The sequence below is a fragment of the Actinokineospora lacus genome, assembly GCF_053813445.1.
The window spans coordinates 1-57298 of the sequence record NZ_JBQERA010000007.1; the positions used below are offsets into that span (position 1 = coordinate 1).

Sequence of the window (57298 nt, forward strand, 5' to 3'; positions counted from 1 at the left end):
CGGAGATGGAAGCACCGTGAGGTGTGGAGTTGACCGGTACTAATAGGCCGAGGGCTTGCCACAAACATGCTACGCATCCACTGTGCGGTGTCTGAGACACCAACCACCCCCCACCCCCACCCATGGGCTTTGTCCTGGTGTGTGGGTGTGGGTTGCTGGTTATTGTTTCATAGTGTTTCGGTGGTTTTAGCGGTGGGGAAACGCCCGGTCCCATTCCGAACCCGGAAGCTAAGCCCATCAGCGCCGATGGTACTGCACTCGTGAGGGTGTGGGAGAGTAGGACACCGCCGGACTTCTTTACCAAAGGCGGGGTGTTCTCGCAGGAACCTGAGAAATCAGGTCACTGCGAGAACACCCCGCCTTTGTTCGTTGCGTCAACGCGAATATCCTCGACCTGTGACCGTACGCACCCTCGTCCTGCAGCTCGATGACGCCGATCCGCCGGGCAGGCTCGCCGACTGGCTGATCGACGCGGGAGCGCAGCCGCACGTCGTCCGGCCCGACCGCGAACCGGTGGACCTTGGCGAGCACACCGCCGTCGTGTGCCTCGGCGGGGCCATGGGCGCCAATGACAACGTCCCCTGGCTGGCCGACGTCCGGATGCTGCTGTCCCGGTGTGTCACCGCGGGCACCCCGGTCCTCGCGATCTGCCTGGGCGCGCAGCTGCTCGCCGTGGCCGCCGGTGGCCGGGTCGAGGTGGGTGAGCAGGGCCCGGAGGTCGGCGGGGGCCTGGTGGCCAAACGCGATCTCGGGTGGACCGACCCCCTGTTCGCCGAGATGCCGCTCATGCCCGACGTCGTGCAGTTCCACTCCGACGCCGTCACCCGGCTGCCCGCCTCGGCGGTCCTGCTCGCCGCGGGGACGCGGTACGCCAACCAGGCGTTCCGGGTGGGCCGCGCCGCCTACGGGCTGCAGTTCCACATCGAGACCACGCCGGAGACTGTGCTCGGCTGGGCGGCCGCCTACCCGGACCTCGCCGCGCAGGCGCGCCCCGGCGAACTGGAGCCCGAGCGACTGGCCGAGCTGCACGCCGACGTCGAGGCGTCCTGGCGCCCGTTCGTCGCCCGGTTCGTCGCGCTGGCCCGCGGCGACCTCGCGCCCGCGGAAACGGCCCGCCCCACTCTGCCGATGATCTGATCACGATGACCGATCCCGCCCGCTCCGTCCCGTCCACGGCCCGCTTCGGGCTGACCGGCGACCGCGCCGAGCGCGAGTTGCGGGCCGCCGGAATCTGGGGCGACACGGGTCCGCTGCCGGAGTACGAGGCCATCCTGGCCGCGCTGTCCCGCAGCCCGGACCCCGATCTCGCCCTGCGCAGCCTTGACCGCATCCGCGAAGCCGATCCGGAGGGCTGGCCCGGCCTGCGGGCGGCGCTGGCCGAGGACCGGCAGATGCGCGGGCGGCTGGTGGCGGTCCTGGGCTCGTCCACGGCGCTGGCCGACCACCTCGCCGCCAACCCGAGCGACTGGCCCCGGTTCACCGGCCGCACCCCTGTCCACAGCTACGCCGACGCCCTGCTCGCCGCCGTCGGCGCGGAGGAAGCCGGTGAACAGGGCCCCGTGGCGCGGTTGACCGGACGAGAAGCCGTGCGGGCGTTGCGGTTCGCCTATCGCGCTCTGCTGGGGGAAGTCGCGGGCGACGACCTCGGGCACGTGGTCGAGCCGACCGTGCCCGCCGCCGACTACGTGAAGATCACTGGGCAGCTCACCGAACTGGCCGAGGCCGCGCTGCGGGCCGCGCTCGCGGTGGCGCGGGCCGAGCAGGAGGGCCAGGAGCCCGCGCGGCTGGCGGTCATCGCGATGGGCAAGTGCGGGGGCCACGAGCTCAACTACGTCAGCGACGTCGACGTCGTCTTCGTCGCGGAGGGCGACCTCGCGCTGGCCACCCGGGTCGCCAGCGCGATGATGCGGGTCGCGGGGGAGGCCTGCTTCGAGGTCGACGCGGCGCTGCGCCCGGAAGGCAAGGCCGGAGCCCTGGTGCGCACCGTGGACGGCCACGTCTCCTACTACAAGCGCTGGGCGCGCACCTGGGAGTTCCAGGCGCTGCTCAAGGCCCGCCCGGTCGCCGGGGACGCCGAGTTGGGCGCCGAGTACCTCGACGCCGTGGGGCCGATGGTCTGGTCCGCGGCCGACCGGGAGAACTTCGTCGCCGACGTGCAGGAGATGCGCAGGCGGGTGGAGAAGCACGTGCCCTCCGAGCTGATCGAGCGCGACCTCAAGCTCGGCCGGGGCGGGCTGCGCGATGTCGAGTTCGCCGTGCAGCTGCTGCAACTGGTGCACGGCCGCGCCGACGAGGAGCTGCGGCTCAGGTCCACGGTGGACGCCCTGGCCGCGCTCGGCGCGGGCGGTTACGTCGGCCGCACCGACGCCGCGGAGCTGAACGACTCCTACCGGTTCATGCGGACCCTGGAGCACCGCCTGCAACTGCAGCGGCTGCGGCGCACCCACCTGTTCCCGGCCGAGGAGGACACCGTCGAGCTGCGCAGGATGGCGCGGGCGATGGGCATCGGACCGGAAGGCGGGCGCTCGGCGGCCCAGGCGCTGCAGGCGGAGTTCCGCAAGCAGGGCAACCACATCCGGAGGCTGCACGAGAAGCTGTTCTACCGGCCGCTGCTCGCCGCGGTTTCGCGGGTGCCGACCGACGCGCTGCGGCTGACCGAGGGGCAGGCGCAGGCCCGGCTCACCGCGCTCGGCTACGCCTCGTCCGAGGGGGCGCTGCAGCACATCAAGGCGCTCACCGCGGGCGTCTCGCGTCGGGCGTCGATCCAGACCGCGCTGCTGCCCGTTCTGCTCGACCTCCTCGGCGGCACACCCGATCCGGACGGCGGGCTGCTGGCCTACCGCAAGGTGTCCGAGGCGTTGGCGGCGACGCCCTGGTACCTGCGGGTGCTGCGCGACGAGGGCGCCGTCGTCGAGCGGCTGGCCACGCTGCTCGGCACGTCCAAGCTCGTGCCCGATTTGATAGTCCGCGCGCCGGAAGTGCTGCGGCTGCTGGCCGACCCCCGGGAGCTGGCCCACCGCGACCCGGAGGAAGTGGCGGCGTCGCTGCGCAGCGCCGTCAAGCGGCACGGGTACCTCGGCAACGCCGTCGCGGCGGCGCGGTCGCTGCGCAGGCACGAGGTGCTGCGGGTGGCGTGCGGCGACCTCCTGGGGTTCCTGGAGGTCGAGGCCGTGTGCGCGGCGCTGTCGAGTGTGTGGGCGGCGGTGTTGCAGGCGGCGCTGGCCGCCGTGGACCGGGCGGAGGCGGCGGCCGACGGGGGCCACCTGGCGCGCATCGCGGTCATCGGCATGGGCAGGCTCGGCGGCGCCGAGCTGGGCTACAGCTCGGACGCGGACGTGATCTTCGTGTGCGAGCCCGCGCCCGGCGTCTCCGAGCAGGACGCCCTGCGGTACGCGGGTCGGGTGGCGCAGAGCCTGCGCAGGCTGCTGGGCTCGCCCAGCGGCGACCCGCCGCTGCACGTCGACGTCGACCTGCGCCCGGAAGGCAAGAACGGGCCGATCGTGCGCACCCTGGAGTCCTATCGCGCCTACTACGCGCAGTGGGGGGAGATCTGGGAGGCGCAGGCGCTGTTGCGGGCGACCCCGATCGCAGGGGACGCCGAACTCGGCGCGCGCTTCATCGAGATGATCGACCCGGTGCGCTACCCCGCCAACGGGCTCGACGCCGCCCAGATCAGGGAGATCCGGCGGATCAAGGCCCGGGTGGACACCGAGCGGCTGCCCCGTGGGGCCGACCCGACCACGCACACCAAGCTCGGCCGGGGCGGGCTGGCCGACGTCGAGTGGACCATGCAGCTGATGCAGCTGCGGTACGCCCACGCCCACCCGGCGCTGCGCACGACCTCCACACTGGACGGCTTGCGCGCCGCGGTGGACGAGGGCCTGGTCGACGCCGCCGACGCCCAGGCGCTGCGCGAGTCGTGGCTGCTGGCCACCCGGGTGCGCAACGCGGCGACGCTGGTGCGGGGCAAGCAGACCGACCAGCTGCCGAAGTCCGGCCGGGAGTTGGCGGCGACCGCCGCCGCGGTGGGGCACCCGGGGGGCGACCCCGGCGCGTTCGTGGACTCGTACCTGCGGACCACGCGCCGGGCCCGTGGCGTGGTGGAGCGGCTGTTCTACGGGGACTGAAGTGGAGCGCGTCACGGACCGACGCCCGGTCGGGTTCGGCGACATAGAGTGCGGGCATGGGCTGGAGTATCCGAATCCCCGTGCGCAGCTATGAGCTGGACAGCCTGGGACACCTCAACCACGCGGTGTACCACCAGTACGCCGAGATCGCCCGGGTCGAGGGGTTCTCCGCGGCGGGGTGCCACTGGTTCGACCTGATCGAGGCGCGGACGGCCCCGGTGCTGCTGTCGTCCACCATCGACTTCCGCCGCGAGCTGCGCGCCGGGGACGTGGTGGACGTGACGTGCGAGGTGAAGTTCGGCGCGGGCAAGACCTTCCGCGCCGACTCCACGATCACCAAGCTCGACGGCACCGTCTCCGCCGAGATCACCTGCGTCATCGGGGTCATGGACCTCGACCTGCGCAAGCTCGTCGCCGACCCGCGCGCGACCCTGGCCGCGCACGGGTTCGACCTGTCCCGCCTGGACTAGGCCGTGCTCCACATCGGAAACACGGCCTAGGCCAGCACCTCGCCGACCTCGTCGACGCGCACCTCGGCGGTCGCCCGGCGCAGCAGCTCCCCGGCGAGCGCGGGGGACTGCAGGTCCGTGGGGCCGTAGACGGGGACGTCCAGGCCCGCCTGTGCCTCGCGGATCGCCAGCGGCGAGGTGGTGAGCAGGCCGCTCACCGCGAGCACCGGGTGGCCTGCGGCCTGCAGGCGCTGCACGCCGTAGAGCGCTCCGGAGGAGTCCGCGGCGGCGAACAGCACGCCGCTGGTCAGCCGCCGGATCTCCGGGCGGTCCAGCAGCTGCGCGGTCTCCGGCTGGAGCAGGCCGTCGGCGATCTCCAGCACGATCACGTCCACGCCGCGGGCCATCAGGTGCCCGTGCAGCAGCTGCGCGCCGCTGATCAGGCGGTCCAGCGGGATGCGGAACGTCGTGGCCATGCCCGCGTCGGTGAAGTCCAGCACCGCCACGGCGCCGGAGTCGCGGAAGAGCCACGGGTCCCCGCCCGCCGCCGTGCCCGTGACCTTCGCCGCGCCGACCCGCAGCCCGGCCCGGGACAGGCCGTGCACGAGGGAGGCGACAGTGGTCGTCTTGCCCGAGTTCATCGATGTGCCGACCACGACGAGCGTCGGCGGCATCCGCAGCGCGGGCACCGGCGTGCCGAGCGCGAGGTCCGACACGTTGATCACCCGGCCGGTGGCGTCGCCGACCAAGCCCAGCGGCCGCACCGTCGTGGGGGCCGAGACCGCGGCGTTGCGGCTGCGGACCTTGCCCAGCACGCCGCCCGCCGCGACCAGGTCGCAAGCGCCGAGGTCGTCGGGCAGCTCGGCCTCGAAGTGGTCGGGGGCGTAGCGGGCGCCGTAGGCCACCAGGACCTCGTCGCCGACGTACAGCCGCGCTTTGCGGCCGTCGGTCAGCTCCAGCAGCTGGTGGTAGCCCACCTTGGTGATCTCCGCGAGCACGATGTCGCCGTGGGTCGGCTGGTGATCGGCTTGGTGGACGAGGGTGAGCGAGGTGTCCCGATCGAGATTGCGCACCGCGTAGGCGGGCTTGAGCCGGGCTAGGCGCGCTGGGTCCAGGGAGGCGAACATGGCGGGTCCTCGATGATCGCTGGGAAGAGATCGCCCGTGGCGAGAGCCGGACGGACTGGTGTGCGCGGGAGCGTACGACCTTCAGCGCTGCCAAGGGAATCCCACCGGCGGTATCGGTTCGGGAAACAGTCCCGCGACCCTGGTCAGGGACCAGGCGAACCACCCGTTCGGGGACGTGAAACGGGGCGGCGACCGGGTTTCCCCTCGGTCACCGCCCCGTGGTCGGGCTGGATCAGTGGTCGGGCTGGATCAGACGTCGTAGTACAGGCCGAACTCGTAGGGGTGCGGGCGCAGGCGCAGCGGGTCGATCTCGTGCTCGCGCTTGAACGCCACCCAGGTCTCGATCACGTCGGGGGTGAACACGCCGCCTTCGAGCAGGTAGTCGTGGTCGGCCTCGAGGGCGTCGAGGACCTGGTCCAGCGACGCCGGGACCTGCGCGACCTCCTTGGCCTCCTCGGGGGGCAGCTCGTAGAGGTCCTTGTCGATCGGGGCCGGGGGCTCGATCTTGTTCTTCACGCCGTCCAGGCCCGCCATCACCATCGCCGCGAACGCCAGGTACGGGTTGCCGGAGGAGTCCGGGCAGCGGAACTCGACGCGCTTGGCCTTGGCGTTGTTGCCGGTGATCGGGATGCGCACGCAGGCCGAGCGGTTGCGCTGGGAGTAGACCAGGCTGACCGGGGCCTCGTAGCCGGGGACCAGGCGGTGGTAGGAGTTCACCGTCGGGTTGGTGAAGGCCAGCAGGCTCGGGGCGTGCGCGAGCAGGCCGCCGATGTAGTGGCGGGCCATGTCGGACAGGCCCGCGTAGCCGGACTCGTCGTGGAACAGCGGCACGCCGTCCTTCCACAGCGACTGGTGGCAGTGCATGCCCGAGCCGTTGTCGCCGAAGAGGGGCTTCGGCATGAAGGTGGCGGACAGGTTCTCCTGCCACGCGGTGTTCTTGATGATGTACTTGAACAGCTGCAGGTCGTCGGCGGCGTGCAGCAGGGTGTTGAACCGGTAGTTGATCTCGGCCTGGCCCGCGGTGCCGACCTCGTGGTGGGCGCGCTCGACGGTGAAGCCGGAGGCGGCGAGGTTCAGCACCATCTTGTCGCGCAGGTCGGCGAAGTGGTCGACCGGCGGGACCGGGAAGTAGCCGCCCTTGAAGCGGGTCTTGTAGCCCTTGTTGTTGCCGTTCTCCTCGGCGCCGGTGTTCCACCAGCCCTCGACGGAGTCGATCTCGTGGAACGAGCCGTTCTCGGTGTAGTCGAAGCGCACGGAGTCGAAGGTGTAGAACTCCGCCTCGGGACCGAAGTACGCGGTGTCGGCGATGCCGGACTCGGCGATGTACAGCTCCGCCTTGCGCGCGATGTTGCGCGGGTCGCGGCTGTAGGCCTCGCGGGTGAACGGGTCGTGCACGAAGAAGTTGAGGATCAGCGTCTTCTCGATGCGGAACGGGTCGAGGCGCGCGGTGTAGGGGTCGGGCAGCAGCAGCATGTCCGACTCGTGGATCGACTGGAAGCCGCGCACCGAGGAGCCGTCGAAGGCGAGGCCCTCGGTGAAGGCGTCCTCGTCGAAGGCCGAGGCCGGGACCGTGAAGTGCTGCATGACGCCGGGAAGGTCGCAGAACCGGACGTCGACGAACTTCACATCCTCGTCGGCGATGAAGCGCAGGACCTCGTCGGAAGAGTTGAACACGCTGGTTGGCTCCTTACTCCTTGCACCACGTACCGCAGGCTGGCTTCCCCGCTCTGCGTGAGGACGCTATGAGGGCGGTGTTGCCCAGCAGTCACCCCGGTGTTTCGGCGGTGTTAACGACAGCCGGATTCGACCGAAGCATGCCAGTGCCGGGCACGCGCGGCATGTCGTCCTACGCTGGTGGGGTGAGCAGATGGAGTGGGACGTGGCTGTCCGGGGCGGGGGCGGCGCTGGAGCCCGGCGACGGCGAGCCGCGCTGGCGCGGTGACCGCCTCGGGCTGCCCGAGCGCGGGCGCGGCTCGGTCGCGGGCACCGGCGCGCGGCTGGTGGCGTTCCTGGTCGACCTGGTGCTGGCGTCCCTGGTGACCTCGCTGTTCGTCGACCGCGACTTCGACGACCCGGCGTCGCTGTGGACGTTCAACCTCTTCGCGGTCGGCGTGTGGCTGCTGGTGACCGTCGTCGGGGTCGCGGTGGCGGGCTTCACCCCGGGCAAGGCGCTGATGGGCGTGCGCGTGATCCGGATGGACGGCGGCGGCGTGGTCGGCCCGCTGCGCGCGCTGCCGAGGGCGGTCCTGGCCGGACTGATCATCCCGGCCGCCATCTGGGACCGCGACGGGCGCGGCTTCCACGACCGGCTGACCGGGACGATCGAGCTGCGGGTCCGCTAGCGGCGGCGGATGCTGCGCTGGACGCTGCGCATCTTCACGCCCTGCGGCATGGGGCCCTTGGGGATGGCGGCGCCGCGGTTGGCCAGTGCGGCCAGGCGCTTCTCCACGGAGTCGATGTCGTTCGGGCGCAGGTTGTTCGGCAGCTTCATCAGGTGGCGCTGCAGGCCCTTGAGCGGGACCTGGCCCTCGTCGTTGCCGACGATGACGTCGTAGATCGGGGTGTCGCCGATCAGCCGCGAGATGCGCTTCTTCTCCTGGCCGAGCAGGCCCTTGACCCGGTGCGGCGAGCCCTCGGCGACCAGGATGACGCCGGGACGGCCGATCACCCGGTGCACGGCGTCGAGCTGGGTGGTGCCCGCGACGGTCGGGGTGACGCGCCAACGGCCGCGCATGTTCTCCAGCGCCCACGCCGCCGCCCCCGGCTGGCCCTCGGCCTTGCCGTAGACGGTCTTCTGCACGCGGCGGCCGAACACGATCACCGCGGCGAGCAGGCCGAAGGCGATGCCCACCGGGAGCACGAACCACTGGACGTCCAGTAGCCACCCGATGCCGAAGACCACCGCGACGACCAGCAGGAAGCTGCCCAGCATCCAGGGGATGAGCCCCTTGTCTTCCTTGCGCTGCATCTTGAACGCCTGGAAGATCTGCCCGCGCTTGGCCTTGGACGCGGCCTTGCGCGCCTTCTTGGCTTCCTTCGCGGCCGCCTTGTCCTGCTTAGCTGCCATGTTCACCAGGATACGGGGCGTGCTCCCACGGGGAAGCGGTGCGCTCTGTCAAGATGCAGCGCATGGCCGGCGCGAGGGGACCCCAGGACGCGATCGCCGGGCTCGACCCGGAGCAGCTGGCCGCGGTGCGGGCGCCGCGCGGGCCGGTGTGCGTGCTCGCCGGGGCCGGGACGGGCAAGACCAGGACGATCGTCAGCCGGATCGCCGCGCTGGTGCACGACGGGCACGTCTCCGCAGGTCAGGTGCTGGCCGTCACGTTCACGGCCCGGGCGGCGGGGGAGCTGCGGACCCGGCTGCGGGCCATGGGCATCGACGCCGCGCAGGCCCGCACCTTCCACTCGGCGGCGCGGCGGCAGTTGCGGTACTTCTGGCCGAGGGTGGTCGGCGACGAGCCGTGGGAACTCATCGACGGCAAGCTGCGTTTGATAAGCCAGGCGGCCCACCGCGCGGGAGCGGCGACCGAGCGGGAGACGCTGCGCGACCTCGCGGCCGAGATCGAGTGGGCGAAGGCGTCGCTGATCGCGCCCGAGGACTACCCGGCGGCGGTGCTCAGGGCGCACCGCTCGCCGCCGGTCGCCGCCGAGCTGGTGGCCTCGGTGTACACCGGGTACGAGGCGCTCAAGAACCGGGCGCGGGTGCTGGACTTCGACGACCTCCTGCTGCACACGGCGGCGGCGCTGGAGGAGCACTCGGCGGTGGCCGAGGAGTTTCGGGACCGGTACCGGTGTTTCGTCGTGGACGAGTACCAGGACGTCACGCCGTTGCAGCAGCGCGTCCTGGACGCGTGGCTGGGCAGGCGCGACGACATCACGGTGGTCGGCGACGCCAACCAGACCATCTACTCCTTCGCGGGCGCGTCGCCGCGTCCGCTGCTGGACTTCAGCCGCCGCTACCCCGACGCCACCGTCGTGCGGCTGGAGCGCGACTACCGGTCCACCCCGCAGGTGGTGTCGCTGGCCAACCGGGTGATCGACGCCGCGAAGGACCGGCCTGCGGGCTCGCGGCTGCGGCTGGTCGGGCAGCGCCCGGGCGGGCCGGAGCCGGTCTTCGCCGAGTTCGACGACGAGCCCGCCGAGGCCGCGGCGGTGGTCGCGCGCGTCAAGGAGCTGGTCGAGGCGGGCACGCCGCTGCGCGAGATCGCCGTGCTGTTCCGGATCAACGCCCAGTCGGAGGTCTACGAGCAGGCGCTGGCCGAGGTGGGCATCCCGTACCTGGTGCGCGGGGGTGAGCGGTTCTTCGCGCGCCAGGAGATCCGGCAGGCGGTCGCCGCGCTGCGGACCGCGGCGCTCCGCCCGCCCGCTGGTGACCTGCCCGCGCAGGTCCGCGCGGTGCTGGAGCCGGTGGGCCTGAGCGCGGAGCCGCCTTCGGGCGGGTCGGCGCGGGAGCGCTGGGAGTCGCTGCTGGCGCTGGTGGAACTGGCCGAGGAGTTGGCGGGGGCGGTGTCCGAGGCCGACCTGCGGCGCTTCTGCCAGGAGTTGGAGATGCGCGCGCAGGCCCAGCACCCGCCCGCGGTCGAGGGTGTCACGCTGGCGTCGCTGCACGCGGCCAAGGGGCTGGAGTGGGACGCGGTGTTCCTCGTGGGGCTGGTCGAGGGGACCTTGCCCATCCAGCACGCCGATGGCGACCCCGCCGCGGTGGAAGAAGAGCGTCGGCTGCTTTATGTCGGGGTGACCCGCGCGCGTGAGCACCTGTCGCTGTCGTGGTCGCTGGCGCGGACCCCGGGTGGCGGGCGCTATCGCAGGCGCAGCCGGTTCCTGTACGGGCTGGTCCCCGACAGCCACCCGGCCGCCCGCCTGCCCGTGGCCCGTCAGCGCGAGGTGACGCGGCCGCAGTTCGCCGAGCGGTTCTGCCGGGTGTGCCAGGGGCGGCTGGTCGGCACGCTGGCCGTCAAGCTGGGCCGGTGCGCGGACTGTCCCGGTGAGGTGGACGGGCCGTTGCTCGATCGTTTGCGTGAGTGGCGCCATGAGCGCTCGCGCGCGCTGAAGGTGCCCGCGTTCGTCATCTTCACTGATGCCACGCTGACGGCCATCGCCGAACAACGTCCGGTGGACCGGGCCGCGCTCGTGGCGATTTCCGGTATCGGGGCGTCGAAACTGGAGAGATTCGGCGCCGAGGTGCTGTCCCTGGTCTCCGGTGAGGACTCGGCCGAATGGGTGTGACGGTCGTCACACGAAGTTCTGGAAAATCGGTTGCACCGTCTGCTGCGACACCAATAACCTGCAATCACCGGGATCGAACTGCCCGGGAGTTTCTGCCCAACGACAGCGCGTGAGGAGGTGGCCATCGTGGTGAACATCGACTTTGCGGTGAGCACCGGCTACCTCGTGCTGCCCACGGGTGCACTTGGTTCTGGGGCTGGGGTCTGCCCGAAGCACGTCCAGGGACGCCGTATCCGCGTGTCCGCCATGGCCACTCCGCTTCCGGCTGCCTGGCAGCGCGTCGCGCGCACCGATTTCGCCACCATCCCGTCCGCTTCCTTGGGACGGGTGACTTGACGCCACGTCAACTCACCCTGGCTCCCGAGGCCGCGGACTCCGATACCGGAATCCGCGGCCTTTTTCTTTGCCCAAATCCTTCGACCTGGAGCGACATCTCATGTCAACCGCCACTGCTCCGTGCACCGACGGAGTTCTCTCCGACCTGCTGGACGCTCCCAGCACCGGAGTGAGCGAGCTGCTGGACGCGGCTCCGCACGCAGGTCTCGACCTGCCCTGCCGGTCTTCTGACAACCCCGACCTGTGGTTCGCCGACGCGCCGACCGAGCTCGAGCGCGCCAAGGCCCTCTGCGAGGACTGCCCGGTCCGCGCCGCGTGCTTGAGCGCGGCCCTGGCCCGGCACGAGCCGTGGGGCGTCTGGGGCGGCGAGATCTTCGAGCGCGGCGTGGTCATCCCGCGCAAGCGGCCCCGTGGCCGTCCGCGCAAGGAGGACGCCGCCCGCGACGCCGCCGAGCGCGCCACCCGTTCCCGAACCGAGGTTGCCGCATGAACCCGCAGATCACCGCCCCGAAACTGGACGACTACACCCCTGAGGGAAGCACGCAAATGCTGATCTACGAACATCTCGCCAGATCCCGAATGCGGGAGGCGGAGCAGGCGGCGCGCAAGCACCGCCTCGTCCGCGGCCTGCTCCGAGCCCGCCGTTGGCAACGGGTCTCGCACTGGGCGGCCCGCCGCGCCGCGAACGCCGCTGTCGCCCCCTGAGTCCCGGGCGAACCGGACTGGACGCCCCGCCACCGCACCGGTGGCGGGGCATCCGCCGTTCGGGTGGAGAAACGAGATGGAAACACACATGACACCGCGGTAGATGGTTGCGGCGCTACGGTGAGGCGCCCTGTCAGACGGAGCCTTGGGGCTGACGTTGGTACAGAAGCCTGTGACCGCCCGCAATACCCACCGCGCGCGCGACATCCCGGAAGTGGGCCGCACCGGGGCCCGCTTCGGCCCACGCGGCCAGTGGCGCCTGGCCGACGACGGCGAGCCCGACCCGCCCGACGCGCCCGCGGCGGACTCCCCGGTCGGCATGACCGGCGCCCGCTTCGGGGGCGCGGCCCGCAAGAAGCGCAAACCGGACAAGGCCGCGCCGCCATTGCGTGGGGCCGAACCGCCCGCCACCGAGCTGCCCGCCACCGAGTCGCCCGCCGCCGAGCAGGAGCGTGGCGACGAGCCCACCGAGCAATGGTGGAGCGCCGACGGGACCGCCGACTTCAGCGAGCTGGACACCCCGGCCGAACCGGGCGACGACCACTGGACCGAGGAGTACGTCGACTGGCTGGCCCGGCCGGAGTCGCACGCGCTGGTGCGGCCGTACGCGTGGACCGGTGGGCGCACCAAGGCCAACCGCGACTTGGCGGTCGAGGCGCTCGTGCGCACCGAGCACCTCAGCGCGCAGCCCTCGTGGGAGCTGCGCGCCATCGTCGAGCTGTGCCTGACCCCGCGCTCGGTCGCCGAGGTCGCCGCGCTGATGTCGGTGCCGCTCGGCGTGGCCAGGGTGCTCATCGCCGACCTCGCCGACTCCGGGGCGATCGAGGTCCACCGGGTCGTGGGCCAGGCGCCCGACCTGGCGATGATGACCAGGGTGCTCACGGGACTCCGCAGGCTCTGAGCGCTATTTTCAGCCCATGGCACACACCCACGACGGCATCGACTGGACCCGGCGGCTGACCGCGATGCGGCGCACCGACGCACTGGAGGCCGAGGTCAACGCCCTGGTCGCGCACCGGCTCGTCGATCCCCTGCCCGCCGGGGCGACGGTGGTCGACGTCGGTTCGGGCTCCGGTGGGATGGCCGCCGCGTTCGCCGCGGCGCTGGCCGCGCGCGACGGCGGCCGGGTGGTGCTGGTCGACGCGGTGCCCGAGCTGCAGGCCGCGGCGGTCGAGGCGGTGCGGGCGGTGGCCGGGGACAAGGTGGAGGCGGTCCCGGTGGAGTTCGACGCCGCCGACGACGGCATCGTCGACGCCGTGCCCGCCGGGGACCTGGTGTGGGCCTCCAACGTCATGCACCACCTGCCCGACGAGCGCGCGGGCGTGGCCCGGCTGGTCCGGCTCCTGCGTCCCGGCGGCACGCTCGCCCTGGCCGAGGGCGGACTCGCGAGCCGGTGCCTGCCGTGGGACCTCGGCGTCGGCGAGCCCGGTCTGCAGGACCGCCTGCACGCCGCCCGGGCCGAGTGGTTCGCCCGGATGCGGGCGGGCATCGAGGGCGTGCGGCGCACCCCGGTCGGGTGGAACACGGTCCTCATCGAGTGCGGTCTGTGGGACGTGCGGGCCTTCAGCTTCCTGGTCGACCTGCCCGCGCCCGCGTCGGCCGAGGTGCGGGAGTCCGTGGCCGACTGGCTCGCCTGGATGGCCGGGATCGGCGAGGAGTGGCTCTCGGAGTCCGACCGCGCCGCCGTCGCCCGGCTGCTCGACGCCGACGGGCCCGACTGGGTCGGCGCCCGCGACGACGTGTTCGTCCTCAACGCCTCGACGGTCTACCTGGGCTCGGTGTGACCCAGGCGCCGCCGCGGTGCGACCGCTGTTCCCGGTCCCGCGCGGACGCGGACCCGCTCACGGCGCTGTCCTGGGTCCGCGAGACCGACGAGCGGGGCGAGCGCTGGCTGTGCCCGCCCTGCGCGCGGGAGCACCTGCGCGACATCGAGGGCAAGCTGCCCGCCGAGTGGTGGTAAGCCTCAGCCGGCCCCGTCGGCGAAGCCGGGCTGCCAGCGGGAGATGATCGGGCGCATCGCGAAGCGGGCGTCGAGCTGGCACAGGATGCCCGTCGCGCCCGCGGTGACCCGCTGGATCAGCAGGTACTGCGGCGGCAGGTTCAGCGAGCGGCCGGTCTTGAAGTCCTGGCCGCGCAGGTCGCCGACCCGCTCGGCCTGGCGCTGCATCCACCGGCGGCTGAAGTGGAAGGTCTCCACCGCGGCGGGCTCGGCGAACGGGGCCAGGTAGGCCAGCACGTCCTCGGCGTCGAGTTCCATGCCGGAGCGGACGAAGCCCTCGTCGCGCATCAGCTGGAGCAGGTCGGCTGAGCGGCCCTCGATCGACAGCCGGGTCATCACGCCCAGCGGCCGGGGCAGGCCCTCGGGCAGCCGCGCCACCGCGCCGAAGTCGATCACGCAGAGCCTGCGGTCCGCGGTGACCATGAAGTTGCCGGGGTGCGGGTCCGAGTGCAGCAGCCCTACCCGCGCGGGCGAGGAGAAGTGGAACTCGCACAGCAGCTCGCCCGCGGCGTCGCGCTCCGCGCGGTCACCCTCCCGGATGATGTGGGACAGGGGCGTGCCGGTCACCCACTCGGTGACCGTGACCTTGGGCGCGCTGGCCACCACCCTCGGCACGAGGACGCGCTCGTCGCCTGCGAAGGCGCGGGCGAAGGTGCGCTGGTTCTCGGCCTCGGCGCGGTAGTCCAGCTCCTCGACCATCCGGTCGGACAGCTCGCGCAGCAGCGGCTTGATCTCCATGCCCGGCACCAGCGGCTGGAACAGCTTGCTGAACCGCTGGAGCTGGCGCAGGTCCGACAGCAGCGCCTCGTCGGCGCCCGGGTACTGCACCTTGACGGCCACCTCGCGCCCGTCGTGCCACACCGCGCGGTGCACCTGGCCGATGCTGGCCGCGGCGGCGGGCTCGTCGTCGAACTCGCCGAACCGCTTGCGCCAGCCGCCGCCGAGCTGCTGGGCCAGCACCCGGTGCATGGTCGGCGCGGTCATCGGCGGGGCGGCCGACTGCAGGCGGGTCAGCGCCTCGCGGTAGGGCTCGGCCAGCTCGTCGGGCACCGCGGCCTCGAACACCGACAGCGCCTGGCCGAACTTCATCGCCCCGCCCTTGAGCTGCCCGAGGACGGCGAACACCTGCTCGGCCGTCCGCGCCGACAGCTCCGCGCTGACCTTGTCGGCGCTCTGTCCGGCCAGCCGCTTCCCCCAGCCGCCGACCGCCCGGCCCGCCACCCCGAGCGGGATGCTGGCGAGCCGTGCCGTGCGCGCGACGGTCTTGCGTGGCATTTCGGTCACAAGTCGATTGTCCCTCGCGCACCCCCCGCCACGCAGCCAGTTGACGAGTGATGCCCAGGACACCGACAGGAACCTGCACGCCCCTGCTGGTCATGGGCTGGTTCAGTTGTGGGTGCGCTTGGTCGCGGCCGCTCCTTCCCGTGGGTTGTCGCCGGTCAGCCCGCCGCGGCGGCGGCCGAGCAGCGGCAGGAGGGGTGGGGGTCCCAGGGGCGGTAGACGAGGGAACCGGTGATCGAGTCCAGTTCCAGGGCCGTGTTCCAGGTCGGGACCGGTTGGTCGGCCGGGGCGTGCAGCCAGCCCAGGATGGCCAGGACCTGGGCGGCCGCCAGGCCCGCGGTCGCCTGGGCGGTGGCCAGGTCGCACTGCTGCGCTCTGCCCGCCAGCTGGGCCGAGATCCGGGGCCAGCAGGCGTCCTTGGCCGCGCGCCACAGGTCCGCGCAGTGCAGGCAGCTGCTCAACGTGGGCACGACCAGGGGGCCGATCACGCCCACGCCGGGACGGCTGCGCACCGGGAGATGCGGCACGCGGCGGTTGACGAGCTCGGCGGTGATGGCGCGGTCGGGCACGTAGGCGTCGGTCAGCAACACCAGGTCGGGGGACGCGGAGGGCGAGTGGGTGCGCACCTTCTGGTCCACGCGGCGGATCGCCGCCTGGATCGCGGTGGAGCGCGGGGCGCCGACGTCGGTGGGCAGCAGACCGGTGCCGGTGTCCTCGGGGGTGACCGTGCCGGTGGTGGAGACGTGCACATGGCCCACCCCGGCTGCGGCCAGCAGGCAGGCCAGCGACACCGCCAGGCGCCCCGCGCCGTGGACGGCGACGACCGAGCGGGCCCGCACGGGCACCGTGCTCAGGGTGCCGCGCAGGGCGCCCGCGGTGGAGTCGGCCGTCAGGTGGGGAGGTGTCGGGGCGGCGCGGGCGTCTTCGAGCAGCCCGCTCTCCGCCAGGGGCTTGATCACCGCATCGAGGCGGGCGCGCTCGCCCGGGTGGGTGGTTTCGCCTCGCAGCAGGCGGATGGTGGCGTCCATCACTGATTCGGGCACCGATTCGGGGAGGCCGAGGACGGCGGCGTGGCCGGGATCGATGCCGATCTGGATCTCGGTGCGGCTCCGGCGCAGCACCGGCAGGCCGGGGCGCAGGCGGGACGGGACGGGTGTCGTCGTGGTGGTCATGACCCCACGGTGCCCGATTCCGCCGAACGGGCGAGCGAGTTGTCCACAGGCGGCGAGTTCGGTGCCCCAAGGCGCTCCCGCGATGTCGGTGCCTGCCCTTACCGTTGTCCCGTGGCCGAACCCCGCGTCGAGGTGCGCAGGAGCAAACGTCGCACCCGCACCGTCACCGCGTATCGAGACGGTGACACCTTGATCGTCCAGATCCCTGCCCGACTGTCCAAGAAAGAGGAGGCCCACTGGGTCGCCGAGATGCAGCGCAGGCTGCTGCGCAGCGAGGCCCCGGCGCGCCCGCCCGCGCGCACGTCGGACGCCGGGCTCCTGACCCGCTGCCAGGAGCTGTCGGTGAAGTACTTCGGCGGCCAGTGCGAGCCCGCGTCGGTGCGGTGGGTGCCGCCCATGCGGACCCGCTGGGCCTCCTGCACGCCCATGGACCGCACCATCCGCATCAGCGAGCGGCTGCGGCAGGTGCCGACCTGGGTGCTCGACTACGTGCTCGTGCACGAGCTCGCGCACCTGCTGGAACCGGGCCACGGTCCCGAGTTCTGGGCGCTGGTGCGCCAGTACCCGCGCACCGACCGGGCCGTAGGCTACCTCGAAGGGCTCTCCGCCGCCGCGGGCTGGGGCCTCACGGAGGACTGACGAAGCAGAACTCGTTGCCCTCCGGATCGTGCAGCACCTGGAACGAGCCCTACGCGTCCGTCACGACGTCACCGACCGCCGTCGCGCCCAGCGTGGCGGCGGTCGCCGTGGCGGCGGGGATGTCGTCGACCTCGATGTCCAGGTGCAGGCGGTTCTTGGCCGGGCGCGGCTCGGGCACGGGCTGGAACGCCAGCCGGGGGAAGCCGGGCGGGTCGGTGTGCGACCAGCCCGACCCGCGGTCGACCACCGCGCCGCCGAGCAGCCCGGCCCAGAAGCGGGCCAGCACGGCGGGTTCGCGGCAGTCGAGCACCACCTGGTCGAGCCGTGCCCTCATTCCTCGGGCTTCTCGGTGCGCTTGAGCTCGGCGATCGGGTCGACGTCGGTGACGCCGAGGCGCTCGGCGAACTCCATCGGGTCGTCCAGGTCGTCGGCGGTGGGCAGCAGGTCGGGGTGCGCCCACAGGCCGTCGCGCGCGGTCATGCCGTGCTGGTCGGTCACCAGGCGCCAGAGGGCGGCGGCGGCGCGCAGCCTGCGCGGCCGCAGCTCAAGGCCGACGAGGGTGGCGAAGGTCTGCTCAGCGGGCCCGCCGGAGGCGCGACGGCGCCGCAGCGTCTCGCGCAGGGCGTCGGCGCCGGGCAGGCGCTCGGACACCGCGTCGCCGACCACCACGTCCACCCAGCCCTCGACCAGGGCCAGCAGCGTCTCCAGCCGGGCGAGCGCCGCCTTCTGCTCGGGGGTGGTCTGCGGCTCCAGCATCCCCGACTGCATGGCCTTCTCGATCGACTCCGGGTTCATCGGGTCGAACTGGCCCGCGAGCTGCTCCAGCGCTGAGGTGTCGATCTTGATGCCGCCCGCGAACTCCTCCACCGTGCCCAGCAGCCGCTGACGCAGCCATGGCACGTGCGCGAACAGCCGCTGGTGGGCGGCCTCGCGCGCGGCCAGGAACACCATGACCTCGCTGGAAGGCCGCTCCAAACCCTTGGTGAACTCCTCGACCGTGGCGGGCAGCAGCGCTGCCGTGCCCTCCGGCCCGAGGGGCAGGCCGATGTCGGAGGAGGTCAGCACCTCCGAGGCCAGCTGCGCCAGGGCCTGGCCGAGCTGCGAGCCGAACGCCATGCCGCCCATCTGCCCGACCATCGCCAGCAGCGGGCCCGCCTGCTGCTTGGCCTCGGCGGGCAGCGCCTCCACCCAGGCCCCGGACATGCGCTTGGCGACCGGGTCGCACAGCCGCTGCCAGGTCGGCAGGGTGGCCTCCACCCAGTCGCGCGGGGTCCACGCCTTCGTCGTCGTCGCGCCCGCGGGCAGCGTCGTGATCGGGTCGAGCCACATCTCGGCGAGGTGTACCGCGTCGGCGACGGCCTTGCCGGAGTCGGGGGCGAAGCCGGGCTTGGTCCCCAGGCGCTGCACGGCGATCTGCTTGGCCAGGTCGTAGTTGACCGGGCCGGTCGAGCCGCTTGCCTGGCTCATCATCTGGCCGAGCTGGCTGAGCATCTGGCCGAGCTGCCCGAACGCGTCGAACGGGTTCGGCTGCTGCCCGGCCTGGTCCGGGTTCTTGTTCTTGTCCCGGTCGTCGGGGTCCGGCAGGCTGAAGCCGAACGGGAACTCGCTCATGGGGTCCACGGTACGCGGCGTGGCCACCGCCGCGATGTCCGGTGATCCGCCCTGCGCGAACGCACGTACCCTGTGGCCTCGTGAGCACCACAGCGCAGGAGCCCATTCCCGCCCCGCCCGCGCCGCAGCGGCGCCTGTCCCGGCGCGGGTGGACCGTGCTGGTCGGGTTCACGCTGGTCCTGGTGCTCGGCGTGCTCGGCGGCACCGTCCCGGTGCCCTTCGTGTCCCTGGGACCGGGTCCCACTTACGACACCCTCGGCGCGGTCGACGGCGTGGCCATCGTCAAGGTCGAGGGCGAGCAGACCTACGACACCTCCGGGCAGCTCCGCATGACCACGGTGTCGGTCAACGACGACATCAGCCTGTTCGGCGCGCTCGCGCTGTGGGTGAGCGGTCGCTTCGCGCTGGCGCCGCGCGAGGAGTACTTCCGGCCGGGGGAGACCGAGGAGGAGATCGAGCAGCAGAACACGAAGCTGTTCCAGGACTCCCAGAGCAACGCCGAGACCGCCGCGCTGCGCCACCTGAAGTACCCGATGAAGGTCATCGCGCAGCAGATCACCTCCGGGGCGCCCGCCGACAAGGTACTCGCCCCGGGCGATGAGATCACCGAGGTCGACGGCACCGAGATCAAGCAGGCCGAGGACGTGCGCTCCGCGCTGGCGGGCACCAAGCCCGGCGACCAGGTCTCGATCACCTACGTGCGCGACGGCAAGAGCCAGACCTCCACCATCACCCTGGGCGAGGCCACCGCCTTTGGCGCGCAGCCCCGCGACGAGGGCTTCATCGGGCTGGGCCCGATCGACCAGCCCGAGGTCGACTTCACCACCACGATCAACCTGGAGGACGTGGGCGGCCCGTCGGCCGGGCTGATGTTCGCCCTGGCCATCGTGGACCGGCTGACCGAGGGCGAACTCGCAGGTGGCGAGGTCATCGCGGGTACCGGGGAGATCACCACGCAGGGCGTGGTCGGGCGCATCGGCGGGATCGCCTTCAAGATGACGGCCGCGAGCGAGGCGGGCGCCTCGACGTTCCTGGTGCCCGCGGAGAACTGCGCGGAGGCGGTGCGGAACGCGCCGGAGGGGCTGCGGCTGCTCCGGGTGGAGACCCTCGACGGCGCGGTGCGGTCGCTGGAGGACCTGAAGGCGGGCAAGTCCGTGCCGCTGTGCGCGGCGGGCTGACCGCCGTCAGATCGACCCGCCACTCAGTCAGTCCACTGCCCGGGTCATTCCGCCGCTCACCCAGCCCGCCGCCAGGTCAGTCCGCGAAGGTGCCGAGCAGGGCGTCGGTCAGGTTCGGCGCCAGCTGCGGGTGCTCGACGACCTCGTCGACGTCGCGCACGCGCAGCACGCACGCCACGGTGCCCTCACGCAGGACCGCGGCGACGAGGCGGGCCTCCCTGGCCTGCGGGTGCGATGCGGCGACCCGGGCCATGTGGTCCTCGGCGTCGGGCAGCTCGGCCTCGGCCTCCGGGGGCAGCATCACGATCTCCTGGACGAGCGCGCAGCCCGCGACCGCCGGGGGCCACATGATGGTCGCCAGCGCGGCGCCGAGGTCGCCGTCAGGGAGGCTGTCCTGGGCGACCGGGGTCAGCGGGGCACTCTTGTCCACCTGGTTCGCCAGGTCGGGCTGCTCGCGCAGCAGGTGCTCGGTGGGGACCAGGGCGAACAGCTGGGGCGCCTGGTCCCAGCCGCCGGTGGCGGCGAACTCCTCGACCTCGCGGGCGACCGCGGGCAGGCTGGCCGACGTGCTGGGCTCGATCACGGTCTCATCCTCGCATCAGCGACATTCGCATCATTCGGACACCGACGTGGGAACCTGAAGGCCCCCTCGTAGAGTTGAAAGGCCAGGGCCAGTCACGACCTGGTCCGGCCAGACCCTAAGCAAGCGACCCTGGAGTGTGTCCAGTGGCCACTCGGCCTCCGATCGGCCTGCCGAAGTTGTCCCGGCGCAGCCGCGTCCTGATAATCCTCGCCGCCGCCTTCCTGCTCGTCCTGCTGCTGGGTTCACGGCTGCTGGGCACCTACGTGGACTGGCTGTGGTTCGGTGAGGTGGGCTTCCGCTCGGTGTTCACCACCATGATCACTACGCGGATCGCGCTGTTCTTCGCCGCGGGCCTGCTCGTCGGCGGTCTGCTCGCGCTGAGCCTGTGGATCGCCTACCGCAACCGCCCGGTGTTCGTCCCGGTGGGCAGCGCCGACGACCCGCTGGCCCGCTACCGCTCGACGATCGTGCAGCGGGTGCGGCTCTTCGGCATCGGCGTCCCGCTGGTGGTCGGCCTCATCGCGGGCTCGGCCGCCCAAGGCGAGTGGCAGCGCGTGCAGCTGGCGTTCAACGGCACCGACTTCGGGGTCACCGATCCCCAGTTCAACATCGACATCGGCTTCTACGCGTTCACGCTGCCGTTCATCACCTGGATCATCGGCTGGCTGTTCGTCGGCGTGACCATCGCCTTCTTCGGCGCGCTGGTCATCCACTACATCTTCGGCGGCATCCGGCTGGCGGGCAAGGGCGGGCAGCTCGCGGTCTCCGCCCGCGTGCAGCTGTCGGTCACCGCGGGCGTGTTCGTGCTGATCTACGCCGTCGACTACTTCTTCGAGCGCTACGAGCTGCTGTTCTCCACGCGCAACCCGCTGTTCAGCGGCGCGACCTTCACCGACCTCAACGCGGTGCTGCCCGCCAAGCTGATCCTGATGTTCATCGCCGCCTTCTGCGCGGTGGCCTTCTTCGTCGGCGCGTTCCTGCGCAACCTCCAGCTGCCCGCGATCGCCACGGCGCTGCTCGTGCTCTCCGGCATCCTGATCGGCGCGGCGTACCCGGCGATCATCCAGCAGTTCTCGGTCAAGCCGAACGAGAACGCCAAGGAGGCCGAGTCCATCCAGCGCAACATCGCGGCCACCAAGCAGGGCTTCGGGATCACCGACGACAAGGTGATCACCACGGCGTTCTCGGGTGTCAGCGACGCCTCCCCCGATGAGATCCGCGGCGAGACGGCCAGCACCAACACCATCTCCAACATCCGGCTGCTCGACCCGAACATCCTGACCCCGACGTTCACCCAGCGCGTCGGCGCGGAGAACTTCTACGGGTTCCCGGAGAAGCTCGACGTCGACCGCTACGAAGTCGACGGCAAGACCCAGGACTACATCGTCGCCGCGCGCGAGATCCGCACCCAGGGGCTCACCGAGACCCAGGGCACCTGGATCAACCGGCACATGGTCTTCACCCACGGCAACGGCTTCGTCGCGGCGCCCGCCAACACGGTCAACTCCGCGCTGGAGGACGCCAGCGACCAGGGCGGGTTCCCGGTCTTCAAGGTCGGCGAGCTGGAGAAGTCGGGCGAGGGCACCATCCCCGGCCCGTTCGGCGTGCGGGAGCCGCGCATCTACTTCGGCGAGCTGGCCACCGACACCTACGCGATCGTCGGCGGGCGCAACAACGGCGCCCCGATGGAGTACGACACCGCGGAGCGGACCTACTCCTACACCGGCTCCGGCGGTGTGCCGATCGACGGACTGGTGAACAAGCTGGCGTTCACGCTGCACTACGGCGAGCGGAACCTGCTGTTCTCCAGCCAGATCGTCGACGGCACCAAGATCATGTACAACCGCAACCCGCGGGACCGGGTGGCCAAGGCCGCGCCGTGGCTGACCCTCGACGGCGACCCGTACCCCGCGGTGATCGACGGCCGCATCCAGTGGATCGTCGACGGCTACACCACGCTGGAGAACTACCCCTACTCCCAGCGCACCGCCCTCGGTGAGGCCACGACGGACTCGCTGACCGGTGTCGTCCGCCAGGACAACCGGACCATCAGCTACATCCGCAACTCGGTGAAGGCGACCGTCGACGCCTTCGACGGCAAGGTGAAGCTCTACGCCATCGACGAGCAGGACCCGGTGCTCAAGGCGTGGCAGGGCGTCTTCCCCGGCACCGTGCTGCCCGGCAGCGAGATCTCCGACGAGCTGCGCGCGCACTTCCGCTACCCCGAGGACCTGTTCAAGGTGCAGCGGGAACTGCTGACCAAGTACCACGTGAACGACGCGACCGAGTTCTTCTCCCAGAAGAGCTTCTGGAGCGTCCCGGTCGACCCGACCGAGGCGGGCTCGTCGTCGACCACGACCACCGCGACCGCCAACACCGGCGGCGCCAAGCAGCCGCCGTACTACGTCCTCGCGCAGGTGCCCGGCCAGGACGACGCCACCTTCCAGATCACCAGCGCGCTGACACTGCTGAACCGCGCGTTCCTGGCCTCCTGGGTCTCGGTGTCCTCCGACCCGGCCGACTACGGCCAGATCAGGCTGCTCAGACTGCCCGGCACCGGCCAGATCGACGGCCCAGGGCAGGTGCAGAACCGGTTCCTCACCACCCCGGAAGTCACCGAGAACCGGACCCTGATCCAGAACCCGACGGTCGACGTCAAGTTCGGCAACCTGCTGACGCTGCCGCTGGGCGAGGGCCTGCTGTTCGTCGAACCCATCTACATCCAGCAGAAGCGCGACGGCGCCTTCCCGCAGCTGGCCCGCGTGCTGGTCGCCTACGGCAACCGGGTCGGGTTCGCGCCCACGGTGTCCGAGGCGCTGGAAGAAGCCATCGGCGCGGGCACCGGCCAGCCCGCCACCCCACCGGGCGAGGGCGACCCCGAGCCCACCGACCCGCCGACCACGACGCCACCACCGCCCTCCGGTGGCGGTGACGCCAACGCCGAGCTGGACGCGGCCGTGCAGGAGCTGACCAAGGCCCTGGGCAAGCTCAAGACCGCCCAGCAGTCCGGTGACTTCACCGCCCAGGGCCAGGCGCTGGCCGAGATCGACGCCGCGGCCAAGAAGTACAACGAGGCCAAGGCGAAGGTCGAGAGCGGCGGCCAGCCGTCCTCCCCGTCCCCGTCGCCCACGCCCCCGCCCAACGGTGGTGGTGGCTGACCCCCGATTTGCAACCGCCGCGACCCGTCCCGTACAGTCGTCCTTACCGACGCGGGGTGGAGCAGCTCGGTAGCTCGCTGGGCTCATAACCCAGAGGTCGCAGGTTCAAATCCTGTCCCCGCTACGAAAGTCGAAGGCGGCACGTGTTCGCGGAAAGCGCGAACCGTGTCGCCTTTCGACTATTCCCGGGGGCCCGAGCCCCCGGACCCCCACGGTGCGGTATCTCCTGGACCAGCGTGGTCCGGTTCCGTGGGGGTGGGTGGTTCTGTGGGTGGGCCGCTTGTTCTGTGGGTGGGTGGTTGTTCTGTGGTTGGGCGGCTTGTTTTGGGTGGGTGGGGAAGTGGGGGGGGGTGGTGAAAAAGGGGTTTTGGGGGTGTGTATAGTTGTTTTTACGACGCGGGGTGGAGCAGCTCGGTAGCTCGCTGGGCTCATAACCCAGAGGTCGCAGGTTCAAATCCTGTCCCCGCTACCAATGCCGGAGGCCCGATCCTTTGAGGATCGGGCCTCCGGTTTTTTGTGTTTGGTGGGGTGGGTTGTTGGTGGCGTTGGTTGGTTGGTTGGTTGTTGGTCAGGTTGGGTCCGAGCCTCGGATCGACCAGAGCCAGATGGCTGTTGTGGCGGTGATGGCGGTGGCTCCCAGCCAGCCGGGGAAGGCGCTGCGGTCCAGGTAGGCCCAGAACAGGCCGACCAGGGGGGCGGTCACCGCGGCGGCGGCGTCTGCCCGGAGTTGGCGGCCCAGGCCCGGGACGGTGTCCGGGAGGTCCGGGGTGGTCGCGTTGTCGGTGCGCCTGCCGGGCGGCTCGGTGCGGCGGACCCAGCCGGAGGGGTACAGCGTCGTCGCGTCCAGGCGCACGGCCACCAGGCGGTCGGTCAACGGGTCGCCGTGGACGGTGACCGTCGTCGGTGTCGGCAGGGTCAGCAGGGCCGGGTCGAAGTGGACCGGAATCCAGCGGCGCGGCCCGGACTCGGTCTCCAGATAGGACCGGGTGAGCAGCCCGCGCTGGACGCGGACCCGGCGGACCGCCAGCAGCCGCCCAGGACGCCGCGGGAGCAGCGCCCGGGACACGACCAGCCACAGCCCCGTCCCGACGCTCAGCGTGGCGACCAGGGCGGTGAACACCAGCCCGCCGAGGGCCCGGTCCGCGTCGGCGAACACCCGGGCGCCGGGGACGACGGCCCGGCTCGGCGCCGCGGGGTCGTAGGCGACCGCGGCGGGGGCGGCGGCGGGGGGCGCGGTGACGGCCAGGTCGATGTCGGCGGAGTGCTCCACACCCGACGCCGAGCGCCAGGTGGCACGCACGCGGGAGGGGCCCAGCGGGGCCACCGTGCCCTCGGCGACCGCCGTCAGACCGGCCAGCGAGGCGTCGGCGGCCCGGTAGGACACCAGCGACAGCGCGCCGATGACCGCGCAGACGGCGACGACCAGCGCCGTGGTCAGCAGGATGTGACGGGCCGCGCGCACCCCGGTGAGCGCGCGCGGCCCGGGGACGTCCGCCATCGTCAGCCGGAGAAACCGATCTTGGTGTAGTCGGGGTCCGCGACGCCGAAGGCGCCGAAGTTGACCAGCGTGCCGCGCACCGCGCGGGCGCCGGGGACCTGGTACAGCGGCAGGTGGTGGCCCGCCTCCCAGATCAGCTTGTCGGCCTCGTTGGTCAGCGCGACCCGCTTGGCGTCGTCGAGCTCGCCGTTGGCCTCGTCGAGCTTCTGGTTGATCTCCGGCGAGCCGATGCGGCCGTAGTTCTGGTTCACGTTCTTCTCGTCGAAGTAGTAGATGCCCTTGGACGAGCTGATCGGCCACGGCGTCTGCGACCAGCCGAAGCCGACCATGTCGAAGTTGCCGGTGTTGACGAAGTCGCTGAAGAAGGTCGCCGAGGGCTGGGGCTCGATGACGACGTTGACGCCCACCTCCTTGAGCTGGGCCTGGGTCAGCTTGGAGATCTGCTCGGCGATCGGGTTGCCCGCGGTGCTGACGATCCGCACGTCGAGCTGCTTGCCGTCCTTCTTGCGGAACTCGCCGTCGAGCGCCCAGCCCTGGGCGTCGAGGTCGGCCTTGGCGGCGTCCTTGTCGGCCTTGATCGGGGCGGAGTTGTCCGCGTAGTTCGCGGTGCCCTGCAGGAAGAAGTGGTTGCCCAGCGCGCTGGGGTTCTCCACGATCGGGCCGAGGATGCCCTTGGCGTACACCGAGGGGTCCATGGCCTTCATCAGCGCGACCCGCAGCTTCGGGTCGGACAGGATCGAACTCGGCGCGCCGTTGAAGGTGACGTGGTTGTAGGACTTGCCCGGCGCCTGGCGCACAACCACGCCCTGCATGGCCTTGGCCCGCTGGAAGTTGTCCACACTGGAGCCGATGGTGTACCAGTCGATCGCGCCGGAGGCCAGCGAGTCGGCCAGCGCGGCGCGGTCGACCACCCGGTAGGTGATCTTCTCCAGCTTGGGCTTGTCGCCCCACCACGCGTCGTCGCGGACCAGGGTGACCAGCTTGGCGGTCTCGTCGATGGCGCCGATCTTGAACGGGCCCGCGGTGGCCTTGGGCCCGCTCGCCCAGCCCTCGTTGAACTCCTTGGCGGTCGCGTTGAGCGACTTGGGGTAGAGCGGGGTGAACAGCGAGGTCCACTCGGCGAACTTCTTCTTGAAGGTGACGACGACCTCGTTGTCCGCGGCGCCCTTCTCGACCTTCTCGATGTCCTCGTAGCCGGTGGTGCCCGAGACGCTGTACTCGGCGTTGGTGCCGTTGAGCGCCGTGAACTGGGCGTCGAAGTCCTCCCAGCCGAACGCCGTGCCGTCGCTCCACTTGGCGGCCGGGTTCAGCTTGTAGGTCACGACCTGCGGGTCGGTCGAGGTGAGCTCGGCGGACTCCAGGTAGTTCGGGTTGGCGCCGACCTTGCCCGCCTTGTCGGCGACGTGCAGCTTGGGGATGATCGCGGACAGGATGTAGTCGTGGTCGACCAGAGTGCCGTTGAGCTGGTTGTAGTTCCAGTTGCTCGGCAGCGCGTCGAGCGGCCACTTGAGCTCGCCGCCCTCCTTGACCTGGGCGGCGTCGACCTCGTTGACGTCCCACGCGCCCTGCGTGGCCTGGTCGGTCCCGGCGAGTCCGCCGCCGCCCGGCTGATCGCCCCCGTCGCCGCCGCACGCGGTCAGCAGCAGCGCCGCCGCGGTGACGGACGCGGCGACGCCGGTCCACTTCCTCAGAATCACGGGTAACCCTTCTTCATGTCCCGCTACACGACTTCGCGGGACTCGGCGTAGTGGCAGGCGGCGCGGTGGTCGCCCGCTCCGTCGAGCAGTGGCTCCTCATCGACGCACCGCGCCCGCCGCGCCTCCGGCAGGGCCGCGTATTTGAAGCAGCGGGTGTGGAACCGGCAGCCGCGCGGCGGGGCGGCCGGGCTGGGCAGGTCGCCGGTGAGGATGATCCGCTCCCGGCGCCGCTCGACGACCGGGTCGGGAATCGGGATCGCCGAGAGCAGCGCCTGGGTGTAGGGGTGCTCCGGCGCGCCGAAGACCCGCTCGACGCCGCCGATCTCGATGATCTTGCCCAGGTACATCACCGCGACCCGGTCGGCGATGTGGCGCACCACTGACAGGTCGTGCGCGACGAACAGGTAGGCCAGGCCCAGCTTGGCCTTCAGCTCGTCCAGCAGGTTGATCACGCCAGCCTGGATGGAGACGTCCAGTGCGGACACCGGCTCGTCGAGCACGATCAGCCGCGGCTCCAGGGCGAGCGCGCGGGCGATGCCGATGCGCTGGCGCTGCCCGCCGGAGAACTGGGCGGGGTAGCGGTTGGCGTAGTCGGCGCGCAGGCCCACCAGGTCGAGCAGTTCCGGCACGCGCTTGGCGATGGCCGCCCGCGGGACCCCGTGCACCTGCATGGGCTCGGCGATGATGTCGTTGACCGGCATCCGCGGGTCGAGCGCGGCCATCGGGTCCTGGAAGACCACCTGCACGTCGCGGCGGATCTCCTTGCGGGAGGCGCGGTCCAGCGCGGTGGTCTCCTTGCCCAGCACGGCGATGCGCCCGGCCTGCAGCTTGTCCAGACCAAGGATCTCCATGAGCGTGGTGGTCTTGCCGCAGCCGGACTCCCCGACCAGCCCCAGCGTCTCGCCCGCGCGGATGTCGAAGCTGATGCCGTCGACGGCGCGGACGCTGCCCACGGTGCGCTTGAACACCGTGCCCTTGGTCACCGGGAACGCCTTGACCAGCCCGTCGACCTCCAGCACCGTCTCGCGCTCGGTGCGCGGCAGCGCGGCCAGTTCGCCCTCCTTGACGGTCTCCACGCCGTAGACCGCCGCGGCGTCGGCGCGGGCGACCTCCTCGGTGCGGATGCACGCGGCGCGGTGCCCGGCGGAGACCTCGAACAGCGGCGGCTCCGCCTCGGCGCAGGCGGCCACGGCCAGCGGGCAGCGCGGGGCGAACGGGCAGCCCGGCGGCAGGTCCACCAGGGACGGCGGCTGGCCGTCGATCGGCACCAGCGGCTGCTTCTCCGCGGCGTCCAGGCGTGGGATGGAGCCCAGCAGGCCCAGCGTGTAGGGCATGCGCGGGTGCGGGTACACCTCGACCACCTGGCCGGTCTCGACCGCGCGCCCGGCGTACATGACCATCAGCCGGTCGGCGAAGCCCGCGACCACGCCCAGGTCGTGGGTGATGATCACGATGCCCGCGCCGGTCACCTCCTGGGCGGTCTTGAGCACGTCGAGGACCTGCGCCTGCACCGTGACGTCCAGCGCGGTGGTCGGCTCGTCGGCGATGATCAGGTCGGGGTCGTTGGCGATGGCGATGGCGATGACCGCCCGCTGGCGCATGCCGCCGGAGAACTCGTGCGGGAACGCCTTGGCCCGCGCCGCGGCGTTCGGGATGCCCACCAGGTCGAGCAGTTCGACCGCCCGCTTGGCGGCCTGCTGCCTGCCGACCCGGCCGCGGCCGTGGGTCAGCAGCGCCTCGGCGATCTGGTCGCCCACGGTGTAGACCGGGGTCAGCGCGGAGAGCGGGTCCTGGAAGACCATCGAGATCCGGCGGCCGCGGACGCGGGAGAGCTCGGTGTCGCCGAGGCCGAGGAGTTCCTTGCCGCGGAAGCGGATCGAGCCGCTGACCCGCGCCTGGGCGGGCAGCAGGCCCATCACCGCCAGCGAGGACACCGACTTGCCCGAACCGGACTCCCCGACGATGCCCAGCACCTCCCCGGGCGCGACCTCGTAGCTGAGCCCGCGCACCGCGCGGACCCGGCCGCTCTCGCTGGGGAAGGACACCCGCAGGTCCTCCACCCGCAGCACCGGGCCCTCCGCGGCGGGCGCGGGGCCGTCGAACAGGGGGCTGTCGAACGGGGCGTCGGCGGCGCTCATGCGTCATCGTCCTCACGGTCGGCGCGCTTGCCGGGGCGGTGCGAGCTGGGGTCGAGGGCGTCGCGCAGGCCGTCGCCGAAGAGGTTGACCGCCAGCACGAACAGCACCAGGAAGCCCGCGGGCAGGTAGAACAGCCACGGGTAGGTCAGGACCGAGTCGGTGCCGGTGGCGATGAGGGTGCCGAGGGAGACGTCCGGGGGCTGCACGCCGAAGCCGAAGAAGCTCAGCCCGGTCTCGGCCAGCACGGCCGCGCCGATGGCGATGGTCGCGTCGATGATCAGCAGCGAGGCCATGTTGGGCACGATGTGCTTCAGGATGATCCGCAGCGGCGGCTGCCCCATGAACCGGGCCGCCTTGACGTACTCGCGCTCGCGCAGCGTCAGGGTCATGCCGCGGACGATCCTGGCGGTGATCATCCAGCTGAACGCGGCCAGCAGGGCGACGAACAGCAGCCAGCTGTCGCCCTTGAACGCCGGGCTGAGCACCGCGATGATCAGGAACGACGGCAGCACGAGCAGCAGGTCGACCAGCCACATCAGGCCCCGGTCGACCCAGCCGCCGAAGTAGCCCGCGACCGCGCCGACCAGGGCGGCCACGCTGGTGGAGATCACCCCGACCAGCAGGCCGATGGTCAGCGACTTCTGCAGCCCGCGCATGACCTGGGCGAAGACGTCCTCGCCGATCTTCGTGGTGCCGAACCAGTGCTCGGCGCTGGGCGGCTGCAGGAACGCGGTGTAGTCCGGCTCGGCGTAGCCCCAGGGGGAGACGAGCGGGCCGAGGAAGGCCATCAGGTACAGCAGGACCACGACGGCCAGCCCGAACACCGCGGTCTTGCGGCGCAGGAAGCGGCGCAGCACCATGCGGGCCCGGGTCGGGGTGCGCCCGGCGGTGGGCCTGCCGTCGACCGGGCCCGCGCCGGGGGTGGCAGCGTCGGAGGTGGTTGTCGCCATGGGAGTCCCCCTAGACCCGCACGCGCGGGTCGAGCGCGGCGTAGAGCACATCGGACAGCCAGCCGGAGACCAGCACCAGCACCGCGATGAACAGCGTCACGGTGGCCACGACGTTGGTGTCCTGCGCGGTCACCCCGCCGATGAGCCAGTCGCCCATGCCGTACCAGCCGAAGATGCGCTCGGTGAACGTGCCGCCGGTGATGAGCAGCCCGAAGCCGAAGGCGAACAGCGTCGCCATCGGGATGAGCGCGGTGCGCAGGCCGTGCTTGAACAGCGCGCGCCCGCGGGTCAGGCCCTTGGCCTGGGCGGTGCGCAGGAAGTCGCTGCCGAGCACGTCGAGCATGGCGCTGCGCTGGTAGCGGCTGTAGAAGGCGATCTGCCCCAGGGCGATGGTCAGCGTGGGCACGATCAGGTAGCGCACCCGGTCGCCGAGGGAGGCCAGCCAGCTGCCCTCGAAGCCGGGCGTCGCCTCGCCCAGGGTCTGCAGGTAGTTCGTGCCGATCAGGTCGTTGAACGCCTGCGCGGGCTGCTTGAGCAGCGTGCCGAGGACGAAGACCGGAGTGGACAGCACGACGAAGGAGAACAGCGTGGACACGTGGTCGGTCAGCTTGTACTGGCGGATCGCGCTGACCACGCCGAGCACCACGCCGGAGATGACGCCGATGGTGACGCCGAGCAGGAACAGCCGCAGGCTCACCCCGACGCGCCTGCCCAGCTCGTCGGTGATGGGCCTGCCCGCGACCGTCTGGCCGAAGTCGCCGTGGAACACCCCGCCCAGCCAGCTGAGGAACCGCCGCGGGATGGGCTGGTCGAGCATCAGGTCGGCGCGCTTGGCGTCGATCACGGCGTCCGGCGGCGGCGGGTTGCGCTGCAGGAGGATGCCGATGGGGTCGAACGTCAGCGAGGCGAGCGCGAACGCCAGGAACGTCGCCACCAGGCAGAGCACGACGTAGTTCGCCAGGCGTCGGACGAGGAACCCGATCACGTCAGAAACGGCCTTTCGTCCGGCCCGGTGGGGACCGCCGCACAAGGGGTCACGAGCAAGGGGGTCACGAGCAAGGGGATACTCAGCCGTTGCCGTCTGACGAGGTACCTACTTTAGTAGGGAATCGGGTTACAGCTCTGCGTCGACGGGCGCTAGCGCCATATGGGTGGACAGTATGGGTGATCCCGGACACATGAGACACACGTCAGGACGCCATTCGGGTGACTACGTCCTGCCGGGCCCAAATGGGCCGAACGGGTACGGGGTACCCAAGTGATCCACTCCATTGGGGGAGTCAGTGTTGGCGGTCCCAAGGGGACCGTCGCGGTTTGCGCCGGACGGGCGTGGCTTCTTGGGCTGTTCGGTCGCGTCCGAACGAGGCGGTGGAGCCGGGCTGTGATCAGCCACTGTGGACAGGTTAGGCCGGCCATTGTGGACAGCGCGCCCGGGACGTGGCACCGTGGAGCCGTGTCTGATTTGAATGCAACCGCAGCGGCACTGCTCGGCTTGCTGCACGACGGTCCGCAGACCGGCGGGCAGCTTGTCGCGGCAGCCCGCGAGCGCTTCGGCTCGTTCTTCAGCGTCACGCGCAGCCAGGTCTACCGGGAGCTGCCCGCGCTCGCCGACAGCGGACTCGTCCGCCTGGGCAAGCAGGGGCCGCGCTCCAGCCAGCAGTACGTCCTGACCGCCTCCGGCAAGAAGGCGTTCAAGACCTGGCTGGCGGCCGAGCCCGGCCCCGACCACCTGCGCAGCCCGCTGATCCTGCGCCTGGTGCACGCCGAGACCCTGACCGCCAAGCAGCGCACCGCGCTGATCGATTCGGCGAAAGCGGCCTACTCCGGCGAGCACGACGCGGCGCGGGCGGCGGCCAAGACCGCCGAGGACCCCTACGCCAAGGCGATCGCCGAGTTCGGCGTGGCGAGGGCCAAGGCGGTGCTGAAGCTGCTCGACGCCATCCCGAAGTCCTGACTCAGGGCGTGTCGCCCCGCTCCCGCCGCACGGCGGGGGCGGGGCGCGCGTAACCTTGTTCGACGTGAACCCGGACGTCGTCACCGACCTCAAGGACCTGTCCGCCACGCTGTCCAGCGTCGAGGCGGTGATGGACCTGGAGACACTGCGCAATCAGGTCGCGGCCTTGGAGGAACAGGCCGCGCTGCCTGATCTGTGGGACGACCCCGACGCGGCCCAGAAGGTCACCAGCCAGCTGGCGCACCGCCAGGGCGAGCTGCGCCGCGTCGAGTCGCTGCGCTCCCGCATCGACGACGTCGGGGTGCTCTACGAACTCGCCGAGGAAGGCGAGGACGACGAGGCCCGCGCCGAGGCCGACGCCGAGCGCGAGAAGCTGCGCGCCGAGATCGCCGCGATGGAAGTCCGCACGCTGCTCTCCGGCGAGTACGACGGGCGCGAGGCCCTGGTCACCATCCGCGCCGAGGCCGGTGGCGTCGACGCCGCGGACTTCGCCGAGATGCTGCTGCGCATGTACCTGCGCTGGGCCGAACGCCACGGCTACCCCACCCAGGTATACGACACCTCCTACGCCGAGGAGGCGGGCATCAAGTCCGCCACCTTCAAGGTCTCCGCCCCCTACGGCTACGGCACGCTGTCGGTCGAGCAGGGCACGCACCGGCTGGTGCGCATCTCCCCCTTCGACAACCAGGGCCGCAGGCAGACCTCCTTCGCCGCGGTCGAGGTGGTGCCGGTGGTCGAGCAGACCGACCACATCGACATCGACGAGAAGGAACTGCGCGTCGACGTCTACCGCTCCTCCGGCCCCGGCGGCCAGGGCGTCAACACCACCGACTCCGCGGTGCGCATCACGCACCTGCCCAGCGGCATCGTCGTCTCGTGCCAGAACGAGCGCTCGCAGCTGCAGAACAAGGCATCGGCGATGGCGGTGCTGCAGGCGAAGCTGCTGGAGCGGCGCAGGCTGGAGGAGCAGGCGCGGATGGACGCGCTGAAGGACTCCTCCTCCGGCTCCTGGGGCAACCAGATGCGCTCCTACGTCCTGCACCCGTACCAAATGGTCAAGGACCTGCGCACCGAGCACGAGGTGGGCACGCCGAGCGCCGTTCTCGACGGCGACATCGACGGGTTCCTGGAGGCGGGAATCCGCTGGCGGCGCAGCCAGTAGTCGCGGGCGCACACAGGGTGAACCGGGCAAACCGTAAACGCGGCCGAGACAACGGGTCGATAACGCCCGGGGGTAGACTCGCCCACCGTGATCCGGCTCGAACAGGTTTCCAAGGTCTACAAGACCTCCACCCGACCCGCGCTGGAAAGCGTCTCCGTCGAGGTGGGCAAAGGTGAGTTCGTCTTCCTGATCGGCGCGTCCGGTTCCGGGAAGTCGACTTTCCTGCGCCTGCTGCTGCGCGAGGAGGTGCCATCCAAGGGCCGCGTCTACGTCGCGAACTTCGACGTCGCGCGCATGGCGCGGCGGCGGGTGCCGCGGCTGCGCCAGTCCATCGGGTGCGTGTTCCAGGACTTCCGCCTGCTCAACAACAAGACGGTCGCCGAGAACGTCGCCTTCGCCCTCGAGGTCATCGGCAAGCCCCGGCACACCATCAAGAAGGTGGTGCCCGAGGTGCTGGAGCTGGTCGGCCTCGAGGGCAAGTCCGAGCGGATGCCCAACGAGCTCTCCGGCGGCGAGCAGCAGCGCGTGGCCATCGCCCGCGCGTTCGTCAACCGGCCGCTGATGCTGCTGGCCGACGAGCCGACCGGAAACCTCGACCCCGACACGAGCCAGGACATCATGCTGCTGCTGGAGCGGATCAACCGCACCGGCACGACCGTGCTGATGGCCACCCACGACCATTCCATCGTGGACTCGATGCGGCGCCGGGTGGTCGAACTCGACCTCGGCCGCGTCGTCCGCGACGACGCCCGCGGTGTCTACGGCGTCGGCCGCTGACCCCCTGACAGACCAGAGCCCGAGGAACGATGCGCGCCAGCTTTGTGTTCAGCGAGGTCGTCACCGGCCTGCGCCGGAACATCACGATGACCGTCGCCATGATCATCACCACTGCCATCTCGCTGGCCCTGCTCGGCGGCGGCCTGCTGGTCGTGCGGATGATCGACAAGACCCAGGCGCTGTACCAGGACAAGGTCGAGGTCAGCGTGTACCTGACCAACGACGTGTCCGCCAACGACAAGGAGTGCGCCGCCGACCCCTGCTCGGGGCTGCGGGCCGCGCTGACCGCCGACCCGGCGGTCGAGGAGGTCGTCTTCGAGAACCGCGACGCCGCCTACGAGCGGTTCAAGCGGATCTTCGAGGCGCAGCCGGAGCTGGTGAAGCTGGCCCGCCCCGAGGCGCTGCCCGCCTCGTTCCGGGTGAAGCTGGTCGACCCCGAGCGCCCCGAGGTGATCTCCCAGACCTACGCCGGGCGGCCCGGGGTGGACTCGGTGGCCGACCAGGGCGAGTTCCTCGACCGGTTCTTCGGGGTGCTCAACAACCTGCGCAACGTCACCTTCTTCGTGGCGCTGGTCATGGCCATCGCCGCGCTGCTGCTGATCTCCAACACCGTGCAGCTCTCGGCGTTCACCCGCCGCGTCGAGGTCGGGATCATGCGCCTGGTCGGCGCGACGCGGTGGTACACCCAGCTGCCATTCCTGCTGGAGGCGGTGGTCACCGGCCTGGTCGGCGCGCTCGCCGCGATCGGGCTGATGGTGCTGCTGAAGGTGGCCTTCCTCGACGACGTGCTCGGCGGGTCCATCCAGACCGGGGTGGTCAGCTCCGTCGACGGGGTGGACATCCTGATGGTCGCGCCCATCCTGCTGCTCACCGCGCTGGTGATCTCCGGGGTGACCGGCTACGTGACGCTGCGCCTGTACGTGCGCACGTGAGCGCGGCAATCACGTCGCGTGCCGCGCGGCCGCGCCCGTAGAGTCACCGGTCATGGCTAAGGAAACCGGGCAGAAGGTGATCGCGTCGAACCGCAAGGCGCGGCACGACTACACGATCCTGGACACCTATGAGGCCGGGGTCGTGCTCCTGGGCACCGAGGTCAAGAGCCTGCGCCTGGGCCGGGCGTCCCTGGTGGACTCCTTCGCCACCGTCGACGACGGCGAGGTCTGGCTGCGCGGGCTGCACATCGCGGAGTACGCCCTCGGCACGTGGACCAACCACGAGCCCCGCCGCACGCGCAAGCTGCTGCTCCACAAGAAGGAGATCCTGCGGCTGATCGGCAAGACGAAGGAGTCGGGCACGTCCCTGGTCCCGCTGTCGATGTACTTCAAGGACGGCAAGGTCAAGGTCGAGCTGGCCCTGGCGCGCGGCAAGAAGGCGCACGACAAGCGCCAGGCCCTGGCCAAGCGCGACGCCGAGCGGGAGATCCAGAAGGTGATGGGCCGGGCGGCGAAGGGCAAGCGGTAGTGCGCGACGGCGAGGTCGCCGCCTGGGTCCGGGACCTGGGCGTCCCCGGGCTGGTCGACCTGCACGTGCACTTCCTGCCCGAGGAGATGCAGCGCAAGGTGTGGGCGTACTTCGACGACGCCGAGCGCAACTACGGCATCCGGTGGCCCATCGAGTACCGCCTGCCGGAGGCCGACCGGGTCGAGGTGCTGCGCTCGCTGGGCGTGGTGGCGTTCGCGCCGCTGGTGTACCCGCACAAGCCGGGCATGGCGCGGTGGCTGACCGAGTGGGTCGCCGAGTTCGCCGCGCGCACGCCCGGGGCGGTGCCGACCGCGACCGTCTACCCGGAACCCGACGTGGCCGAGTACCTGGACTCCGCGCTGCGCTCGGGCGCCCGCTGCGCCAAGGCGCACGTGCAGGTGGGCGCCTACGATCCGCGCTCGCCGCTGCTGGAGCCCGCGTGGGGCATGCTGGCCGAGGCGGGCGTGCCGGTGGTCGTCCACTGTGGCCACGGACCGCTGCGCGGCGAGCACACCGGGCTGGACGTCTTCGGCGAGGTGCTGGCCCGCCACCCCCGGCTCACCGCCGTGCTCGCGCACGCCGGGATGCCGGAGATCGCCCTCGCCCTCGACCTGGTGGCCCGGTACCCGCGGGTGCACATCGACACGACGATGGTCGGCGTGGGCTTCACCACCGCGATCGCGCCGCTGCCGCCGGACTGGGCCGACCGCCTCGCCGAGCACCCGGACCGCGTCGTGCTGGGCACGGACTTCCCGAGCATCCCCTACCCCTACGCCGAGCAGGTCCGCGCGATCGCGTCCTGGGCCGAGGACCCCCGGCTGGGCCCGGACTTCCTCCGCGCCGTCCTGCACGACACCCCGGCGCGCCTGCTGGACCTGAACACGCCGGGCCTGAACACGGCTGGGTCTGAAACGGCCTAGGGCTCCTCGGGCAGCCGCGCGACCTGCACGCGCTGCTCGCCGTCGCCGCGGGTGACGAGGATGCCGCGCCCGGGTGGCATCGGCGCGGGGCGCACGGTGCCGACCAGGGCGCCCTCGTCGCGGGGGCCGTTCATCACCAGGCCCGCCGTGCTCAGCTCGCGGAGCTTGCCGAGCACCGGGTCGAACAGCGCCCGGCCCGCGCCGCCGCTGCGCCGCGCGGTGATCAGGTGCAGGCCGACGTCGCGCGCCTGGGGCAGGAACTCGGCCAGCGGCTGGAGCGGGTTGGGTGTGCTGGACGGGCAGACCAGGTCGTAGTCGTCCAGCACGATGAACAGCTCGGGGCCGTTCCACCACGAGCGGTCCTTCAGCTGCTCCTGTGTCACGTCCGGCCCCGGCAAGCGCTTGAGCATCGAGCCGCGGACGTCCTTGACGATGTCGCCCAGCTGGTTGGCCGACACCGCGTAGCTGAGCAGGTGCTCGGTCTCAATGAAACCGAGCATGGTGCGCCGGAAGTCGACCAGCATGATGACCGCTTCCTGGGGCGTGTAGCGGCTCATGATTCCGCGCACGATGGTGCGCAGCAGGGTCGTCTTGCCGGACTCGCCGTCGGCGAAGGCCATGAAGTGCGACTCCGCGTCGAAGTCCAGCAGCACCGGACCGAGGGTGGATTCGCCGACGCCCAGCGGAATCCGCCTGCCGTCCGGGGCGGGCAGATCGGCGTAGGGCAGGTTCGTGGGCAACATGCGGACGGGCGGGGCGGACGGGCCTGCCCAGGCGGCGCGGACCTCCGCCACCGCGGCGTCCAGGCCGTCGCCGAAGGTGGGTTCGGCGACGAGGAAGTGCAGGCGGTCGCGGTTGAGCCCGCGGCCCGGCCGGTCGTCCGGCACGCCCGCGGCGACCTTGCGGTCCACGTCGGACTCGCTCGGGTCGCCCAGGCGCAGCTCGAACCGGGTGCCGATCAGGTCGCGCAGCGCGGGCCGGATCTCGGTCCAGCGGTTGGCGGAGACCAGCAGGTGGATGCCGTGGGACAGGCCCTGCGCGGCCAGCCCGAGCAGGGCGGGCTCCAGGTCGTCGAACTCCTGGCGGACCCCCGCCCAGCCGTCGACGACCAAGAAGACGTCGGCCATCGGCCGGTCGGGGAACCCCGAGCGGAATTCCTGCACCGACGCCACGCCCGCGGAGATGAACGCCTGCTCCCGGCGGGCCAGCCGGGCGGTGAACTCCGCGACGGTGCGGCGCACGTGGTCGGGGTCGCGGCGGGTGGCCACGCTGCCCACGTGCGGCAGGCCCGTGAGCGCCGTGAGCGCGCCGCCGCCGAGGTCGATGCCGTAGAAGCGGGCCTCGTCCGGGGTGTTGACCGTGGCCAGCGCCAGGACCAGCGTGCGCAGCAGGGTCGACTTGCCCGACCGCGGCCTGCCGACCACCACGGCGTGCCCGCCGCCGCCCGCGAGGTCGGCCACCAGCGGCTGCCTGCGCTGGGCGTAGGGGTTGTCCACGACCCCGATGGGCACCCGCAGGTCGGGGCCCGGGTGGCCGAGGCCGCGGTCCGGGGTGATCGCCAGCGGGGGCAGCAGGTCGACCAGCTGCGGGGAGTCGGCCAGCGGGGGCAGCCAGATGGGCCTGCCGCGCGGTGCGGCGCCTGCCAGCCGCTCGACTATGGCGTCCAGCTCGCTGGTCCTCCCGTCGTCGACCGGTCCGGAGACGTAGGCGACCTTGAACCGGGTCAGGTCGTTGCCGAAGCGCAGGTAGCCCATGCCGGGGACCGAGGGCAGCTCGTAGGCGTCCGGGACGCCGATGGCCGCGCGGGACTCGCCCATGGAGAACGTCCTGAGGCAGATCCGGTAGGACATGTACGTCTCCAGGCCGCGCAGCCTGCCCTCCTCCAGGCGCTGGGCGGCCAGCAGCAGGTGCATGCCGAGCGAGCGGCCGAGGCGGCCGAGCAGGACGAACAGGTCGATCATCGCGGGCCGGGTGCTCAGCAGCTCGGCGAACTCGTCCACCACGATCACCAGGACGGGCATCGGCTCGAGCGGCGCGCCCGCGGCCCTGGCGCGCTCGTAGTCCCAGATGTTCTTGTGGTTGCCGCCGCGCGCCAGCATCTCCTGGCGCCGGGCGACCTCGCCCGCCAGCGTGTCCTGCATCCTGTCGACCAGGCCGAGGTCGTCGGCGAGGTTGGTGATGGCACCCGCCACGTGCGGGGCCTTGTCCAGGCCGGAGAAGGTGGCGCCGCCCTTGTAGTCGACCAGCACCAGGTTCAGCTCGGTGGGGGAGTGCGTGGCCAGCAGGCCCAGGAGCAGCGTGCGCAGGAACTCCGACTTGCCCGACCCGGTCGCGCCGATGCACAGCCCGTGCGGGCCCATGCCGTTCAGCGCGGACTCCTTGATGTCGAGCACCACGGACCCGCCGTCGTCGTCCACGCCGAAGGGCACCGCGTAGCGCTCGGCGCGGCTGCCCCAGACCTGGGCCGGGTCGAAGGTGGTCGGGGTGTCGGGCAGGTCGAGCAGGGTGAGCAGGCGGGGCGTGGCGTCGGCGAGGGTGGCGGGCTCGGCGGGCGCTGTCCGCACGAGTGGGGCGCCGACCTGCGCGGCGAGCACGGCGGCGAGGTCGACCGGGGGCGCGTCGGCGCCCGGGGTGGCGGCCAGGAACGGCTTGCCCCGGTAGAGGCCCCAGCCGGGCTGGTCGGGCAGGGACCCGGCGCGCTCGGCGTCCACCCGCGACAGCGCGGGGTCGTCCAGTGCCAGCTCGACCTTGCCGCGCAGGAGGTTCGCGACCTGGTCGGGGATCTCGGCCCAGTGGTGGGCGGTGACGATGACGTGCACGCCCTTGGCCAGCCCGGTCGACGCGATCCGCCGGACCCGGGGGCCGAGGGCGCGGTCGTCCTCGGCGAAGGTCTCCCAGCCGTCGATCACCAGGAAGACGTCGGCGCGGTCGAGGCCGTCGACGGTGACCGCGCGGACCTGGTCGAAAGAACCGATGCCCGCCTGCCGCAGCAGCTGGTCGCGGGCGGTGATCAGCGCCTCGACCTCGGCCAGCGCGGCGTGCACCTGCTCGCGCTCGAACGGGGCGACCACGGCGCGCACCTGCGGGCTGCCGCGCAGGCCGCTGAACTGGCCGCCGCCGTCGAGGCAGACCACGGCGACGTCGGCGGGGGAGCGGCCGTGCAGCAGGCCGGTGACGATGGCGCGCACCAGCGTGGACTTGCCGGACAGGAACCGCCCGACGATGGCGAGGTGCCCGTCGCGCCCGGCGAAGTCCAGCCGGACCACGTCGTCGCCGCGCACGAACGAGGTGTGGGTGCGCCCGATCGGCACGACCAGGGGGCTCGCCCCGTCCGCCGGGGCCGCCTCCAGCAGGTCGGCGACCTCCGGCGACGGGGTGTACTCGTCGACGATGAGCGCGCGCTGCGCGGCGCTCGCCACCTTGAAGGCGCCCTGGCCCTGGCTGAGCCGGTGCGGGAGCTGGACCTTGCCGTCCGGGCGCGGCCTGCTCAGCTCGCGGTGCAGGTAGGCGTAGAGGTCGTCGGCGGTGATGGTGTCGCCCGCCTCCGGGGCGGCCGCGCCGGTGCTCAGGCCGCGGATCAGCACGTCGGTGAACAGCGAGTACGGCTGCGCGCTGCCCAGCACCACCCGCTCGTCCTCGAAGGCCTGCTCCAGCTCGTTGGTCGCGGTGATGATGTAGGTGCCCTCGCCGAGGCTGCCCACGTCGACGGCCTGGCCGGACTTCGCGCCGCGGGAGAACATGCCGCTGTAACAGCAGTCCAAGAGCACCGCCTTGTGCCGGGCCTGGCACTCGGTGAGCAGCTGACGCACCAGCAGCGCGGAGATCGCGGTGGAGTACGGGCGGTCGCAGCGGGTGTCGGCGGTGGCGAAGAACAGCTGGTTGTCGGCGTTCTTGAAGCCGTGGCCGGACAGGTAGAGCAGCACGTGGTCGTCGGGGCCGCGGTCGGCGAAGAGCTCCTCGATCTCCCGCTCGACGCCTGCCTTGCGGTCGTCCACCAGGTAGGGCGCGCTGTCGAAGCCGCCGACGCGGGGGTCGAGCAGCAGCTGGGAGAGCAGCTTGGTCTCCTCGACCGGGGCGCGCAGCGGCGGGAGCTTGGCGTCGAGGTAGTGCGAGGTGGCGATGAGCAGGGCGCGGCGCTGGCCCATGGTCATTCCCGCTCGTCGGCGTCGTGGAGCAGGTCGGCGAACAGGGCCTCCAGCTCCACGGCGGTGAGCGCGGTGACCTCCAGCTCCCGCCCGGCCACGCGGTAGCGCACGGACTTGGCGCCGGTGCGGTCGAGGAACGCCGTGACCGTGCGGTAGACCGCCAGGCCCGCGGCCGGGGCGACCCCGCTGACGGCCAGCTCGCCGAGCGTGTGCGCCCAGCCCGTCCGGGAGCCGTCCGGCGCGGCCTCCACCGGGCGGTCCACCCGCACCAGCCGCAGTGCCCGCAGGTCCTCGTACAGCTGGGCGGCCAGGCGGTCGACCGAGGCGGGCGTGCCGTCGGCGGCCACCACGCGCAGGGTCAGGGTGCTGGGCATGGTCTAGGTATATCAACTCGCGTTCCGCTCGCTCTGGGCGAACACCAAAAGGAAACAATCCCCGGCGCAGGGAGGTTGAGCTAGGCAGACTCAACTTCCAAGGGGTGATCTCCATGTCGGAGGCTCTGACACTGCCGGTGCTGCCGTTGGACGACACGGTCCTGCTGCCCGGCATGGTCGTGCCCGTCGCGCTGACCGGCGGCGACTCCGCCAACGAGGCCAGGGCCGCCGTCGAGGCCGCCAGGGCCGCTGACGGCAAACAAGTCGCGCTGGTCCCGAGGCTGGACGGCAAGTACGCCGCGGTCGGCACGCTCGCCGTGGTCGAGCAGGTCGGGCGGCTGCCCGGCGGCGAGCTGGCCGCGGTCGTGCGCGGCACCGCGCGGGTCCGGCTCGGCGCGGGCACCACCGGGCCGGGCGCGGCGCTGTGGGTGCACGTCGACGTGGCCGACGAGACGGTGCCCGAGCGCGCCGCCGAGCTGGCTACGGAATACAAGCGGCTGGTCATCACCATCCTCCAGCAGCGCAACGCCTGGCAGACCGTGGACGCGGTCTCCTCGGTGCAGGACCCCTCCGCGCTGGCCGACCTGGCCGGGTACGCGCCGTACGTCTCCGACGAGCGCAAGGTCTGGCTGCTGGAGACCACGGATGTGGCCGCGCGGCTGGAGAAGCTCATCGAGTGGGCCCGCGAGCACCTCGCCGAGCTGGACGTCGCCGAGACCATCCGCAAGGACGTGCAGGAGGGCGTCGACCGCCAACAGCGGGAGTTCCTGCTGCGCCAACAGCTCGCCGCGATCCGCAAGGAGCTGGCCGAGCTGGACGGCAAGCCCGCCTCCGAGGAGCAGGACTACCGCGCCCGCGTGGAGGCCGCCGACCTGCCGGAGAAGGTGCGCGGCGCCGCGCTGTCCGAAGTGGACAAGCTGGAGCGCACGGCGGAGTCCTCCCCCGAGGTGGGCTGGATCCGCACCTGGCTGGACACGGTCCTGGAGCTGCCGTGGTCGCGGCGCACCGAGGACGCCTACGACATCGCGGGCGCACGGGCCGTCCTCGACGCTGACCACGCGGGCCTGGAGGACGTCAAGGAGCGCATCATCGAGTACCTGGCGGTGCGCAAGCGGCGCGCCGAGCGCGGTCTCGGCGTGGTCGCGGGCAGGCGGAGTGGGGCCGTGCTCGCCCTGGCCGGGCCGCCCGGTGTCGGCAAGACGTCCCTGGGCGAGTCCGTCGCGCGGGCGATGGGCCGCGAGTTCGTGCGGGTGGCGCTGGGCGGCGTGCGCGACGAGGCCGAGATCCGCGGCCACCGCCGCACCTACGTCGGCGCGCTGCCGGGCCGGATCGTGCGCGCCATCAAGGAAGCGGGCTCGATGAACCCCGTCGTGCTGCTCGACGAGATCGACAAGGTGGGCGCGGACCACCGGGGCGACCCGACCGCGGCGCTGCTGGAAGTCCTCGACCCCGCGCAGAACCACACCTTCCGCGACCACTACCTGGAGGTCGAGCTGGACCTGTCCGACGTGGTCTTCCTGGCGACGGCCAACGTCATCGAGTCCATCCCGGGCCCGCTGCTGGACCGGATGGAACTGGTGCGCCTGGACGGCTACACCGAGGACGAGAAGGTCACCATCGCCCGCGACCACCTGCTGGGCAGGCAGCTGGAGCGCGCCGGGCTCGACGGCGCGGAAGTCGCCTTCGACGACGACGCGCTGCGCGCGCTGGCCGGGGAGCACACCCGCGAGGCCGGGGTGCGCGAGCTGGAGCGCTCGATCGCCAGGGTGCTGCGCAAGGTCGCCGCGTCGGTCGCGCTCGGGGACGCGGCGCTGCCGGTGCGCGTCGGGGCGGCGGAGCTGCGCGGCTACCTCGGCCGCCCGCGGCACACCCCGGAGTCGGCCGAGCGCACGTCGGCGCCCGGGGTGGCCACCGGGCTCGCGGTGACCGGCGCCGGTGGCGACGTGCTGTTCGTCGAGGCGTCGCTGGCGGACAAGGACACCGGCTCGCACGGCGTCACGCTGACCGGGCAGCTCGGCGACGTCATGAAGGAGTCGGCGCAGATCGCGCTGTCGTACCTGCGCTCGCACGGCCCGCGCCTCGGGCTGCCGGTGGGCTCGCTCGGCGAGCGCGGCGTGCACGTGCACGTCCCGGCGGGCGCGGTGCCCAAGGACGGGCCGAGCGCTGGCGTCACCATGACCACCGCGCTGGCGTCGCTGCTCTCGGGCAGGCCGGTGCGCGCGGACGTGGCGATGACCGGCGAGGTGTCGCTGACCGGGCGGGTGCTGCCCGTCGGCGGGGTCAAGCAGAAGCTGCTGGCCGCGCACCGGGCGGGCATCACCACCGTCCTCATCCCCAGCCGCAACGAGCCCGACCTCGACGATGTGCCGGAGGCGGTGCGCGCGGCGCTGACCGTGCACCTGGTCAGGGATGTGAGCGAGGTGCTGGACGTCGCGCTGGCGCCCGCGGCGGCCACGATGGCGGCGTAGCCGGCTCAGCGTTCGAGGTAGGCCAGGACGGCTCGGACCCTGCGGTGCTCCTCGCCGCTGGGTTCGAGCCCCAGCTTCGTGAAGATGTTGCCGATGTGCTTCTCCACCGCGCCGTCGGAGACCACCAGGCCCCGGGCGATGGCCACGTTGGACAGTCCCTGCGCCATCAGGCCGAGCACCTCGCGCTCGCGCGGGGTGAGCGCGTCCACCGGGTTCCTCCGTTTGCGGGCCATGAGCTGCGCGATCACCTCCTGGTCGATGCAGGTGCCGCCACCGGCGACCCGGTGGACGGCGTCGACGAACTCGGCCACGTCGGCGACCCGCTCCTTGAGCAGGTAGCCGACGCCGCCCGCGCCGCCGGCGAGCAGTTCGACGGCGTAGCGCTCCTCGACGTACTGCGAGAGCACCAGGACCGGCAGGCCCGGCACCGCCTCGCGGGCGGCCAGCGCGGCGCGCAGGCCCTCGTCGGTGAACGTCGGCGGCATCCGGACGTCCACGATGGCCAGGTCGGGGCGGTGTTCGAGGACCGCGCCGAGCAGGGAGTCGCCGTCCTCGACCGCGGCGGCGGTCTCGATGCCCTCGTCGGCCAGCAGGCGCAGCACGCCCATCCGCAGCAGCACCGAGTCCTCGGCGATCACCACTCGCACGGCAGGTCCGCCCTGATCACAGTCGGCCCGCCGAACGGGCTCACCACGGTCATCACGCCGTCGATCGTGGCAGCCCGGTCGGCCAGGCCGTACAGTCCCCCTCCCTGGCGCACGGCCGCGCCGCCGACGCCGTCGTCGGTGACCTCCACGACGACGCGGTCGTCGTCGCGCCACGCGCGGACCAGGACGGTGGTGGCCTGGGCGTGCTTGGCGACGTTGGCCAGGGTCTCGCTGACGATGAAGTACGCCGTGCTCTCCACCGCGGCGGGCGGGCGCGGCTGGATGTCCACGTGCACCTCGACCTGCGCCGGGCAGCGCGCCGCCAGCGACGACAGGGCCGCGTCCAGGCCGCGGTCGGCCAGCACCGCCGGGTAGATCCCGCGGGCGAGGTCGCGCAGTTCGGCGACGGCCAGCTTGGCGTCGGCGTGCGCCTCGTCGAGCAGGGCGCGGGCGCCGACGGGGTCGGCGTCGAGCTTGGACTTGGCCCTGCCCAGGCCCATCGCCACCGCGACCAGGCGCTGCTGGGCGCCGTCGTGCAGGTCGCGCTCGATGCGCCTGCGCTCGGCCTCGGCGGCGTCCACCCCGCGGGCCCGGGACGCCTGCAGCCGCTGCGCGCGCGCGGTCAGGTCGGCCGTGCGGTCGTTGCTGAGCATGGCCACCGCCAGCTGCCCCTGCAGCCAGGCGAAGCGCGGCGCCACCCACAGCGCCAGCGGCACCAGCGGGATGCTCACGACGCCGAGGGCGAACCCGAGGATGGCCAGCGGGAAGTTCAGCAGGATGTAGGCCAGGTCGCGCCAGGTGCGCCGGTCGGTGAACAGGACCCGCCACTGGCGCAGCGCGGTGTTCTGCGACGGGCCCAGCACCGCCCGCTTCGGCAGGTCGGGGCACACCAGCCGGGTCCACCACAGGTGGGCGTTGCCGAAGGCCCGCGTGGCCACGACGGTGCCGACGAGCACCAGCACCCCGACCCAGATGATCACGGTGCTCACCCCGATCGCGGCCCCGGCGACGACGACGAGGAAGGTGGCGAGGGCCAGCGGGAAGCCGCCGATCAGGTACAGCAGCGCCTTGGCCGGGTGCGGGTAGCGGCGGGTCATCGCGGGGCCGCCATCGTGTACACCGGGCCCAGCAGGGCGCGGGCGAACCTGGCGTGGACCTGGCCCATCCACCGGGTCACCACCAGGGTGACCGCCAGGACCAGCACCCCCAGGGCGGCGAAGGGCAGCGCCTCCACCGTCGAGTCCACCACGAGCACCGGCCGCTCCCAGTCCCAGAACCGGTAGCTGCCCGTGGGCAGGAACCGGAAGTAGATCGGCAGGAACACCAGCCCCAGCGACGTCGCCCACAGCGACACCATCGCGGTGAACTCGACGATCCCGATGGGCAGCATCATGATGAAGTACGCGAACGACCGCCACGTGCCGCCGTCCTTGAACCGCGCCTTCCACCGCGTCGTCCACTTACCCTCGGCGGGCACCGGCGAGTGCGGGTGGGCGATGTAGGTGTTGAGCAGCGCGTACACCCGCGCCCGCTCCACCTGCGCCCCGCCCCGGCACAGCAGCACCGCCAGGGCCAGGACCGGCAGCCCCACCCACACGACCGCCGTGCTCGCCCCCACCGCGAACAGCGTGGTGAGCGTGACAAACCCCGCGATCCCGACCCCGAGGTTCATCACCAGGTACACCAGCGCCCCGGCCAGCGGTGGTCGCGGGGTGGTGCCGTCGTGGTGGAAGCCCTGGTCAGGGCGGATGGCCGTCGTCATGTGGTCCCCTCCAACGTGATGTGACCAGCATCCCCGGGGCGGGGGCGGCGCTCCATCGGGGAAGCCACCGGGTCGGGGGTGGGGCTGGCCCTACCTCGGTAACCGGGGTGAACCCGCGGCCCGGACGCGATAGACTGTGGCGAGTACCCAACAAGGGGGTGAACGGTTTCGACTCTGGACGTTGAGTCAAGGGAAGCGTGCAGGTGCAGGCGTACGACCACCTTAAGCGTCGAACGCAAACCAATAAGCGCCAAGACTAACAGTCGCGCTGACTACGCCCTCGCTGCCTAAGCGAGTGCGTGTCTGTCGGCCCGGGGGTGCCTCCGCCCCGGTTCGCCGGCATCAGCTAGGAGGCTCACCGCCAGTCCCGGTCACGGGGCCTGAACGGGAAACCCACAGTGACTGGGCCCGTCATACCGACTTGTTCGCGTGATCGGTAGGGCCAAGTAGAGACATAGCGAACTGCGCACGGAGAAGCCTTGATAAAGCGACAGAGGACCCGGGTTCGATTCCCGGCACCTCCACGACCTCGGCCGACGTGTGTCTGCGAAAAGCGCAGACCACGTCGGCCGTCACCGTTCTGGGGGCCGAGCCCCCAGACCCCCACGGTGCGGTATCTCTCGAACCGGCGTGCGGGCCGGGAACGTAAGCATCGTTTGGATCGCCCACGGTGCGGTGAGTCCTGATCCAGCCGTGTCCGGTTTCGTTCACCGTGCCTGTCGCGACGCGACGTGAGTCGACTCTTGCCGCATCGCTGATCAGTGCTGACCGCCATGCTGGTGTGGTGACCGACCGGTGACCCAGGGTTGATGTGTGGTGCGTTCCCGCTCGGTGCGCGTGACCAGGCCCGTGGGCCTGTTGGCTGTAGTGCAGGTCCTCCAGTTCTGTTATCATTCATGTTGAATGGAATGGAGTGGCCATGCCTCGGGTGAAGACGCCTGTCCCGCCAGTACTGGCCCAGCGTGCGGCCGTGCTTCGTGCGCGCCGCGAACTCGGCGAAGTCGACGAGATGCGGTTCGTCGTGGAGGCCGTGGCCCAGGGATTCTCGCAGGATGACATCGCCGAGATCGTCGGTGCGTCCCAGGCCACCATCTCCCGGATCGTCAAGAGGGTCGCCCAAGACCCAAAGGTGCTGAAGCCATCGGTGAAGGAGATCGTCAACCGGGCAACGGCCCAGGAGATCACCCGATCGAAGATGGTCCAAGAGCTGCGCACGCTGAAGATCAGCTACGTCAAGAAGCCCGACTCGGAGTGGATGAACCTGCGCGCTGCTCTGCGCCGGGGCCTCGTATTGAAGGCTGAGGCGGAGGTCGTTGCCGAGGACGCGGCCCGCAAGATCGTGGATCGTGTGACGCACTCGATGAGTCTGGAAGCCCAGCACGTTCCCCAGCCGGCAGTCGACGAGATGGTTCGCGAGGCAACGGCCAAGCTGGTCGCTGAACTCGCGTGAGGCAGAGGGCCCAGCGCGAATGCTCACGACGACGCGAGGACGTGTCGTCGGGCCGTCGACACCTGGGTCGGAGACCTGATGACCCCGAAACCAGATCTGTTCGACCCGCTCGACCAGCCGTATGGCGCGACCCCGGTTGATGAGGAGTCGCGTGGGCAACTGCAGCCCTCGCACCACGGCATCAGGACACTCACCGAGTTGAACGCGCTGGAAGCCGGGAATATCGCTCGGGGATTGCTCTGGTTGCGCCTGGAATCGCCGTCCACGGACGACCTGCTTGATCAGTACGTGCTACGACAGGTGCACCGTCACATGTTTGGCGATGTGTGGACCTGGGCGGGTGCGATTCGTGTCCGGGAAATGTCCATCGGGATCGCGCCGGATCAGGTTCAGGAGCAGTGGAAGATGATCCTCGATGACACGAAGTGGCACGTGGAGAATCGCACGTGGAGCCCGGCGGAGACAGTCCTGCGGGCACATCACCGCACCGTGCAGATCCACCCGTTCGTCAACGGTAATGGGAGGCACGCGCGGCTCATTGCCGACGAACTGGCGGAGTCGCTCGGCCTCGGACCAGACGCGTTCTCCTGGGGCCGTCAGCTTGACGTGGACACAGGTGCCATGCGAGCCGAGTACCTGTCCGCACTGCGTCGGATGGATGAAGACCGCGACGACGCCGGGCCACTCATCGAGTTCGCGCTCGATCCGAGCGTTGTCGACGAGTGGAGTGAATAGACAGGCACATCTTGGCCAACCCTGGAGTTGGAAGAACTCTGTCTCGTGGGCGTTTACTCGCAGGCGGTTCCGTCGCCGTCGCGGTCCAGGTCGTAGATGTCGCTGCCGGTTACTCGGATGGGGCCGCTGGCGTAGGCGGGGCCGTTGCCGCTGCCGCCCGCGCAGTCGACGTCGCTGGCGATGGGGACGCAGCCGGAGTAGTTGGGGTCGCACTTGGGCTGGGGGGCCGGGGCGGGCTTGGGTTGGGTTGTTGTTGGGCGGGGGCGGGGCTTGGCCGTCGTCGCGGGGGCGGGGGCTGGCGGGGGTTGCGGGCGGCGGGTGGTGGTGACCGGGGGCTTCGTCGTGGTGACCGGCGCTTTGGTGGTGGTTGTTGTTGTCGTCGTTGTTGTGGCGGTGGTGGTGGGCTGGACCGTGGTGGTGGGGAGGGTGGTTGCCGTGGTTGTCACGGCGAAGTCGACGGGGGCTGCGGTGGGGACGTCGTCTCCGCCGGAGGCGATGGCCATGACCAGGCCGATGCCGATGACGGCGGCCGCGGCGATGCCGATGGGCTTGGCGGAGGACTTCCTGGGTGCCGCTGGGCCGGGGTGTGGTGCGACCGGGACCAGGTGGGGTCTGGTGTGGACGGCCGGGGGGAAGATCACCGGGAGTGGGTCGGTGTGGCGGGGCAGGTGCAGGCGCAGTTCCAGGCCGCGTTTGCCCTCCTCGACGGTCGCCTCGCAGCCCGGCCTGGCGTGCTGGGCGGTGACGGCCTCGACGAACCGGGCGTAGCGCTGGGACGTGGCGTGGGTCAGCTCACCGACGCGCCTGCCGTCCAGGCGGACCTCGATGCCGCGCCTGCCCTGGTACTTCCCGGCGGCGATGGCACACCACCGCAGTTCCACCGCGACCCGTCTGGACTGGCCGGATGCGACTTGGTAACGAGACAGGGCGGGCTGGTGGTGTTCCTCGCGGGTCACGGTCACCGTGACGGCGGGGTCCAGCATGAACAGGCCAGCCGAGGAGTTCTCAACCATGACCACTCATCGGGGAATCGCCCCCGCCGTTACTACTGGGCCAAATGGGCGAGGCCCGCCCGGGTGTACCCGGGCGGGCCTCGGAACCGACGCGACTACAGGTCGCGGCACTGCCCGGCGGCGGGGCCGCGGACGGTGTTGGGACGGGTTTCGTTGACCGGCGCCGGGGTGTTCTCCGAGCAGGCCAGCGGACCGCTGATGGTGTTCGCGGCCACCACGACCGGCTCGGCACCCGCGTTGCGCTTCAGCGAAACCGGGCCGGAGACGGTCGCGGTGTCCAGGCGGACACCGGCGGTGTTGCCCGAGAGCGACACCGGACCGGCGATGGTGGCGTCCTCGATCGTCACCGCGCCGCTCGCGGCGCTGACCGAGACGCTGCCCGCGACGCGGGTGCCGGTCAGGCTGAACAGCGCGGGCTGGGTCGCCGCGACCGGACCGGCGATGGCGCCGCCGGTGGCCAGCAGCGACGCGCCCGCGCGGACCACGACCGGGCCGTTGACGGTGGCGTCCTGCAGGCAGGTCAGCCCGGAGGACACGACCAGCGGGCCGTTGTGGCGCCCGGTGATCGTCTTGGTGCAGACCGGGCCGGGGACGCCGACGCTCGAGCGGGGCTCGGTGTCGGGGCTGACCGGGGAGTTCTCGGCGAAGTAGTCGACCAGCATCGTGAGGTCGTTGTCGCCGGTCGTCACCCGGTTGGCGCCCCCGCCCAGGGTGGTGAAGTTGTCACCGCCCGAGGCCAGGAACGAGTTCACCGTGACCCGGTAGGTCGCCGCGGGGTTGATCGGCGCGCCGTTGAGCCACATGCCGGTGATGCGCGAGCCCTGGGCGTTCTCCGGCACGTACATGTACCGGAAGCCCTCGGACACGCCCAGCCACAGCACCGGACGGGACGCGCCCGCGGGCTGCCACTGCTCCTCCAGCACCTTCTTGATCTCCGCGCCGGTGTAGGACTTCGTCACCACGTCGTTGGCGAAGGGCTGGACCGCGAACGCCTCGGAGTAGGTGACCACGCCGTCCGGGGCGTGGACCAGGTCGGCGCGCAGGCCGCCCGGGTTCATGAACGCGATCTGCGCGCCGCCGCGGCCCTGCTCGGCGGTGCCCGCGAGCTGGACGTCGGCGATGAGGTTGCCCAGCGCCGACTCCTTGCCGCGGTCCTCGCCGCCGGTGGGCGTGTACGCCCTGCGGATGTCGGCGGTGATCGAGCCCAGCGGCTGCTTGCCCAGTTCCTCGGCGTTGGCCTTGGCCCGCGCCACCAGCTCGGCGATTGCCGGGTCGAGCGGCGCGCCGACGACGTCGACCAGGGCGGCGTCGGCGTCCAGGACGGCCTTGGACGCCGGGTCGATGGTCAGCGTGACCTTGCCGATCTTCTTGCCGTAGTCCTCGGCCTGCACGACCGGGCGGACCTTGTCGGTGCCCGCCACCGGCGCCGTGAAGGCGTACGGCTGGTGGGTGTGCCCGCTGAGGATCACGTCGACGTTGGCGCCCATCCGCATGAACTTGCCGAAGACGGGGTCGGCGGCCAGTTCCTCGGGCGAGTCGATGCTCTCGGTCGGGGCGCCCTCGTGGGCGAGGACGACGACCACGTCGGCCTCGCCGTTGGCCTCGTCGCCGTCGCGCAGCTGGGCGGCCACCGCCTCGGCCTCGGCCACCGGGTCGCGGAAGGTGATGCCCGCGATGCCGTCCGGGCTGACCAGGGACGCGGTCTGCTCGGTGACGACCCCGACCAGGCCCACCCTGACCCCGCCGACGGTCTGCACGTCGTAGGCGTCGAGGGCCCGGGTGTCACCCCGGTACACGTTCGCCCCGAGGTGCGGGAACTGAGCGCGCGGGACGACCCGGTCCTGCAGGTCGGCCATGCCCTTGTCGAACTCGTGGTTGCCGACCGCGGTGGCGTCCAGACCCATCAGGTTGAGCGCGTCGATCGTCGGGTTGTCCTGGTCGATCGCCGAGATGAACGTGGACGCGCCGATGTTGTCGCCCGCGGAGAGGAACAGCGTGTTCGGGTTCTCCGCGCGCAGCTGGTTGACCAGCCCGCCGAGCTGGGCGGCGCCGCCGATGGCCTGGCCGCCCGCGTTCTTGCCCGGGGACTCCAACCGGCCGTGGAAGTCGTTGATGTTCAACAACTGCAGCTCGATCGGGCCCTGCGGCCCGGTCTCCAGGCCGATGACCATCGGGTTGTGGTCGCTGGCCCGGAACGCGTCGGGCGCGTAGAAGGCGGGCAGCCCGTCGTACTGGAAGGCGTAGGACTCGTTGCTGTTGGACTCCCAGATGTCCACGCCGGTCACCCGGCTCGCCAGCGACGGCGAGGCCAGCGCGTGGTCGAGCGAGCCGGACTCACCGCCGAAGACGTAGCTGGACTTGCCGGTGTCGTTGAGGTCGGCGAAGTCCGCCCCGTAGAAGACCTGCATGGGGTCTTCCTGGGTGTAGGCGTTGAAGTCGCCCATCAGCAGCACGTTGTCGCTGCCGCTGTCGGCCTTGAGCTGGTCGACGAAGGCCACCAGCGCGGTCGCCTGCCGGACCCGGTCGCCGTTGTAGGCGCCCTGGCCGGTGTCGACGTTGTCGCCGGTCGCGCCGCCCGCGCTCTTGGACTTGAAGTGGTTGTCCACCACGGTGAACGTCAGCGAGCCCGAGGTGAAGGTCTGCGCGATCGGCTCCCGCGCGTTGAACCACACCGACTCGTCGTTGACCGAGCGCGGCTCGCCCCGCGGGGTCACCGCGGCGGGCTTGAAGATGATCGCCGTGGTGATGAAGTCCTGCTGCGCGGCGGCGGGCATCCCCGCGGGCACGCGCACGTAGTCCCAGGTGCCCGCGCCCTCGGCCGCGTTCAGCGCGCCGACGAGGCGCTGCAGCGCCTGCTGCGGCTGCGCGGCGTCGAAGCGCACGGAGTTCTCGATCTCCTGGAGCGCCACGACCTCGGCGCCCAAGGCGGTGATCGCCGAGACGATCTTGGCCTCCTGGCGGCCGAGCGCGACCTCGTCGGTCGCGCCGCGGGCCTCGCCGCCGAAGTGGACGAAGTAGTTCAGCACGTTGAAGCTGGCGACCTGGATGTCGCCGCCGACCTCGGCCGGACCGGGGGTCCTCGGGTTGGCCGACTTGAAGGTGGTGCGCCCGATCGCCGGGGTCTCGGCGGTCACCCGGGTGGCGGGCTGCAGGCGCCACTCGTCGAAGCCGTAGGAGAGCACGCTCGGGCCGAACGCCTCCACCTCGTCACCCACGCGCAGCGGCGCGTCCGGGTAGACGTACGGCGGCAGGGCGCCCGCGTTGGCCAGGTTCGCGCTGGAGCCGTCGTCGACGAGGATGCGGGCGAGCTTGTTGGCCGCGGCCAGCGCCTGCGCCTCGGGGGTGCCGTGGCGGTGCAGGTCGGTCGGGATGCGGGCCGGGTCGGAGCCCGCGGTGAGCACGACCTCGCCGAAGCGGTTGGTGTTGTAGACCTCGGCGACGGTGAACGCGCCGACCGGCGCGACCAGCATCGACTCGGCCGACTCCCGCGCCGCCGCGTCCAGCGGCAGGCTCAGCGCCACCGGGCTCGGCAGCGGCGCGCCGTGGGCGCAGACCTGCGTGGTGGCCTTGGTGGTGGAGGTGATCTGGGTGAGCCCGAAGTACTCGCTGACCGCGCCGCGCACCCGCACCCGGTCGCCGATGGAGACGGCGGGGTGGTTGGCGGGGTTGCTGGTCAGGAAGACGAAGACGCCGTCGGAGGGGGTGCCCGCGGCCGGGGCGCGGTCGCCGGAGCCCTCGGTCTGCACGTAGACGCCGTTGTAGCCGCCGCTGCGGTGGTCGGCGGTCACGACGCCCTCGACGGTCACGGTGGAACCGACCAGCGGGGAGGCGGCGCCGCTGCCCTGGACCTCGGCGATGGTGCGGTCGACCGGGAGGTCGCAGCCCACCGGGTCGGGGTCAGGGTCGGGGTCGCCGCCGGTGTTGCGCGCGCCGAAGGTGTGCGGGGCCGAGGCCTGCCACGTGCCGTCGACCTTCTGCAGCGAGGTGCCGACCGCGGTGGCCGAGCCCTCGGCGACGCCGATGTCGGTGCCCGCGATGCCGTTGGCGGGCCCGCCGACGGCGGTGAGGGCGCCCTCGTAGGTCAGGAACTCCGCGACCGACCCGTCGGGGCGCACCAGCGCGACGCCGTCGGGGGAGCCGTTCTGCAGGCCGTCGGTGGGATAGGTGGCCACCACCACGCCCGCGGCGGGCACGGTCCCGCTCAGCGCGCGCGTGTTGTAGGCGGCGCCGCCGTTGCCGTTGTAAAGGACGATCTGCCAGCCGGAGAGGTCGAAGCCCTCGGGGGCCTCGATCTCCAGGGCCTCGCCGGTGTCCGTTCCTGCGTTGTCGTAGTGGATCTCACTGATAGCGGGTGCGGTGGTCTCGGCTAACGCCGGTACGACCCCGGCCGCCGCGGCGGCGGCCGTGATGGCTACCGCCGCGACGATCCTTCTGCGCTTGCGCATCGAGCATGCCTCCAACGGGCGGACGAAAATCTGCCGCAGCCTAGGCGGCGATGGTGACTTTGATAAAGCCGACAGGTGTACCAACCGTGCGCAACGCGGAATTGTGATCGGGACGCGATCTTCGCCCGAACGGTGGAAACGCCTGGTCCTGATCTCCACCGTATGTGCATTTCGCGGAATCGGGGAGGTGAGCGGTACCCATCCGGCTGATGTTGCCGATTGTTGTGATCGGGTCGCTGCTGGTGGCTTCACCCCGCGCGGTCGAGGACCGGGGGTTACTTTCGTCAGTGTCGGGCCGTCGCGTCGGCTTGTAGCGTCGGGCCCGTGCGGGTGTGGGGCAAGCGGGCGGGCGATGTGGCCCTGGGCGTGGTGTTGGCCTGGCTGTACGGGGCCGAGGCGCTGGCGAATCTCCAGGGCGACATGGTGCTGCACTGGTCCGCGCTGCCGTTCGTCGCGTTGTTGCTGGTCATCGGGGTCATCGCCCGGCGGTGGCCGCTCGCGGCGATGACCGCGACCGCCGCGGGCATCGCGGCGCTGGGCCTCGGCGGGGTCGTGGCCACCTCCTACCTGGTGGCGACCATGACCACGGCCTTCCTCGTCGGGCGGCGGCTGGGCGCCGTGCGTCCCGCGGTGCTGGTCTTCCTCGGGTTCGCCCTGGCCGGGTTGGTCTACTCCCTCGGGGCCGCGGTCGTCGACGGCAGGCTCGACCACCAGCTCATGCAGTGGTTCTGGGCGGTGCTCGCGCTGGTGTTCCTGCAGGTGTTCCCGTGGTTCGGCGGCCGGTTCCTGCGCCAGCGCGCCGAGCTGGTGGCCGCGGGCTGGCAGCGGGCCGAGCAGCTCGAGCGCGAGCAGCGCATCGTCGCCGAGCGGGAACGGCTGCGCGAGCGCGCCCGCATCGCCGAGGACATGCACGACTCCCTCGGCCACGAGCTGACCCTGATCGCCCTGCGCGCCGCGGGCCTGGAGGTGACCGGCGACCTCGACGAGCGGCACCGCCGCGCCGCCGGGGAGCTGCGGGAACTGGCGGGCGCGGCCACCGAGCGCCTGCGCGACATCATCGGCGTCCTGCGCGAGGAGGACGCCGTCGCGCCGACCACGCCGGGGCGCGACTCGGTGGCCGACCTGGTGCGCCGCGCCGCCGCGTCCGGGATGGCGGTGACGCTGGAGGGGGAGGTGCCCGAGGCGGTGGAGCGCCCGGCGTACCGGGTGGTCCAGGAGGCGCTGACCAACGCCGCCAAGCACGCGCCCGGCGCCGCGGTTTCGGTGCGAATTACCACCCGCGCGGGGGAGTCGGCGGTGACCGTCCGGAACGCCGCCCCCGCCACCGCGCCCGAGCCCGCCGTGGGCAGCGGGACCGGGCTCATCGGCCTGCGCGAGCGCGCCCGCCTGGCGGGCGGCACCCTCGACGCGGGACCGGACGGCGACGGGTTCGCCGTCACCGCCCGCCTGCCGCACGACGGCGTGCCCGCGGCCACCGCCGCCGACCACTACGCCGCCGCCCGCCGCGACTCCCGGCGCAGCCTGGTCGCCGCCGTCCTCGTGCCCGCCGCGCTCGCCGCGGGCCTCATCGTGATCATGCTCGGCTTCTACGCCTTCTCCGTGGCCAATTCTGTGCTCGACCCGGCCCGCTTCGACGCCCTGCGGGTCGGCCAGCCCAAGACCGAGGTGGAGGCCGTGCTGCCCGACATGGAGATGATGGACGCGCCGCGGCTGCCCAACCCGCCGGGCGCGGGCTGCCGCTACTACCGCGGCAACGGCGCCCTGTTCGACTTCCGCGTGCCGGTGTACCGCCTGTGCCTCGACGAGTCCCACCTGGTGGCCAAGGACGTCGTCCCGAAGGAGCGAGCCGGGTGATCCGCGTGCTGCTGGCCGACGACGAGGCCCTGGTGCGCGCGGGCGTGCGGGCCGTGCTGGCCGCCGACGCCGGTGTCGAGATCGTCGCCGAGGCCGCCGACGGGCACGAGGCCGTCGCGCTGGCCCAGGCGCACCGGCCCGACGTCGCGCTGCTCGACATCCGCATGCCCCGGCTCGACGGCCTCGCCGCCGCCGCGGAGATCCGCAGGACGGCGCCCGCGACCGGCGTGGTCATGCTGACCACCTTCGCCGAGGACGCCTACATCGCCCGCGCGCTCGGCGACGGCGCGAGCGGCTTCCTGCTCAAGTCCGGCGACCCGCGCGAACTGCTCGCCGGTGTGCGCGCGGTCGCCGACGGCGCGGCGTTCCTCTCGCCCAGGGTGGCCTCGCGGGTCATCGCCGAGCTGGCCGACGGGCCATCGGGCCTGCTGGGGCGCAGGGCCCGCGCCCGGGAGCGGGTGGCCGGGCTGACCGGGCGCGAGCGGGAGGTGCTGGCCCTGGTCGGGGCCGGGCTGCCCAACGCCGAGATCGGCAGCCGCCTGCACCTGGTCGAGGGCACGGTGAAGGCCCACGTGAGCACCATCCTGAACAGGCTGGCGGTCCGCAACCGGGTGCAGGCGGCGATCGTCGCGCACGAGGCGGGTCTGGTCCAGGACACGGCATAACCGTGCCCCACACCGGAAGCACGCCCGAGGCCGTGTTTCAGGTGCGGAGCACGGCATGGCCGCGCCAGTCCGCCCGCTGGCGGCACGGGTCGGATGACAACACCGGTATCAGGACGATCCGTTCACACCGCCGGAGCCGGACCTCCCGCGCACCACGCCTGAAGGACGGCCTAAGCGTCCCGCCTGCGCAGCACGGCGATGCCCACGGCCACCGCCGCGATCGCCCACCCGGCGAGCACCGCCGCGCCGCGTCCGGTGTGGACGCCCTCCATGAAGTCGATGGCCGCGATGCCGGGCACGTAGTGGGAGATGTCGCGCAGCAGCGGCGTTCCGGTGGCCTGCAGGAGGACGGGCAGCACCATCAGCAGGACGAACAGCGCCAGCAGGGTGCCCGCGATGTGGCGCAGCGCGGTCGCCAGCCCGACGGCCAGCACGCCGATCAGGGCGAGGTAGGCCCCGATGGCCAGCACGGTCCGGACCGCGTCGCCGGTGCTGTACGGGGCGCCGTGCTCGGCCAGGGTGACCTCGGCCAGCCAGATCGCCGGGGCGGCCAGTGCGACGCCGGTGAGGAACAGGGTCACCGCGACCACCACGGCCTTGGCCGCGGGGACCCGCCAGCGGACCGGGACCGATTGCAGGGTCGGCAGGATGCCGCGGTGGGCGTACTCGCTGGTGACGGCCAGCGCGGCCAGCGCGGCGGCGGCGAACTGCACGAGGTAGACCACCGCCTCCACCGGCAGCTGGACGGCCGGGGTCGGCGTGAGGTCCGGGCGACTCTCCGCGTGGTGGCCGTGGATGGCGATGCCGTTGGCGCCGACCATGAGCGCCATCAGCCCGGCGGCGGCGATGAGGCACCAGGCCGTCGCGCGCACCGACCACAGCTTCGTCCACTCCGCGCTGATCACGCCCATCATCGGGACACCCCGTACTCCACGCTGTCGTTGGTCAGCTCCAGGTACGCCTGTTCAAGTGAGGCGCGCTCAGTATTGAGGCCGTGGACGCGGACGCCCCGGTCGAAGGCGATGTCGCCCACCCGCTCGGCGGGCAGCCCGGTCACCGCCAGCTCGTGCGGCCCCGGCTGGTGCACCCGGGCTCCCGCGCGCGCCAAGGCGTCGTGCAGGCCGCCGGGGTCGGGCGTGCGCACCCGGACCACCGCGCCCGAGCGGGCGATCACCTCGGCCATCGACGCGTCGGCGAGCAGCCTGCCCCGGCCGATCACCAGCAGCCGGTCGGCGATCAGCTCCAGCTCGCTCATCAGGTGGCTGGAGACGAAGACCGTGCGGCCCTCGTCGGCCAGCCCGCGCAGCAGGCCGCGAATCCAGCGCACGCCGTCGACGTCGAGCCCGTTGACCGGTTCGTCGAGGACCAGCACCGCGGGGTCGCCGATCAGCGCCGCGGCGATGCCGAGCCGCTGCGCCATGCCGAGGGAGAACGTGCCCGCGCGCCGGTCGGCGACGTCGGTCAGCCCGACGGTGGCCAGGACGCGCTCGGCGCTGCCCGCGGGGAGCCCGTTGGTGCGGGCGAGGGCCCGCAGGTGGGCGCGGGCCGAGCGGCCCGGGTGCAGCGCGCGGGCGTCGAGCAGGGCGCCGACT

At 71.8% G+C, this 57298-nt stretch carries 47 protein-coding genes, 2 tRNA genes, 1 rRNA gene and 1 other RNA gene (1 of these 51 cut by a window edge); 29 read left to right on the plus strand and 22 right to left on the minus strand.

The annotated features are described in order from the left end of the window. Positions 1–176: 176 nt before the first annotated feature. The 4 genes from rrf to ACTG9Q_RS18465 all read left to right on the plus strand — a co-directional run bounded on the left by rrf (position 177) and on the right by ACTG9Q_RS18465 (position 4597). Positions 177–293: ribosomal RNA gene (rrf, locus tag ACTG9Q_RS18450) — 5S ribosomal RNA — on the plus strand. Between the two features lie 103 nt (positions 294–396). Continuing rightward, the gene (locus ACTG9Q_RS18455; protein ID WP_455574053.1) at positions 397–1137 is read left to right on the plus strand and encodes a type 1 glutamine amidotransferase; all 741 of its coding nucleotides are present in this window, start codon (positions 397–399) and stop codon (positions 1135–1137) included. Positions 1138–1142: 5 nt separating this feature from the next. Beyond that, complete coding sequence (locus tag ACTG9Q_RS18460) at positions 1143–4127, plus strand: bifunctional [glutamine synthetase] adenylyltransferase/[glutamine synthetase]-adenylyl-L-tyrosine phosphorylase (protein WP_455574054.1); 2985 nt, start codon at positions 1143–1145, stop codon at positions 4125–4127. 56 nt (positions 4128–4183) lie between these two features. Then, the gene (locus tag ACTG9Q_RS18465; protein WP_455574055.1) at positions 4184–4597 is read left to right on the plus strand and encodes an acyl-CoA thioesterase; all 414 of its coding nucleotides are present in this window, start codon (positions 4184–4186) and stop codon (positions 4595–4597) included. A gap of 26 nt (positions 4598–4623) precedes the next feature. On the opposite strand, the gene ACTG9Q_RS18470 is transcribed toward ACTG9Q_RS18465, so the two are convergent. Next, the gene (locus ACTG9Q_RS18470; protein WP_455574056.1) at positions 4624–5703 is read right to left on the minus strand and encodes a DUF1611 domain-containing protein; all 1080 of its coding nucleotides are present in this window, start codon (positions 5701–5703) and stop codon (positions 4624–4626) included. Between the two features lie 249 nt (positions 5704–5952). Continuing rightward, the gene (gene glnA / locus ACTG9Q_RS18475; protein WP_455574057.1) at positions 5953–7377 is read right to left on the minus strand and encodes a type I glutamate--ammonia ligase; all 1425 of its coding nucleotides are present in this window, start codon (positions 7375–7377) and stop codon (positions 5953–5955) included. Between the two features lie 185 nt (positions 7378–7562). Here glnA and ACTG9Q_RS18480 point away from each other — a divergent pair, with 185 nt between their 5' ends. Then, on the plus strand, positions 7563–8045 hold the full coding sequence (locus ACTG9Q_RS18480; RefSeq protein WP_455574058.1) for an RDD family protein: 483 nt from the start codon (positions 7563–7565) through the stop codon (positions 8043–8045). Here ACTG9Q_RS18480 and ACTG9Q_RS18485 read toward each other — a convergent pair. Continuing rightward, on the minus strand, positions 8042–8770 hold the full coding sequence (locus tag ACTG9Q_RS18485) for a DUF4191 domain-containing protein (RefSeq protein WP_455574059.1): 729 nt from the start codon (positions 8768–8770) through the stop codon (positions 8042–8044). The genes ACTG9Q_RS18480 and ACTG9Q_RS18485 overlap by 4 nt on opposite strands. Before the next feature lie 62 nt (positions 8771–8832). On the opposite strand from ACTG9Q_RS18485, the gene ACTG9Q_RS18490 reads away from it, so the two are divergent. The 7 genes from ACTG9Q_RS18490 (at position 8833) to ACTG9Q_RS18520 (ending at position 13930) form a co-directional block, all read left to right on the plus strand. Beyond that, on the plus strand, positions 8833–10929 hold the full coding sequence (locus ACTG9Q_RS18490; protein WP_455574060.1) for an ATP-dependent DNA helicase UvrD2: 2097 nt from the start codon (positions 8833–8835) through the stop codon (positions 10927–10929). 117 nt (positions 10930–11046) lie between these two features. After that, positions 11047–11265 (plus strand): hypothetical protein, encoded by a 219-nt coding sequence (locus tag ACTG9Q_RS18495; RefSeq protein WP_455574061.1) that lies wholly within the window; start codon positions 11047–11049, stop codon positions 11263–11265. A gap of 100 nt (positions 11266–11365) precedes the next feature. Further along, on the plus strand, positions 11366–11755 hold the full coding sequence (locus ACTG9Q_RS18500) for a WhiB family transcriptional regulator (protein ID WP_455574062.1): 390 nt from the start codon (positions 11366–11368) through the stop codon (positions 11753–11755). Next, positions 11752–11970: a hypothetical protein gene (locus ACTG9Q_RS18505; RefSeq protein ID WP_455574063.1), complete on the plus strand. Its 219-nt coding sequence runs from the start codon at positions 11752–11754 to the stop codon at positions 11968–11970. Before ACTG9Q_RS18500 ends, ACTG9Q_RS18505 begins: the two co-directional genes overlap by 4 nt. A 172-nt stretch (positions 11971–12142) precedes the next feature. Beyond that, on the plus strand, positions 12143–12871 hold the full coding sequence (locus ACTG9Q_RS18510) for a DUF742 domain-containing protein (RefSeq protein ID WP_455574064.1): 729 nt from the start codon (positions 12143–12145) through the stop codon (positions 12869–12871). A gap of 16 nt (positions 12872–12887) precedes the next feature. After that, on the plus strand, positions 12888–13754 hold the full coding sequence (locus ACTG9Q_RS18515) for a class I SAM-dependent methyltransferase (protein WP_455574065.1): 867 nt from the start codon (positions 12888–12890) through the stop codon (positions 13752–13754). Then, positions 13751–13930: a hypothetical protein gene (locus tag ACTG9Q_RS18520; protein WP_455574066.1), complete on the plus strand. Its 180-nt coding sequence runs from the start codon at positions 13751–13753 to the stop codon at positions 13928–13930. Before ACTG9Q_RS18515 ends, ACTG9Q_RS18520 begins: the two co-directional genes overlap by 4 nt. A 3-nt stretch (positions 13931–13933) precedes the next feature. Here the strand turns inward: ACTG9Q_RS18520 and ACTG9Q_RS18525 are convergent, their stop codons facing one another. Beyond that, on the minus strand, positions 13934–15244 hold the full coding sequence (locus ACTG9Q_RS18525; protein ID WP_455574415.1) for an ABC1 kinase family protein: 1311 nt from the start codon (positions 15242–15244) through the stop codon (positions 13934–13936). Positions 15245–15408: 164 nt separating this feature from the next. Then, positions 15409–16422 (minus strand): hypothetical protein, encoded by a 1014-nt coding sequence (locus tag ACTG9Q_RS18530; protein ID WP_455574067.1) that lies wholly within the window; start codon positions 16420–16422, stop codon positions 15409–15411. A 111-nt stretch (positions 16423–16533) separates the two neighbouring features. On the opposite strand from ACTG9Q_RS18530, the gene ACTG9Q_RS18535 reads away from it, so the two are divergent. Next, the gene (locus ACTG9Q_RS18535) at positions 16534–17061 is read left to right on the plus strand and encodes a M48 family metallopeptidase (RefSeq protein ID WP_455574068.1); all 528 of its coding nucleotides are present in this window, start codon (positions 16534–16536) and stop codon (positions 17059–17061) included. 49 nt (positions 17062–17110) lie between these two features. Here the strand turns inward: ACTG9Q_RS18535 and ACTG9Q_RS18540 are convergent, their stop codons facing one another. Both ACTG9Q_RS18540 and ACTG9Q_RS18545 read right to left on the minus strand, forming a co-directional pair. Beyond that, a complete protein-coding gene (locus ACTG9Q_RS18540; protein ID WP_455574069.1) occupies positions 17111–17395 on the minus strand; it encodes a VOC family protein in 285 nt (94 codons plus the stop codon). Beyond that, on the minus strand, positions 17392–18672 hold the full coding sequence (locus ACTG9Q_RS18545) for a zinc-dependent metalloprotease (protein WP_455574070.1): 1281 nt from the start codon (positions 18670–18672) through the stop codon (positions 17392–17394). Before ACTG9Q_RS18545 ends, ACTG9Q_RS18540 begins: the two co-directional genes overlap by 4 nt. Positions 18673–18752: 80 nt before the next feature. Here ACTG9Q_RS18545 and ACTG9Q_RS18550 point away from each other — a divergent pair, with 80 nt between their 5' ends. Further along, a complete protein-coding gene (locus ACTG9Q_RS18550) occupies positions 18753–19850 on the plus strand; it encodes a YlbL family protein (RefSeq protein WP_455574071.1) in 1098 nt (365 codons plus the stop codon). A 76-nt stretch (positions 19851–19926) separates the two neighbouring features. On the opposite strand, the gene ACTG9Q_RS18555 is transcribed toward ACTG9Q_RS18550, so the two are convergent. Continuing rightward, on the minus strand, positions 19927–20430 hold the full coding sequence (locus tag ACTG9Q_RS18555) for a PPA1309 family protein (RefSeq protein ID WP_455574416.1): 504 nt from the start codon (positions 20428–20430) through the stop codon (positions 19927–19929). Between the two features lie 146 nt (positions 20431–20576). On the opposite strand from ACTG9Q_RS18555, the gene ACTG9Q_RS18560 reads away from it, so the two are divergent. The 3 genes from ACTG9Q_RS18560 to ACTG9Q_RS18570 all read left to right on the plus strand — a co-directional run bounded on the left by ACTG9Q_RS18560 (position 20577) and on the right by ACTG9Q_RS18570 (position 24063). Then, a complete protein-coding gene (locus tag ACTG9Q_RS18560; RefSeq protein WP_455574072.1) occupies positions 20577–23591 on the plus strand; it encodes a UPF0182 family protein in 3015 nt (1004 codons plus the stop codon). Positions 23592–23641: 50 nt separating this feature from the next. Next, a tRNA-Met gene (locus ACTG9Q_RS18565) sits at positions 23642–23715 on the plus strand. A 271-nt stretch (positions 23716–23986) separates the two neighbouring features. Continuing rightward, positions 23987–24063 (plus strand) — tRNA-Met (locus ACTG9Q_RS18570). Positions 24064–24159: 96 nt separating this feature from the next. On the opposite strand, the gene ACTG9Q_RS18575 is transcribed toward ACTG9Q_RS18570, so the two are convergent. The 5 genes from ACTG9Q_RS18575 to ACTG9Q_RS18595 are packed head-to-tail and all read right to left on the minus strand — an operon-like array spanning position 24160 to position 30859. Continuing rightward, a complete protein-coding gene (locus tag ACTG9Q_RS18575; protein WP_455574073.1) occupies positions 24160–25089 on the minus strand; it encodes a hypothetical protein in 930 nt (309 codons plus the stop codon). 2 nt (positions 25090–25091) lie between these two features. Further along, positions 25092–26786: an ABC transporter family substrate-binding protein gene (locus ACTG9Q_RS18580; protein ID WP_455574074.1), complete on the minus strand. Its 1695-nt coding sequence runs from the start codon at positions 26784–26786 to the stop codon at positions 25092–25094. A gap of 23 nt (positions 26787–26809) precedes the next feature. Next, positions 26810–28924: an ABC transporter ATP-binding protein gene (locus ACTG9Q_RS18585; protein WP_455574075.1), complete on the minus strand. Its 2115-nt coding sequence runs from the start codon at positions 28922–28924 to the stop codon at positions 26810–26812. Further along, a complete protein-coding gene (locus tag ACTG9Q_RS18590; protein ID WP_455574076.1) occupies positions 28921–29874 on the minus strand; it encodes an ABC transporter permease in 954 nt (317 codons plus the stop codon). The genes ACTG9Q_RS18585 and ACTG9Q_RS18590 overlap by 4 nt, the downstream gene beginning before the upstream one ends. Before the next feature lie 10 nt (positions 29875–29884). Beyond that, a complete protein-coding gene (locus ACTG9Q_RS18595) occupies positions 29885–30859 on the minus strand; it encodes an ABC transporter permease (protein WP_455574077.1) in 975 nt (324 codons plus the stop codon). A 468-nt stretch (positions 30860–31327) separates the two neighbouring features. On the opposite strand from ACTG9Q_RS18595, the gene ACTG9Q_RS18600 reads away from it, so the two are divergent. The 6 genes from ACTG9Q_RS18600 to ACTG9Q_RS18625 all read left to right on the plus strand — a co-directional run bounded on the left by ACTG9Q_RS18600 (position 31328) and on the right by ACTG9Q_RS18625 (position 36148). Next, a complete protein-coding gene (locus ACTG9Q_RS18600) occupies positions 31328–31828 on the plus strand; it encodes a PadR family transcriptional regulator (RefSeq protein ID WP_455574078.1) in 501 nt (166 codons plus the stop codon). A gap of 64 nt (positions 31829–31892) precedes the next feature. Further along, positions 31893–32990, plus strand: a complete 1098-nt coding sequence (gene prfB, locus ACTG9Q_RS18605; RefSeq protein WP_455574079.1) for a peptide chain release factor 2 — start codon at positions 31893–31895, stop codon at positions 32988–32990. An 87-nt stretch (positions 32991–33077) separates the two neighbouring features. After that, a complete protein-coding gene (gene ftsE / locus ACTG9Q_RS18610) occupies positions 33078–33767 on the plus strand; it encodes a cell division ATP-binding protein FtsE (RefSeq protein ID WP_455574080.1) in 690 nt (229 codons plus the stop codon). Between the two features lie 29 nt (positions 33768–33796). Continuing rightward, on the plus strand, positions 33797–34699 hold the full coding sequence (gene ftsX, locus ACTG9Q_RS18615; RefSeq protein WP_455574081.1) for a permease-like cell division protein FtsX: 903 nt from the start codon (positions 33797–33799) through the stop codon (positions 34697–34699). 52 nt (positions 34700–34751) lie between these two features. Continuing rightward, the gene (gene smpB / locus ACTG9Q_RS18620) at positions 34752–35228 is read left to right on the plus strand and encodes an SsrA-binding protein SmpB (protein ID WP_455574082.1); all 477 of its coding nucleotides are present in this window, start codon (positions 34752–34754) and stop codon (positions 35226–35228) included. Continuing rightward, positions 35228–36148 (plus strand): amidohydrolase family protein, encoded by a 921-nt coding sequence (locus tag ACTG9Q_RS18625; protein ID WP_455574083.1) that lies wholly within the window; start codon positions 35228–35230, stop codon positions 36146–36148. Before smpB ends, ACTG9Q_RS18625 begins: the two co-directional genes overlap by 1 nt. Here ACTG9Q_RS18625 and eccCb read toward each other — a convergent pair. Both eccCb and ACTG9Q_RS18635 read right to left on the minus strand, forming a co-directional pair. Beyond that, entirely contained in the window at positions 36145–40299 is a 4155-nt protein-coding gene (eccCb, locus tag ACTG9Q_RS18630) for a type VII secretion protein EccCb (RefSeq protein ID WP_455574084.1), read from the minus strand. The genes ACTG9Q_RS18625 and eccCb overlap by 4 nt on opposite strands. Beyond that, positions 40296–40667 (minus strand): hypothetical protein, encoded by a 372-nt coding sequence (locus tag ACTG9Q_RS18635; RefSeq protein WP_455574085.1) that lies wholly within the window; start codon positions 40665–40667, stop codon positions 40296–40298. Before ACTG9Q_RS18635 ends, eccCb begins: the two co-directional genes overlap by 4 nt. A 113-nt stretch (positions 40668–40780) precedes the next feature. Between ACTG9Q_RS18635 and lon the strand changes: the two genes are divergently transcribed. Beyond that, positions 40781–43135 carry an endopeptidase La gene (lon, locus tag ACTG9Q_RS18640; RefSeq protein ID WP_455574086.1) on the plus strand — a complete coding sequence of 785 codons (2355 nt, stop codon included), beginning with the start codon at positions 40781–40783 and terminating at the stop codon, positions 43133–43135. 5 nt (positions 43136–43140) lie between these two features. Here lon and ACTG9Q_RS18645 read toward each other — a convergent pair whose 3' ends face one another. Genes ACTG9Q_RS18645 through ACTG9Q_RS18655 form a run of 3 tightly spaced genes read right to left on the minus strand, consistent with a single transcriptional unit; the run spans position 43141 to position 45544 of the window. Further along, the gene (locus ACTG9Q_RS18645; protein ID WP_455574087.1) at positions 43141–43782 is read right to left on the minus strand and encodes a response regulator transcription factor; all 642 of its coding nucleotides are present in this window, start codon (positions 43780–43782) and stop codon (positions 43141–43143) included. After that, positions 43770–44879, minus strand: a complete 1110-nt coding sequence (locus tag ACTG9Q_RS18650; RefSeq protein WP_455574088.1) for a sensor histidine kinase — start codon at positions 44877–44879, stop codon at positions 43770–43772. Before ACTG9Q_RS18650 ends, ACTG9Q_RS18645 begins: the two co-directional genes overlap by 13 nt. Continuing rightward, positions 44876–45544, minus strand: a complete 669-nt coding sequence (locus ACTG9Q_RS18655; protein WP_455574089.1) for a sensor domain-containing protein — start codon at positions 45542–45544, stop codon at positions 44876–44878. The genes ACTG9Q_RS18650 and ACTG9Q_RS18655 overlap by 4 nt, the downstream gene beginning before the upstream one ends. Positions 45545–45698: 154 nt before the next feature. Between ACTG9Q_RS18655 and ssrA the strand changes: the two genes are divergently transcribed. The 3 genes from ssrA to ACTG9Q_RS18670 all read left to right on the plus strand — a co-directional run bounded on the left by ssrA (position 45699) and on the right by ACTG9Q_RS18670 (position 47729). After that, positions 45699–46071: a transfer-messenger RNA gene (gene ssrA, locus ACTG9Q_RS18660) on the plus strand. Between the two features lie 392 nt (positions 46072–46463). Beyond that, entirely contained in the window at positions 46464–46994 is a 531-nt protein-coding gene (locus ACTG9Q_RS18665) for a hypothetical protein (RefSeq protein WP_455574090.1), read from the plus strand. Positions 46995–47072: 78 nt separating this feature from the next. Then, complete coding sequence (locus ACTG9Q_RS18670; protein ID WP_455574091.1) at positions 47073–47729, plus strand: mobile mystery protein B; 657 nt, start codon at positions 47073–47075, stop codon at positions 47727–47729. Between the two features lie 53 nt (positions 47730–47782). Here the strand turns inward: ACTG9Q_RS18670 and ACTG9Q_RS18675 are convergent, their stop codons facing one another. Next, complete coding sequence (locus ACTG9Q_RS18675) at positions 47783–48742, minus strand: hypothetical protein (RefSeq protein ID WP_455574092.1); 960 nt, start codon at positions 48740–48742, stop codon at positions 47783–47785. A gap of 95 nt (positions 48743–48837) precedes the next feature. After that, positions 48838–53187 (minus strand): ExeM/NucH family extracellular endonuclease, encoded by a 4350-nt coding sequence (locus tag ACTG9Q_RS18680; protein ID WP_455574093.1) that lies wholly within the window; start codon positions 53185–53187, stop codon positions 48838–48840. Between the two features lie 324 nt (positions 53188–53511). On the opposite strand from ACTG9Q_RS18680, the gene ACTG9Q_RS18685 reads away from it, so the two are divergent. Both ACTG9Q_RS18685 and ACTG9Q_RS18690 read left to right on the plus strand, forming a co-directional pair. Further along, complete coding sequence (locus ACTG9Q_RS18685) at positions 53512–55041, plus strand: histidine kinase (protein WP_455574094.1); 1530 nt, start codon at positions 53512–53514, stop codon at positions 55039–55041. Next, positions 55038–55706 (plus strand): response regulator, encoded by a 669-nt coding sequence (locus ACTG9Q_RS18690; protein WP_455574095.1) that lies wholly within the window; start codon positions 55038–55040, stop codon positions 55704–55706. Before ACTG9Q_RS18685 ends, ACTG9Q_RS18690 begins: the two co-directional genes overlap by 4 nt. 170 nt (positions 55707–55876) lie before the next feature. Here ACTG9Q_RS18690 and ACTG9Q_RS18695 read toward each other — a convergent pair whose 3' ends face one another. Both ACTG9Q_RS18695 and ACTG9Q_RS18700 read right to left on the minus strand, forming a co-directional pair. Then, entirely contained in the window at positions 55877–56620 is a 744-nt protein-coding gene (locus ACTG9Q_RS18695; RefSeq protein WP_455574096.1) for an ABC transporter permease, read from the minus strand. Then, positions 56617–57298, minus strand: the 3' portion of a protein-coding gene (locus ACTG9Q_RS18700; RefSeq protein ID WP_455574097.1) for an ABC transporter ATP-binding protein. The gene runs 221 nt beyond the window's last position; only the last 682 of its 903 coding nucleotides appear in the window; its start codon lies off the right edge, out of view — the gene reads right to left on this strand; its stop codon occupies positions 56617–56619. The genes ACTG9Q_RS18695 and ACTG9Q_RS18700 overlap by 4 nt, the downstream gene beginning before the upstream one ends.

Coding starts and splice junctions, on each gene's coding strand:
- ACTG9Q_RS18500 (WP_455574062.1), top strand. CDS start 11,366: ATGTCAACCGCCACTGCTCCGTGCACCGACGGAGTTCTCTCCGACCTG.
- ACTG9Q_RS18675 (WP_455574092.1), bottom strand. CDS start 48,742: ATGGTTGAGAACTCCTCGGCTGGCCTGTTCATGCTGGACCCCGCCGTC.
- smpB (WP_455574082.1), top strand. CDS start 34,752: ATGGCTAAGGAAACCGGGCAGAAGGTGATCGCGTCGAACCGCAAGGCG.
- ACTG9Q_RS18635 (WP_455574085.1), bottom strand. CDS start 40,667: ATGCCCAGCACCCTGACCCTGCGCGTGGTGGCCGCCGACGGCACGCCC.
- ACTG9Q_RS18545 (WP_455574070.1), bottom strand. CDS start 18,672: ATGAGCGAGTTCCCGTTCGGCTTCAGCCTGCCGGACCCCGACGACCGG.
- ACTG9Q_RS18670 (WP_455574091.1), top strand. CDS start 47,073: ATGACCCCGAAACCAGATCTGTTCGACCCGCTCGACCAGCCGTATGGC.
- ACTG9Q_RS18515 (WP_455574065.1), top strand. CDS start 12,888: ATGGCACACACCCACGACGGCATCGACTGGACCCGGCGGCTGACCGCG.
- ACTG9Q_RS18485 (WP_455574059.1), bottom strand. CDS start 8,770: ATGGCAGCTAAGCAGGACAAGGCGGCCGCGAAGGAAGCCAAGAAGGCG.
- ACTG9Q_RS18695 (WP_455574096.1), bottom strand. CDS start 56,620: ATGATGGGCGTGATCAGCGCGGAGTGGACGAAGCTGTGGTCGGTGCGC.
- ACTG9Q_RS18650 (WP_455574088.1), bottom strand. CDS start 44,879: ATGACCCGCCGCTACCCGCACCCGGCCAAGGCGCTGCTGTACCTGATC.
- ACTG9Q_RS18525 (WP_455574415.1), bottom strand. CDS start 15,244: ATGCCACGCAAGACCGTCGCGCGCACGGCACGGCTCGCCAGCATCCCG.
- ACTG9Q_RS18575 (WP_455574073.1), bottom strand. CDS start 25,089: ATGGCGGACGTCCCCGGGCCGCGCGCGCTCACCGGGGTGCGCGCGGCC.
- ACTG9Q_RS18530 (WP_455574067.1), bottom strand. CDS start 16,422: ATGACCACCACGACGACACCCGTCCCGTCCCGCCTGCGCCCCGGCCTG.
- ACTG9Q_RS18590 (WP_455574076.1), bottom strand. CDS start 29,874: ATGGCGACAACCACCTCCGACGCTGCCACCCCCGGCGCGGGCCCGGTC.
- ACTG9Q_RS18470 (WP_455574056.1), bottom strand. CDS start 5,703: ATGTTCGCCTCCCTGGACCCAGCGCGCCTAGCCCGGCTCAAGCCCGCC.
- ACTG9Q_RS18540 (WP_455574069.1), bottom strand. CDS start 17,395: ATGAGGGCACGGCTCGACCAGGTGGTGCTCGACTGCCGCGAACCCGCC.
- ACTG9Q_RS18585 (WP_455574075.1), bottom strand. CDS start 28,924: ATGAGCGCCGCCGACGCCCCGTTCGACAGCCCCCTGTTCGACGGCCCC.
- ACTG9Q_RS18680 (WP_455574093.1), bottom strand. CDS start 53,187: ATGCGCAAGCGCAGAAGGATCGTCGCGGCGGTAGCCATCACGGCCGCC.
- eccCb (WP_455574084.1), bottom strand. CDS start 40,299: ATGACCATGGGCCAGCGCCGCGCCCTGCTCATCGCCACCTCGCACTAC.
- ACTG9Q_RS18655 (WP_455574089.1), bottom strand. CDS start 45,544: ATGACGACGGCCATCCGCCCTGACCAGGGCTTCCACCACGACGGCACC.
- ACTG9Q_RS18490 (WP_455574060.1), top strand. CDS start 8,833: ATGGCCGGCGCGAGGGGACCCCAGGACGCGATCGCCGGGCTCGACCCG.
- ACTG9Q_RS18460 (WP_455574054.1), top strand. CDS start 1,143: ATGACCGATCCCGCCCGCTCCGTCCCGTCCACGGCCCGCTTCGGGCTG.
- lon (WP_455574086.1), top strand. CDS start 40,781: ATGTCGGAGGCTCTGACACTGCCGGTGCTGCCGTTGGACGACACGGTC.
- ACTG9Q_RS18665 (WP_455574090.1), top strand. CDS start 46,464: ATGCCTCGGGTGAAGACGCCTGTCCCGCCAGTACTGGCCCAGCGTGCG.
- ftsX (WP_455574081.1), top strand. CDS start 33,797: ATGCGCGCCAGCTTTGTGTTCAGCGAGGTCGTCACCGGCCTGCGCCGG.
- ACTG9Q_RS18505 (WP_455574063.1), top strand. CDS start 11,752: ATGAACCCGCAGATCACCGCCCCGAAACTGGACGACTACACCCCTGAG.
- ACTG9Q_RS18465 (WP_455574055.1), top strand. CDS start 4,184: ATGGGCTGGAGTATCCGAATCCCCGTGCGCAGCTATGAGCTGGACAGC.